The following is a 55390-nucleotide window of genomic DNA, read 5'->3' on the forward strand; positions in this document are numbered from 1 at the left end:
CGACGGCGGGCGACTCGACGCTCTCGCGCATCATCGAGATGGTGCAGGGCGCACAGACGAAGAAGACCGACAAAGAGCAGTTCGTCGACCGCTTCTCGGGCTACTACACGCCAGTCGTGGTCGTGCTTGCAATCCTGACCGCCGCCATCCCGCCCCTGCTCATCGTCGACCCCATCTCGGTCGACGTGGCCGGGTACGGGTTCAGCTTCGCCGGCGACTGGCAGACGTGGTTCATCCGCGGACTCACCTTGCTGGTGATCGCCTGCCCGTGCGCGTTCGTCATCTCGACGCCGGTATCCGTGGTGTCGGGCATCACCAGTGCCGCAAAGAACGGCGTCCTGATCAAGGGCGGCAACTACCTCGAGGCGATGGGCGAAGTCGACGCCGTCGCGCTCGACAAGACGGGGACGCTCACGAAGGGCGAACTCGCCGTCACCGACGTCGTCCCGATCGGCGGAACCACGGAAGACGATCTGCTCAGTCGTGCTGCCGGGCTGGAGCGGCGCAGCGAGCATCCCATTGCCACGGCGATCATTGCCCGCGCCGACGAGGCGGGTTTGGCCGATTTGCCCGACCTGAATGCCTTCGAGAGCCTCACCGGGAAGGGTATCCGCGGGCAGATCGACGGCGAGACGTACTACGCGGGCAAGCCCGCACTCTTCGAGGAGTTGGGTTTCGACCTGGCTCGGGCACGCCGCGAGACGGACGGTGGCGTCGTGGCGGAAGAGGCGGCCGAGTCCGACGATGGGGCGTTCGCTGAGGGCACGCTCGCTGCACTGGAGCGTGAAGGCAAGACGGTCGTCCTCGTCGGAACGGAGTCGGAGTTGTTGGGTGCCATCGCCATCGCCGACGAGGTACGCCCGGCCTCGAAGCGAGCCGTCCAGCGCCTGCAGGAGCTTGGTGTCGAGCGCGTCGTGATGCTGACCGGCGACAACGAGGGCACCGCGCGGGCCATCGCCGAGGAGGTCGGCGTTGACGAGTACCGTGCCGAACTTTTGCCAGAGGAGAAGGTCGACGCCGTTGAGGAGTTGCAGACGGAGTACGGCGAGGTGGCGATGGTCGGCGACGGTATCAACGACGCGCCCGCGCTCGCCACCGCGGAAGTCGGCATCGCGATGGGTGCAGCTGGCACCGACACCGCACTCGAGACCGCCGACATCGCGCTGATGGGCGACGACGTCGGGAAACTGCCGTACCTCTACGAGCTGTCACACACCGCCAACGGTGTGATCCGGCAGAACATCTGGGCGAGCCTCGGCGTGAAGGCGTTGCTTGCCGTCGGTGTGCCGATCGGGCTCGTCAGCGTCGCCGTCGCTGTCGTCGTCGGCGACATGGGAATGAGCCTCGGCGTCACCGGGAACGCGATGCGGTTGTCACGGATCGAGCCCGACCGGTCCTACGACACCTGACGTCCACCTTCACCTATCAAATAGGTCGCGGCGTGCAGCGAACCGATTCACAATGACGTGGATCGACACGCTAGGCACATTTACAAGCGGTTAAGCGAATGCCCCGAGGCTTGATCCCGAGGCGATTCACTGGGGCGCAAAACGAGGTTTGGCCTGTATTTGAGACTGGCCACTCGATATACTTGTGTGCGAACTGGAGCGTGAAACGTGGGGAGAACGCTGACTCATCGAACATGGCTCGGTGTGCTGAAATTTCGACCCGTGCTATTCAGACACCGGTTTCCCCACTCCAGTATCCGAGAATCGACCAGAAAGAGAATCACAGCCTTTGCAGTGCTCTACGGTGCGATTCTCTAAAGTTAAGACCCATCTTAACCCACGCATAACCAACTAGTCTCTGGTCAGAGAATCTATTGTGGCATCCAAGTCTTTTCTCCGTATATTCTTCATCATCATAATCGGTTTATCCAGTATTGGTTTAGCCTACGGATATACGCTTGGCGCAACCAACGATACCTTCGAGAGCCATCTCACGAACCAGGGGGTTGCGAACCCACAGCAACAGGCCGTCGAACCTCGCGACAATATTACTGTCGTCGCGACTGATTCAAATTCGTGGCGAGGTGAAGCGAGTAGCGGGCCTCGTGCCCGAGCAGAACTTGTCGCATTCAACCCGGACGGAAGTATCCTCTACTACAACGACTCACATACGCGGTACTGGGACGTCGATCCGGTACCTGAAACGAGAACCACTGTAGAGTATATGTTCGCAGACCACCTCGAGCCGTCGGCCTGTCCAAACACCACTAATTTTGTCCAGCGCCGGGTTGACGAGGAAGTCTGGAACGAATATGAGGCTGCTCGCTCGACCGACGCTTGCACGCGCAACGGATACGAACGCGTCAACTTGACGACCGGCGAGGTAACGCGCGTCTGGAGCGAAACCACCCCCGGGAAGGAAGCAACACGCTACCACGATGCCGACCGGCTCAACGAGACACACTTGGCCGTCGCAGATATCTACCTCGACCGGGTATTCGTTGTGAATACCACCTCCGGCCAGACCGAGTGGACGTGGAACGCCAGTAGCGCATTCCCCAGAGAAACGGGTGGTCCATACCCTGAGGATTGGACACATATCAATGACATCGAAGTGCTCGAGGATGGCCGGCTCATGGTGAGTGCCCGGAACCAGGACCGGGTCGTGTTCCTCAACCGGAGTGGTCTCATCGAAGGATGGACGCTCGGCGAGGAGGACAACTACAGTATCCTCTACGAACAGCACAATCCGGATTACATCCCCACTGAGCGTGGCGGTCCCGCAGTCCTCGTCGGAGATTCGGAGAACAACCGTGTCGTTGAGTACCAACGAACGGGAGACAGCTGGGAACAGTCGTGGGTGTGGCGAGACACGCGGATGCAGTGGCCACGGGACGCCGACCGGCTCCCGAACGGTCACACTTTGATTACAGATTCGAACGGGAATCGTGTATTCGAAGTTGACAAACAAGGTGAGGTGGTTTGGAGCGTCAATATCGCTTTCCCATACGAGGCGGAACGTCTCGGGACTGGAGACGAGAGTGCCGGTGGGCCGAGTGCGACGCAAGCGAATCTTGACTCACGAACAGGCAGTTTGCGTGATAGTTTACTTATCATTGCTAAACAGCTCATTCCCGGGAAATACTTGAATGGTCTTATGTACATCACACCGGTCTGGATGGGATTTCTGGAGGTCCTCGAACTCGTGGTCCTCCTCACTAGTTGCCTGCTGTGGGCTGGGATAGAGATAGTCTGGCGACGACAATCTTAACAATTCCAACTTCCAGCTCTGATTGATCTCTGGATAGCACGGTTTTGACTGTCAGAACTAGAAAATGAATGGAAAACGTTGATTTTCCATGTCTAATATATCCCGGTTCACAACAAGCTTGATTTTCACACGACCAGGATCGACCATCTCTCAAGGGACTGTATGACTACCCGAGGAGCACTAGATATGTCACGGTGTACGCGGCGGCCGCGAGCGTAATGGCAGCAAGCGCAGTCGCAACAGCATCGATCAGCTGAATCGATCTATCTTCTCGCCAACCCGAACGACTCGGAGTGCCGATAAAACCGACTGTGAGGACGGTGAATACGAAAGGTGATGCTGTCTCAACAGTCGGTACGGGAATCGCGAAAATCGCACTTGCGTAAGCAACCCCGAGCGCTGCACGCCGGTTGATGTGCTGTTTGAGGCGCCATCCTCGCAGTTGTGCAACGACAAAGAGTCCCATCCAAATAATCGTGAGCTCAATGAAGAAGGCGGTGAGAAGATGTAGTGTCGGATCGGGGTTGAGGATAATCTGGCCGTTCAATACACCGGATTCGGTAGGAAGTGGATAGAATAACGCCGGCGACGGGCCGGCTAACACATCTCCGAACGGGTGCGATAAGAGCCCGAGGGCTCCAGCACCGAGAACGGCTCTCGGGCCGAGACCGACGCGCTCGGCAAATGTAACCAACCCGACTCCAGCAAGAACGAACACGGCGACCACAGCGCCCGGAGCTATCCCGCCGACGACCGTCACGATGAGGACCAGGCCGCCGAGGATGAGGCCACCGAGTGTGCCGGCCCCAGAATTGTAGCCATCGCGAGCGCGCCAAGCGGCAAACCCGATTGCTGCGAAGACACCGACGATCAGCGAGTGGGTGGCCCCGCGATGGATCTCGTTTGCGATAGCCCAGAACGCGTCGGAGGTTACGAAGGCGCCTTCCAGGCTTCCGACAAGCCCAACTACGGCGTACAGCATATCAATATCTGGGAGCGTCGCGAACGAGCCAGCCACCGCCCCGACCGCAAGCGCGCGCTCTTCTGGCCATCCCCGCCATACGGCGACACTCGCCGCTATGGCGAACGCAGCCAGAAAATGTCCGATGAACATACCATTTGTACGTCGTCACGGAAGATAAGTATAGTATGAGTGAGTGCCTCAACCATATGTGTAATAGGGACGACGACGGCTTGGAGAATTGAATGTCGGTTGTCCGCTTACCTCACTCGCACTGTCCCGACCATTCCAGACCCCTCATGTGGGATACAGAAGTACCCGTACGTTCCCGGCTGATCGAACGTTTGCTCGTAGCTCTCTCCCGGAGCGATGAGCCCCTCGGAGACCCGGTTCCTCGCGGCACGCTCTGACTCGAAGCCACCACTTGCGAAGTACGCCGCCGCGTCTGGAATCTCGTCTTCATACGCCGTAACCGTGTGCTCGATCTCACTCTCGTTCGTCCACGTAACCGACCCACCAGGTTTGATCATCGCGGTCTTCGGGTCAAATTTGAGGTCGCCGGGCATCGTGACGGTCTGTACCGACGAGGATTGTCCACCCAAACACCCAGCCGTGCTGAGCGTCGCCATGGTGGCAGTGCTGAGTCGTAACACCGTTCGCCGATCGTAGATTTCGAGTGACATTGTAACAGAAATGGGTAGTGCTTATTAGAGCGCCACGAAAAGGTCGGTCACGTACATAATGCCGAGTCCGAGCAGAAATGCAAGCAGATTCGTGGCACTGGCCACGCGACCCCCTGCATCACGAACCATGCTCGCAATCTCCCAGTTGACCTGCAGGATAGCGCCAACACCGATCGCGAGGAAGAAGGCGCCGATCGTCGGTGAGTAGGCGAGGCTGCCGATCCAGCCACCGAGGATGACGGGTGCCCCGGCGATGACGCCGAGCGCGGCGAAGTGCTTGAGCGCCGGACGTTCCCCGCGGGCGACCGGCGCAACGACAGCCGGACCTTCCGTCACGTTGTGAAGCATGAACCCGATTACGAGGAATGCACCGAGTGACACACGTCCGAGTGCAAACGAACTCCCGATAGCAAGCCCCTCCGCGAGGTTGTGCAGGCCGATTCCTACCGCGACCAGATAGGCGATCCAGAGGCCGCTGCTCGCCCGGCTATCACCAGCGGCGACGCGGCCCTCACGCCACGCGCTGATCGCCTGGACGAGGAGAAGAGCGCCGAAGATTCCGAAGACGACCAAGAGGTTACCCTCGTACGCGCCTGGAACCCGCTCGGCGAGTTCGAACGCCTCGAACCCGGCGTCAAACGCCAAGAAGCCCAGTACGCCGGCCGCAAATATGAGCACGGCGTGTAGCCACCGATCGCTCATCGTCTTGATGTAGGGGAACCAGAGCATCCCCAAGGCGACCGGGATTACGCCGACGAACAGCCCGATGACTGCCAGCGTTCCGAGCAGACTGAGACTAAACCCGGGTGACTGACTCGGAGCGACGATCGTGTTATGGAACGTCGCCCCGTCAGACAGTACGAGAGCGACTTCGAGATCCCATCCCGGATTCCAGTGATACGGGATCACAATCTGTGCGCTTTCCATCGGGGCGAGCGTTTGGTCACCACCAGCTCCTTCAACCCGGAAATCCCAGTAGGCTTCGTCGACGAGGACCTGTGATATCGTCACGGATTCGGGCCCGTTGTTCGTCACGTGCAGTACGACCGTTTCGTCGCTCGGAAGCGTCGTATGCGTGACCGTCACGTCTGGGAGCGGGGTGCCGCTCTGAACACCGGCGAGCGGTGATGTGAACGCGAATAAGCCCAGGACGAGCACGAGCAACACGATCGGGAGTAACGCGCTGACCCATCGCGGAAGCCCGAGCGGTTGTATGCTCTCGTTCTCGGCTGGTACACCACCGTCCGTCGTCGAATCTCGTGTCTTGTCCGTCATATTAGACCACCTCGAAGAAACTCATCCAGCCGAGTTCGGCGAACTCGGACTGGTGGGCGTGGAACATGTACAGTCCTGGCTCGTGGTTGGAGTAGTCCATCTCGATGATGCCGCGCTGTGCTTGGCACTGCATAATCGTGTCCACGGTTTTGCTCGTCGGCGTCAGCGTTGTCCCGTGGTCGTAGTAGTCGAAGAACTGCGAGTGCGTGTGGAACGAATTGATGAGATCGAACTCCGTCGCATTGGAGAGGTACACGCGCTGGCGTTCATTCTTGTCGATTTGGATGGGGCGTTTCGTCTCACCCGCCGTCCAGTTGCCCTGTCCGTCGGTGTCACCGACTCCATATCCGAACGCCCGTGTGTTCGCCGCGTAGACCTCGTTTCCGCCGTCGAAGTTGGTATCGAACGAGTTCATCACCATCACCATCTCGTTCACGGCGTCGTTTTCGGCGTACTCGTGATTCCGGCTCTTTGCCTCTTCGACGAGCTGCGCCCGGAAGTCGTCGGTAATCGGACCGGGGTAATTGACGTAATCGCGTGGGTTTTCCCTGACGCGGTCGGGGTCCGGATCAACGATGATCGTGCCGTAGAGTCCGCGATGGATGTGCTCTTTCAGGGGGAGCGAGTGGCAGTGATAGAAGTGCGTACCGGCGGGCTGGGCGATCCACTCATAGGTGAAGGATTCACCCGTATCAAGGACGCCGGGGCCGTTCTGGGGAATCCCGTCCATTCGCGGGTTGAGGTTCTTCAGGTGTGGATGAATCGTGTGCGCGTGTCGTCCGAGATTCGTAAACTCCACGCGAATCAGGTCGCCCTCGACGGCGCGGATCGTCGGACCCGGCACTTGGCCGTTGTACGCCCACGCTTGAAACTCGACGCCCGGCGCGATAGTTATCGTCGTGTCGACGGCAGTGAACTCGAATTCCCGTACGGTTCGGCCGTCCTCTTCGTAAACCTGTTGAGGAATGTTATCCTGCCCACTCTCTCCTGTATTGAACGCGGTGAGAAACTCATGCGGATCGAAATTCAAATCTCGATATTCGCCCACCGCACCGAAGTTACCGTGTTCGTCTTCATCGTCGTGACCGGACGAGGCACTTGCTCGGGAACTCCCCAGTCCAACTGCTGCACTCCCGGCAACACCGAGACCGCCGAGGACGGTGCGGCGACTGACGTTCGTTTCACCGGTGAGTGATTCGACCAGTCGCTCTTCGAGGCGTTCTGTGACCTTCGCTGCGCTGTTGTAATCTATCGATGGCATGATCTCCTCCGCTGGTCAAGCCTTAGCATAGCCATGTACGCTTATTCCTCGCCCAACATATAAATTAGACCCATCTAAAGTTAGAATGAGTATAAACTAAAACTCGGTCTGATGGGCCTCAATATGTTTGGTTTGAAGCCCCAGTGAGAGTGTGACCGGTAGACCCGAGTTTTGAACTAGCCCTGAAGCTCGCCACCGAATTCGATTATCAGGTCGAGGACCTGTTCTGGTGGGGCTACCTCAACCGTGACCTCAGGATACTCGACCCTGCTGCTGTGTACGGCCAACTTCGTAATTTCCCTCCAGTAGCGTCTCGACGAACGGCGAACTGTCGAACAGTTCCTGAATGTGCAAGACGCCCGCTGGTTGTGACGATCCCACCAGTTCCGATGTAACTTGAACTGCAACGAGTGCCGTCGCGCGGGCCTGGTCTGGCCCACGAACCCATTGTTCGATGCGGCTGAGGCGACCGTTCTTCGAGCCGCGAACCGCCGTCTTGATGACCGATTCGTCGGAACCAACCGGAAGGGTGTCGGCCAGTTTCACGATAATGTTGACGCCGAGCATCGACACGACCGGCTGGAACAGCCCAGTCCGACGTAACGCTGCCAGGTAGCGGGTGACAACACGAGAGTCGTAACAGAGTCGGCTTTCCACCGTGGGGATGTCCGTAGTCCGGGCGAGCACCTGTTGATCCGCGAGATTCGCTCGATACGCCCGCCGTCGCCCCCACTCCGGAATCCTGACCATTCGCGGCTCCGTGAGACCAGTCACAGAAATTGATTGCTCGGAATTCTGCACTGAAAAGCGCCCGAACGCGTCTTCGACGGTCCATTTGATCGTATCCGGGCCGAATGCTTCGCCGAGACCGAGGAGCAACGTGATGTCGGCCCTGTCGACGGTATCGAGTTCGGCAGCCGCATCGGAAACAAACAGGTTTGTCATTCCTGGGGACAGACCCACGCTGAGGACAGCTGTAGATCCGTTCTTACGGGCGATGCCATCGGCTGTTTCGATGTCTCGGAGAAGTGAATCGTCCGGTGAGATGTCGACGTAGTCGATACCGCGCTCGAAACAAGATCTGGCGAACGTGGCGTCCGCTGCATCGAGACACATGACGACCGTTCCGACGCCAGCGAGGGACTCATCGAATGACTCCTCGTTCACGTCGAGCGTACGAGCATTCACTCCTGCAATAGTGTCGGCGAAGCGATGTGCCTTTTCGGGGGAACGGCCAGCCGCAATAACCTCTTCTGACACGCTATTGGCCAATTCATTACAGACCGTGCGGCCGATGGTCCCGTATCCGCCGACAACGAGAATCGCGTCACCGGTAGCAGTCATACTCCCAATTTAGGACGGTTGCTAGTAGCTTTAATCCCGAGTATTCTTGGAGTATATATAAAATCTACTTAGTCACCGAGATACTGGAGCAGGAATTTTGATTCGATGCGCTGGAGCTGTTCAGAGATCGTCGCCGGGGACCGATAGACTTCGGTAGCGATCTGTTCGTGCGTCGTTTCCCGTGGGACTTCGTAATACCCGACCTCGACGGCAACCTCGAACACGGTCTGTTGCCGATCAGTCAACAGGCCCGATAGCCCAGGCCGTTCGGGGACGTATTCCCCGACTTGTTCGGGATGCAATTCGATTCCGTGGGGCACCTCTGCAGAGATAGCAGTAATCGCGGACTCGGTGCCAGCCACTGTGAGTCGAATGCCACGCTTGCCATAGTTGTCTGTGTACTCTATCGGTGGCACGACGATGAGTGAGTATGCGGCGAGGACATCGAACATGCTCGTCATTGACGGCGACGGCTGGTACTCAAGATACACCAGTCCAGTTTCTTGTGTAATTTCGAACTCTAGCACTGTCGCTTCTTCCGAGAGTTCGCCAGCGGTATTATCGATTGTCTCCGATGTCTCCTCTAATCGCTCAACTGCAGCGATTTTATGAACCGTCTCAGTCTTGCAGATATCACTAGCGAGCAGCTCACGATTGTTACTAAAGGGTCTGCGACCGGCTGAGGCGGTACTTTCTCTGCACGGAAAGCAGATCCAGGGATGATCCACAGGGTTGGCTCTGTACTCCCGAACTCCGAAGTAATCAACTTCCACAGCCTCGGAGGATGGAATTGATGCGTGCCTTCTGTTACGATTCATCTGTTCTGAATCGAAATCGAGACTGATCTCCATTGTGGGCTTTGCGCTGGTTACATTTCCAGAATATCTCGAATGTCGAGCTCTCCGTTCAGCAAAACGCACGCTCCGCGGTCTATTTCAGTTCCGTTCATCTGGACGGTCGACGTCTTCGGCGGTCTTGATTTCGTCCGTTTTCTCGACTTCGGCGAATAGCTCTCGGTACGCATCGGGCTCGAAGAGGTTGTTCCGGTCGAACAGCTCGCGGGCGGCATTGGTGAGCTGAAAGAACCGGTATGGCTGGCCCCGCTCGAGCCCCTCACGATCTCGCTCGATGGCCTTGATCAGCCCCACCTCCTCCAGCCGAATGAGGTGGTCGGTGAGCGTCGACGCGGCGACGCTCGGGTTGTAGTATTCGAGTTCTTTCTTCGAGGGCGCGCCTTTCGGATGACCGACAATCGTCCCGATGATATTCGCGCGGGTCGTGTCGTCGAGGGCACTCAACGCTGCGATCGGATCGAGGCCGGCCGCGTTCTCGGCTGGCGTGAGCGGGGTGGCGTCAGGCCGGGACATTGTGTCTCAGTGTTTGTCCCCTGGTCAGATAACCATTTCGGTGAAACTCGAAGTGGTACCCAGAGTGCCGGGGCATTCCACTTCCGGTCGTATTTCCGTACCGTTAGGTGGCGGTAGTGAATCCTACCCAGTATGACCAACGACGACGCTACCCGTCCCGTCATCGACAAATTGGGTGACCAGCCGGGCGAGACGCTCACACCCGAACGGGTCGAGGCGATCCAGACCGCGATGCACGAGGACCTCGGACGATTCATCAACAACACGTCCTACTTCGTTCTCGGTTCCTACGGTGAGGAGGAGCGACCACGATTGGAGGCTGTTCGCGACCAACTTGCGAGCGATGCCGCAGCCTCAAACTCCGATGATGGTGTCGACGCATTCCTGATGGACGATATTCTGGACATCTCGGAGTTCTTCACGTCGAAATTCAAGCTGTTGGTCAGCTACGCGGATCATATCGTCGGGGTGTACGAACACTCCCAGGGCGGACACGCGTGGGAAGCGGGCTACATCGATCAGCCGACCTATCGGGAGCGAACGCGAGCCTTCTATCGAACGTACGAGACTGAGGAGGAACAGTACGCGGCCTACGACGGGATGTTCGCACACTATCTCCTCTCGATGGAGCGGGTGGATCGTGCGTACACGTGGACGACGCCCGATGACCTTCGTGACTATATTGAGGATGCTTACGCGCCGGACTGACGGCGTGAGGAACGACTATTTGCGTCGGATACTGAATCTTCTCGTGATGGTCGACATCCCTGATACACTTCGCTCGGTATTTACTGCGACTATTGAGTCCGAGGACGGAAGCTGCACATTCGAGGTTCCAGCGAGTGAGGTACGTCACGACGCTATTCAACCCGGTGAAACGTATCGAATCGCTGTTCTCGAAACCGGGCATACAACGGCGCTATCCGATACACCGTCCGCGGACAGATCGTCTGAGACCTCCCCGACCACTCAGGAGCAGGGACCCCCCGAGCCGCCTGTTGAAGAGGGTGAGATTCGGGAGGTGACGATTGAGACGATTGGTGACCAGGGCGACGGCATCGCGAAGGTTGACCGCGGTTACGTCGTGATCGTTCCGGAGGGGCAGCCCGGTGACGAACCGACCGTTGAGATCGAACAGGTGCAACAGAACGTCGCCTTTGCTACGATCGTTGAGCCGGACCCCCGAACGCTGTGAGTGCTCCTCTACCAAATCGTTTAGTTGATGCTGTCGGTAACGACGGAACCAGTGGAGTGTTCTACAGGATATGAAGAATCGTACTGTTTTATCTGACGGAGTATCCGTTTGCTTTGAGAAGTTCGCGGACGCGTTCCTCGTGATCGCCCTGGAGTTCGATGTGCCCTTCTTTGACGGTGCCACCAGTTCCAAGTGTAGATTTCAGTTCTGAGGCGAGTGAGTCGAGATCGGTGCCACCTTCGAACCCCTCGACGACGACCATTTTCTTTCCATACCGGCGTTCTTCCGTTCGGACAGTCACCTGTTCTGTCGCCCGATCGAGATCAGCGAGCGGATTGCCCCATCGAATCAGTAGCGTAGATAATTTCGATGAGATGGTGCGAGAGCGGTATTCTCATATCAGGCTGGAGAGTTAGGAGACGTTGCTATCGAGGCGCTCGAAGATATCGACAGTATACCGCAGTGAATTCATATAGCGTACGAGGGCTGCACTGTCGTGTTCACACCGCTTCGACGGTGAACAGCGAATCGTCGTTGAGGACGACCTGCACGCGCCGGTGCCAGGCCTCGGCGAATGCCGCCCGCTGCTCCTCGCTCGCGGACCCCTCTAGAATCCGCTGGAGATTCCCGATTGCGGGGCCGCCGTCGGGAACGTCGCTGACGTGGTAGGTCACTTCAACAGTCTCGTCCGTATCGGTTCGCCGGAACCGGAACGTCGGTTCGTGCGTGCCCGGGTCGAACGCGTCGAAGACGAGGAGATCACGACGGCTCCCGTGACCACCGGCGAGCCCGCTGAATCCGTCGTCGTCGGTCGCGCCAGTCACGTACGAAATGATGCGCCCCATCACGCCGTACGCAGCATCGTCTCGCGGGCCGGCTGCCTGGACTTCGATTTCGCTTCGGATTGGATAGTCATCGGGATACAGGGCATCGAGCCCGAGCTGGACGATCCGGTAGGCGCCCGAGGCAGTCGGACAGGAGTGACCGGCCTCTTTCACCGCGTCCGTGTAGGTGACGACGAACGGATCGCCTGATGTGAGGACGCCGAGGGCCTCCGCGACGGGGTCGCGGATTTCGATCGGGTCGGCGTCGTAGTCGACCTGCCAGTCGGTGCTAGTGTGCGTCGCGTCAGTCGCAGGTGAATTTGTTGTCATTGGTTGTGGAGATTAGTGTCGGAGCAGTCGCATCCCGTTGAGGATGACGAGGAGAACGCTGGCTTCGTGGACGAGCATCCCGGCGGCGAGCGTGACGTAACTGGTGAGCACGCCAGCGAGCAGGACGGTCACGGTCAGCACCGCGAGCCCGACGTTCTCGAGGACGTTCCAGCGCGTCGCTTTACTGAGTGTGACCGCGTACGGGATGCGTTCGAGGTCGTCGGCCATCAGCGCCATGTCCGCCGTCTCGATGGCGGTGTCCGTGCCGGCAGCGCCCATCGCGATACCGACGTCGGCGGTCGCCAGCGATGGCGCGTCGTTGATGCCATCGCCGACCATCGCAACGACGTGGCCGTCGGCCTGGTATTCTTCGATGACGGTCTGTTTGTCCTCGGGGAGGAGTTCGGCGCGGTACTCGTCGATGCCCACTTCCCCTGCGACGGCACTTGCCGTCCGCTCGTTGTCGCCGGTGAGCATCACCGTCTCGATGCCGGCATCCTGAAGCGCCGCTACGACGCCAGGAGCGGCCTCTCGAAGTTCGTCGCGCATCGCGATCACGCCGATGATGCTGCCGTCTCGCACGACGTGGACGACCGTCTCACCGCGTTCCTCGCGGCCACGGACGTACTCGGCGATGTAATCCGGGATGTCGATGCTGCGGTCGTCGAGCAGCGCTCGGTTCCCAACGACGACCTCGTGGCCGTCCGTATGGGCGACGACACCCTTGCCGGCGACCACGTCGAAGTCATCCGGATCCGGAACCGACCGGTGTTCGGCGCTCGCGGCATCGGAATGGGCGACCGCAGTTCCGCCATCGGTTGCGGCGGTCGGACGGTCGCGTGCTGCGTCGACGATGGCGTCGGCGAGGTGGTGTTCGCTTTTCTTCTCGGCAGTCGCCGCGAGCGAGATTACCTCGTCGTCGTCGACGCCAAACCCCTCGACGTCGGCGACGGTGGTCTCGCCCTTCGTGAGGGTGCCGGTCTTGTCGAAGGCAACGAGGTCGATCTTGCCGGCACGTTCGAGGTGTTCGCCACCCTTCATCAGGACTCCCGACCGGGCGGCGTTCCCGATGGCCGAGACGATGCTGACCGGCGGTCCGATGACCAGCGCGCCCGGACAGCCGATGACCAGCAAGGTGAGCGACAGGATCGCGTTCTGCGTGACTGCGTACGCGCCGATTGCGAGCACGATGACGGCTGGGGTGTAGTACTTCGCGAACCGGTCGATGAGACTCTCCGTGGGCGACTGGGCCTCCTGGGCCTCCTCGACGCGGCGGATGATGCGCTCGAGCGTCGTATCCGAGCCCGCACCCGTCGTCTGGACCTCCAGTGCGCCTTCCTGGTTGACCGTCCCCGCGTAGACTTCGTCACCGTCGGTCTTGTGAACGGGCGCGCTCTCGCCGGTGACCGGGGCCTGATTGACGGCACTCTCGCCGTCGACGACGCTCCCGTCGACCGGGATCTTTCCGCCCGGTTTCACGATGACAACTTCACCCTCCTCGACGTCGCGGGCAGGTACTTCTTGGAGGTCTCCGTCGCGACGGACGGTCGCCGTGTCGGGCGTCATCTCCAGAAGTTCCTGGAGGGCCGTCCGGGTCTTCCGCATCGTCCGGCCTTCTAGGTAGCTGCCGAGGCTGAACAGGAAGACGACGGCGGCAGCTTCCCAGTATTCGCCGATGACGATGGCACCAATGGCCGCCAAGGTCACGAGCGTCTTGATGCCGAGCGTTCGGTTGGTGACCTCGTAGTAGGCGGTTTTGGCGATGTCGTAGCCGCCGATGATCGCCGCGAGGATGAGAATACCGGCACTCGCTGTATCGAAGCCGGTGAAGTGGCCGAGGCTCCAGCCGCCACCGTAGAGGAGGCCGCTGGACGCCGTGACGATGGCTTTCCGGTTCTTCCGGTAGTACTGTGTGATCGTTTGTGCGTTCATTGGTCTAGGCGGGCTGGGGCGTGTAGCCCTGGTTTTCGATGGCCTGTGCGAAGGCGTCGGGGTCAGCGACGTCGTCGTCGTACTCGATCTCGACTCGGCCGGTCGTGTAGTGGACTTTCACATTCTGGACGCCGTCGACGTTCGAGAGGGCGTGTTCAACGGTGCTCGCGCAGGTCGGGCAGTCGAAGTCCATCACACGGAGTTGGGTCGTTTCGTTCATCACAGTTCTACGTAGCACCCGGACCGCCATATACATTTTTTAGATGATATGTTTGAATAGAGATATAGGTCGTTGGAACAGTCCAATAGGTCGTCTAGGGCTTCGACTCGATCCGACCGCAGGCCAGTCGTCCGGTCGAAGTGCTCGACAGCAGTGTTCGCCGCTACCTTTTCCCGCACGTGTCTCACAGTCCCATTATGAGCAGTTCCGGTGCCGACCACCATCTCGACGACATCGCGATCAGGGATACCCGCGTTTCGGACGCCATCGACGAACCAATGCGAGCGATGATCCTCGACATACTGGCCGATGAGGCACGGACGGCAGGCGAGGTTCACGACCGACTCACCGATCGAGGGATCGAGCGGACCGAAAACACCGTTCGGCACCACATCAACGAACTCCGCGATTCCGGACTCGTAGACGTCGTCCGCTTTGAGGAGGGGCGTGGCGGCACGACGAAGTACTACCACGCGAACACGATCGTCCTCTCGTACTCACTACCGGGTTCGGCTGATGCCGCCGTGGAGGAGATGACGGATGCTATCCAGCCGCAGGTCACGGAGGCACTGAACCATCTCACGGAGGAGTACGAGGAATCTATCGAGGAGATCACAACGGAGATGCAGCCGTGTGACCACTGTCGGAACCAGAAGTACGAGACGTACGTCCTGCTGACCGTCCTGCGGCGAGCGTTCGTCCGCGCTCAGCGGGAATCGTAAGCGACGCCAGTGACTCATAACGATATTTACTGACTCGGTCCATGGTGAGAGACTCCGTTGTTGTTGGATCTTCTGGTCACCCCATTCAGGACCCGTGTTCCCCGTGTCGCGCACGATCACCCGGGTGAAACGAATTGGCAGATGAAATCGCACGCCGTGAAGAGAACGTTAACAGCGTCGATATCGTCGAAACACGAGTGATTGGGGGCGTTAATCGTTGTCGAGTTCGGAACCCGCGTCTCCTTCGGCGAAGATTCGCCGGGAGATGATCGTTCCGTCAGAGATGGAATCAGGTTCGTCACGGCGGACGAAGCGTTTCTTGAGAACGTCGTAGGCGAACAGACTCGCACCGATGATAACGAAGCCCCAGTGGTAGCCTCCGACGTAGATCGTCCTGTCGACGCCGTCGCCACTGCCCGGGAGATTTCCAACGCATCCGGAGAGACCTGCGATGCCGGCTCCGAGCGCAGTGAGAAACTCGCGTCGCTGTACTGTCGAGGACATGATTGCAGACTACTGCGACTCCTCGCGGGTGAGTTTCGCACGCCGTTCCTCGAACTCCTCGTCGGAGAGGTCGCCACGAGCGTACGCCACTCGGAGTTCCTCGAGTGCTCTATCGCTGGTCAGCGACGACCCGACACCACCGACGAGGCCGCGATAGAGGAGGTAGCCGATGCCGACGAGGACAACGAGCCAGACGAGCATCATTCCGATACCCCACAGCGGTGAGAGGCCGCCGGCCATGCCACCACCCCACCACCAGCCCATCATGCCCATCATCGGCATCGCGAACACCATCATCAACAGCGGGAACAGGACGATCACCGCGAGGACGATCAGGACGATGCGGAGCAGGCCGTCGGACGTGCGCTCTTTTGACATAGTGAACCACTACGGACTTCGTTGGCTGCATTCATAAAGTTGGACGGCCAGTACTGCTCCGTTGGTGGTTCCTAGGTTGGGTGGCGGCTAATACGTCGCTCTGTGTCTTGCTTGGGGCGAATCCACTCAGCAGCAGTCGGGGTCGTCGGGCGACCACTCACACGCGTTGCCAGTCGTCAAGTTGTTTTCGTCCACGTAGGTCGAGAGACACGCGTAGTTGCAGAAGTAGGTCGCCGACCCGCAGTCGTCGGTACAGTCGCGCACACAGATCGGGTCGTGGTCGAAGATACGCGATCCGCAGTACGCACAGGCCTCGTCGACGTCGGGAAGTTCGACGGTTGTAAACATACCTGCGCTACGGGCACGAGCCAAAAACGCATTTCGTCAGCCGACCATGCATATACGTTGCTTCCGGGCTGTCCGCGGCGGAGGCGTGAGACGGAGCGACTAGAATTCGACCGCTCCGATCATCGGTTCGCCGACACACTTCGGGCAGACATCGGTGTCGTATTCCGCCATACAGTGTCGGTGGCAGGAGACCCCGCAGTGCTCGCAGACGAACACCTCGTCGTCGCTAGCGCATTCCGAGTCACAGATGTAGCACTGAACCATGGATACTCGAACGTTGGCTCGCAAACCGCATCAACGCTATGCTCGGCGCCTGATAGATGTCTGATTTTCATGACGGCTACCGCCCAAGTCTATCCCTGTTTGGAGACAAAATGAATGCCAAATCGTTGGCTATCCATTGCTCTCTTCGAAATACAACCCAATCTCCGGGTTCTTCGACGGGGTCAACTTTCGATTCCTAACAACAATTCGATTGAATGAGTAGAACGTCTTTCTACGTATGGAAACGACCACGGCACCCACGGAGACGGTCGGTGAGAGTAAGACGCTCGTTCGAGGCAACGCCCTCGAGAAAACCTACGGGTCACGACTCCCGTTGGGACGGTCGACGCCCGTTCTCACCGGTGCGGATATCGAGGTCCGTGCCGGCGAGATCGTCGGCATCGTCGGCGAGAATGGGTCGGGGAAGTCGACGCTGATGAAGATTCTCGTCGGGGTTCTCGACCACGACGCGGGCACGGTCGAACGGTATGGAACCGTCGGATGGTGTCCGCAGGAACCCCTGCTCTACGATCGGTTGACCGTCTCTGAAACCTTCCGGCTCTTCGGCGCCGGGTACGGGATGAGTCGCGAGGAGATCGACGCGGCGAAACGGCGACTGGCGGACGAACTCGACTTCGAACGGTACCTCGATTACCGAGTTGACCAGCTCAGCGGCGGGAACCGACAGAAGGTCAACCTCAGCATCGCGTTGATGCACGACCCGGACGTTCTCATGCTCGACGAACCCTACACCGGGTTCGACTGGGAGACCTACCTGCGGTTTTGGGACATGGCTCAGGACCTCGCAGACGACGGCACTGCTGTCGTCATGATCTCTCACCTCATCGAGGAACGGAGTCGCCTCGACCGCGTCTTCGAGGTGCGGAACGGACTGGTTCACGACGTGACCGACGACGAAACTGAGAGCGAACTCCGAAGCGACCGGGAGGGAGACGATGAATAGGTTCGCCGTGGGCATTCGATCAAACGTTAGGACGTTCCTCAGGACGCCCCTGAACGTGGTCCTCGCGCTGGTGCTGCCGCTCGTGGTCATCGAGGGGTGGGGACAGGCGATGGCGGGGCTACCGCCGATGCCGACCGTCGAGGCGATTCCGCTCGATCTCGGGCGCGTCCTCGGCGCAATCTTCGGCGTCGCCATCATCGCTGGGCTGATGGGTCTGGTCCAGATGATCAGTGCCCGGGAGGCCGACCGACGGCTCGTCCAGACCGGGTACTCGCCGAGGACGTTACTTGCGACGCGGCTGGCGACTCTCGCGGGTGTCACGATTGTCGTCGCGGGGGTGAACTTCGGGGTCCTCTGGCTGACCGTCGAACCCGAGGCACCGCTGCTCGTGTTCGCGTTCCTCGCGCTCGCGGGCGTCGTCTACGCCTTCCTCGGTGCGCTCGTCGGCGCAGTGCTTCCGCGGCTGTTCGAGGGGTCGCTCGTCGTCGTGTTCCTCGCGATGATGGACGCGTTCCTCAGTGGCGACAGCCCGCTCGCCGCGGATGTCCCCGACTTCGTCCAGTACTTCCCGCTGTATCATCCGAAAGAACTTCTCCAGTCGGCCGTCTTCGACGGCACGTTCGCGGCGGGCGACCTCGCCTTCGTTGGCGGATACGTTCTCGTGTTGCTCGTCCTCGTGACTGCCGTATTCGGTGCGACGATGCGCACGTCTGGGGGGTGGTCAGCGTGAATCGAACGGCCACGGCGTTCGGTATCGGGCTCCGGGAACACGCCCGTAACTACGTCCTCGTGGCGCTCCTGGTGATTCTCCCAGTGTCGTTCATCACGCTCGCCTTTGCGGTCACCCAGGACGTCCAAATGCCGGTCCGGACGCTCGTCGACGGCGAGACGACGACCGTGATGCGAGGGATGCCCGAGGTCCATGGCGTGATCATGACACCGATCACGAGCTCGTTTATCGCTGGCTTGGCCGGCCTGTTCCTGATGCGCGAGGCGAGAGATACGGACGGCCGCCTCGCGGTTGTCGGCTATCGCGCCCGCGAGGTTATCGCCGCACGGTTCGGCGTCCTCGCCGTGATCACGCTTGTCGTTGTCGGCGTTTCCGTGGGCGTGATGCTCGTTGACTTCCAGCCCGAACAGCTGTGGTGGTTCGTCGCCGCGATGGTTGTCCTTTCAGTTACCTACGGACTTATTGGGATGCTCGTCGGCGCCGTCTTCAACCGTCTGGCCGGCCTGTGGATCATGTTGATTCTCCCGATGATCGATATCGGGCTCTTCCAGGACCCGCTGTTCGTCCAGTCGGAGCCCGAGTGGTGGATGAAACTCTTCCCCGGGTATCATCCTGTCCGGGTGATGGTCGATACCGGACTCACGACGGACCTTGATACTGCTATGTCGCTCGGTTGGGGATTCGGCTACCTCCTATTCGTCGGACTCCTCGCTATTTGGGTGTACTACCAAGGAACTCGAACGACGTGACGACACAATCGAAAGAGGGCGACCTCCGTAGACGGACGAATTTACAGACGTCTCCCCGAAGGGGTTTGTTGACTCACCTCACAGATATCGGTCGTCTTGCCTGTCGTCCAACCGTTCACGACGCTGCTGGAACTCTTCTTCGTCGATCTCGCCTCGTGCGTAACGGCGTTGGAGGGTTTCCATCGCGGACGTATCACTCCGGGAAGGAGCGTCACCTCGACCCAGTGCCCAGTAGAGGAGTCCACCGATCAGTCCCAGCATTCCGAGTGCCCCGCCGATGAAGGGGACGCCGCCCCACCCGCCCCTCGATCCGCCCATCATGCCGCCGCCGGGACCCATCATGCCGCCATCGGTACTTCCGCTGCCCTCGACGTCCGAGCCGACGGCGACGGCGCCGTTCTGGACTATCGTCTCGCTGTCGGGGACCTCGCCGTCCGGGATCGGGCTGTCTTCAGCTGGACCGCCAGGGCTACCGACGACGATACGACCGACCATGCCGACCGTCTTGTGCGGGATACAGTAATAGTCGTACGTGCCGGGCGCCTCGAACGTGTGCTCGAAGCTCCCCTGCGAGATGGTCCCGCTGTCGAAGGCGGTGCCGTCGGCGGGAACGCGGTCCGGATAGGCCGTCGCCGAGTGGGCTCCGGCTGCGATCTCGAAGCGGACGGTCGTGCCGGGTTCGACGTGGAGTCCGATCGGGTCGAAGTAGTTGTTGCCCATCTTCACGACGGGCGTTTCCTGTGCGGCGACTGGTTGGGTGAATCCCGCACTCGTGACTGTGCTGGCACCGAGCGCTCCTAGGAACTGGCGTCTACTGTAGTCTGTCATTGTAGCTGGTTGGCTGCTGTTATCCACGGATGATGCTGGCGAGCCGGTTCGCGAGTCCGGGCGATTGCTGGCCGGCGCTCTCGATGGCAGCGTCCAGTTCGTCCCGGTCGACGATGCCGATGAACTCGTCAGTCCGCTCCCCGTTCGCATACACGAGCGTCGTTGGCGTCTTTCGGACACCGTACTCCTCGGCCGTCTCCAGATCGGTCTGGATGTCGACCTCTCGGAACTCGACATCCGGATACGCATCTTCGATGCCCTCGTTTTTCTCTCGCTGCGTTGCGCACGCTCCACAGGTCACCTGCGTGAACAGGATAACTTCCGTCATAGTAGCTAGTATGGTCTTGTGCTTTTAGCACATTTCTATCCACATCCGAAAGCTGTGAGGATCACAGATTTCGGATTCCAAGGAGGCGGACGTGAGAAACGCCGGAGGTTGGTGGTCGGACCGTCACTCCGAGCGTTCGAGCTTGTTCTGACGCGCCTCGAACTCTTCCTCGGTGAGATCACCACGAGCGTATGCCATACGCAGCTCCTCCATTGCAGGATTCCGCGACGACTGCGATGCCGTCACGCGACGGAAGACGAGATATCCTCCACCGAGCAGGAGGAGGAGGAAGACCAGCTGGACGAGCATCCCGACGAGTGGCCACCAGCCGCTGGTGGTCCCGCCGTAGCCCATCATCCCGCCGTAGCCCATCATGCCACCGAACCCCATCCCCATGGTGAGCATCGGGAGGACGATGATCGCCCCGAGGATCAGGAGCACGATAGTCGTGGTGTCGAGTTGATTGGACGAGGACATTGTTACTCCTCCTCCGGCACCGTTCCCAACTCGTCTGAGACCGTTGCGATGACGCGCTCGAATCGTCCGTGCACGTCGACCGCGATCTCGTCGAGGTCTGGATTCTCCGTGATGCCGACCAGTTGCTGGGGATCGACGGCACTCACGACGACGTCACCGTCATCTGTCTCGTAGACGATGACGTTACACGGGAGCAGGGCCCCCAATTCTGGCTCTTCGGCGAGCCCCTCGTGGGCGAGTGGAGGGTTACACGCCCCGAGAATCCGGTATTGGTCGACGTCGACATCGAGCTTTTCCTTCAGGGTTGTTTTGACGTTGATGTCACACAGGAGTCCGAATCCTTCGTCCTCTAGTGCGGTCGTGACTGCGGTTACGACATCGTCGAACGGTGCATCAATCGTTGTGGTAATGGTATACGTCATCGGTCTATTGGGTGTTTTTACTTTCCAAGCTCGTGATGAGCTTCGTTGCTTCCTCTTCGGTCAATCCAGCGCCGCCTGACGCATCTGAGGCGGTGAATGCACGGAGTCGTCGGCGTTCGGTAGCCTGTCTGCGCTGTTTTCGTGAGTCGATTCGGGCTATGTGTTGCGAGTCGTTCATTGTGGTGGTGGTCGGTCTTGTCGTGACGCGCGTTTCGAGCCAGTCCGTGACCGGAATCGACGCACGTCGAGTTCTGTTCAGATCGCTCGAGCCGTTCCTGACGGATTCAGAGAGATCGTTGTTGTCGGGGTAGCTCAATCCTGTGTCCCATATTTTGTATGTCCATTCCTCTTCTCCACAATACTTTGGACGGCTGCTGGAGACATAACCGGCTAAGTCCGTTTGCTGACCCAGCAAATCGCTCCGTCGTTTAAGAATACTCTCTCGTTGTCCTGTTCTCCCGAGAATGCACGCCGGCGATACGAATCCACGTGGAGGACACGGAAAAGCACATGAGGGGTAGAAGGACTCACTGTGTGAGCGAGCGTCGTCGGGACTCGAACTCCTCGTCCGAGAGTTCACCCCGCGCGTAGCGCTCACGGAGTTCGGCGAGTGCAGTATCCGGCCCAGAGCCCGGTTCCTCGCGGTTAGTTCCGTACACGAAGAGCAGGATGAGTCCGATCAGGAGCAGCGGCCAGAGGAACATCCCGCCCCCGAGCATCCCGAAGCCGCCAAGTCCGCCCATACCGCCCCAGCCGCCGCCCATCATACCGCCGCCGTAGCTTCCACTACCGTGGGCAGCAGCTGTTCCAGTCGCTGCGACCAGCAGCGGGACAGCGACGAGCGTGAGTCGACGAGCAGTGCCTCCGAGGTGAGTGGTGGGTTTCGTCATGATTGGGAATTGGTGGTGAGTTTCGGTATTCGGTCGAAACGGTCAGGGCCGTCAGCAGTGGCCCTGTCCGTACGTCCCGCCGTTGTAGTCGTCGTCAGCCATGTCCTGGGCCATCTCGTCGACGGTCACACCCATGTGCGATTCCATCCACTCGACGCTACCAGGGCCCATGTGCTCGGTCATCTGCGCCTCCATCCAGGCCGCCCAGTCATCGGCGGTAGCATTGTCAGTGGGCGCATCGTCTGCGGTCGTGTCGGTGCCGTGTGCGCTGACCACGGGCGCGGCGAACGCGAGTCCGACGATCGCGAGCGCCACGAGCAGCCAGCCGCCGAGTTTGAAGTTTGTCATTGTCTTTCTCCTCGGTTACTCGTAGGACCCCTCGGGAGTTATCGACGTGGGTGTGAATCCACGCAGGAGAACGTTCGAGAACGTGTATAGGGCGTTCTAACCGTTTTCCAAGGACAGAACCGTTCATCCGTGCCGAATTCGGTTGCTATGTAACTTTTTGAATACTCTGAAGAGTACTTTTGAACGATTAGATACCCCAAGGGTGATAAGCTGCTTGGCCACCTACGGCGAAGTTAGAACGAATGAGCGAGCTCGAAATTTCATCGATTTACCGCGTATGATCGGCTCTTTACTATCGAATCTTACTGTGGCGGTGTATTTATTGGAGATTGGATTGTAAACCATAGTATCAAACTCATGTCTAAGTTTGTCCATCAGGAAATGTTGAAATACAAGGAAATCATCACAAATGGCGTGTTGGAGTTGCTACTTCGGCCACGATACAATGTCGAATAACTCCACGACGGAGATCCGTGTCGCTGTACTCGTAGGAAGCGAGCACATTGAGCGATGGCGATGGAACGCATTAGCCGCACTCGCAACGGAGCCCGATATCCGGATCACCCACGTCGTAGTCAACGAAGGATCTTCGAGTTCGTCCGGAAAATCGGGAGTAGCGACTTTCGTTCGCGACGCGTTCAGACGATTCAGAGAATATCCACTCTGGTCGCTCGTCGGTGTTGGTCGAATACTTTCGTCCGTTCCTGTGTACTCACAGCCGCTCCACATCGATGCGATACCGGAAATTTCGAGCGCCGAACGATTGTCGTGTTCCCCAATTACGGTAGATGAGCTCTGGAATGAACTACCTGAGGAGACGATCGACAGACTCGAAGGCGTCGACGTCATTGTGCGGTTCGGATTCGGGATGTTAAAAGGGCGGGTGCTTACCACCCCAACGTATGGTGTACTTAGTTACCATCCTGGCGATATTCGTGTATACCGCGGTCAGCCGGGTGGGTTTTGGGAATTTCTCAACAGCGAAAGCCAAATGGGTGTGACCGTTCAGCGACTCAACGAAACACTTGACGGCGGAGAAATTGCGGCGCTTGAGTCTATCGACACCAGCGATCTGAACACGTGGCAGGAGATCAAAGTACGGGCCTACACCACAGCAGAACGAATGTTAGTACCCGCCGTTCGTACGGTCACAAGTGGAGATGTTAAACAACCCGACCAGATTGGCGAACTGTATCGAATCCCAAAGGGTTGGGATGTTATTCGGTATCTTGCGAAGAATACACAGGGACGAGTTCGGAACTTCACAGACACAGTTCGACGATCCACTGGTAAATGGATTCAGCCGGGAACTGTGGCCCTTCTCATCCTGATCGGATTGCTGAACGCCGGGCTACATCCTCTCTTCAGCCATCACTATATCATCCCGATCCATCTCGAACAAATCCTAGGACTCGTACTCCTCGTGGGTGGGTTCATGTACCTCCTCGGTATGGACCGGCACCATACAGTCTAGATCGGTCGCCGCCTGATTGCTACTGTTCTATGTACAGTTTGGAATCTTAACCTCAACTGCAGAAATTTCTCCTCCCCAGCTAGGTCGTGTAGCGATTCATCGAATCAAGAACGGCAGTGAACAGCCTCGAATTAGTTCAGCTATTCCGTAGACTATGCCACTCCAAGGACTTCTCACACAGATCGAACACGCGCTCGCACCGGTTCGCCACATCATGAAACCGATTCTGTCGGACCCGCTCGTGATGGGTGTCTGGGCGCTGTTCGTCCTCGCGTCCGTCGGCACCCTCTGGTGGGACATCCGCGAGCGGAATCAGGCGCTGCCATCGCTGATGAAAGGCGTCTGGACGCTGGTCATCCTCTATTCCGGGCCGTTCGGCCTGGCGGTCTACTGGTACTCGGGACGCACCCAGATTAGTAACGATTCGGTGTGGCGGCGCGGGTTCCGCTCGACCGCTCACTGCTATTCGGGATGTGGTGCCGGTGAAGTTCTCGGGTTCGCGCTCCTCGCGGGCCTGCTCGCACTTCAGAGTACGCTCCTCGTCGCTGCAGGAACGTTCGCGCTCGCGTATCTATTCGGCTACGCCCTGACAGTCGGTCCGCTGATCGAGGATGTGCTCACTGTCTGGCATTACGGGGTTTGATCAGACTTCGAGCATAACGACAGACCAGTGAACTATTTATACTTCGGCTTGGGCGTGGGTCTGCTCGTCGTGACCGCGATCGATTTCCTGTGGACGACCCTTTGGGTCGAGGGCGGTGCAGGACCCCTCACCGCACGCTTGATGCGGGGAAAGTGGAAGCTGCTACGACGCGTTGGAACCTACAGCCCCCGCATTCGGACGCTCGCTGGTCCGATGGTTCTCGTCCTCGGGCTTGGGATGTGGATTGCTCTGCTCTGGGGTGGGTGGATGTTCGTCTTCGCGAGTGTCGAGAACGCTCTGAGAGACACCATCGACGCGGGCCCCATCTCCTGGGCCGAGCGGTTCTATTTCGTGGGGTATTCGTTGTTTACGATGGGCAACGGTGACTTCGCTCCCAGAGATGGCCTCTGGCAGATCCTGACTGCACTGATGACCGCCAGCGGGATGTTGCTGGTGACGCTGAGCATCACCTACGTCCTCTCCGTCCTCGAGGCTGTCACGCAGAAACGCACGTTCGCGCGAGACGTAAGCGGGCTCGGACTGGACAGCGAATCGATCGTCACCACCACCTGGAACGGTGATGAGTTCGACAACGTCGCGCTCCCACTCAACAGTATTACCACAGCGCTGAACGAACTGACAGCCAATCACAAGGCCTACCCGATTCTGCACTACTTCTACACCGACGACCGCGAGGCTGCCGCCGTCTTGAGTGTTGCCAGTCTTGACGACGCACTGACTCTCTGGCAGCGAGCGACGCCAGAGGAGAACAGGCCCAGCGACTCGGTTCTCGAAAATGCCCGATCGAGTGTTCAGGGCTACCTCGACACGGTCAGCACGTTCGCGACGCAGTCCGACGAGCGTCCACCACCACCAGACCTCACCCTCCTACGCAAGGCGGGTGTCCCGACGGTGTCAGACGAGGAGTTCGACGACGTATTCGAAGAGCTGAAAGAGCGACGTCGAACCATGCACGGATTGATTCAGGCGGACGCGCGCCAGTGGCCGGGAACCCGAGAGGAGTAGTATCGACGGTTGAACACCCCTCACTCAATCATTAGTTGAGACACCGACCTTCATTTCGTCGCTCCACCAAGAGTGTACGTCAGGGTACAACTGATGTCTGAGTGGCAGGCATTTGAGTAAGAGTCCTGTCTCGACTGCGGACGTGCTCTAGCCCGTATTAGGCGACGAACGTGAATTCGAGTGTGCGGGCAACAATGGCCTTCGTTCGACTCAAACCTCGCTACTGAGCTACTCGACGTATCTCACGACGCGCGCCATGCCCGCATCGAGATGGTAGAGGTTGTGGCAGTGGAACAACCACCGGCCGGGATTGTCCGCATGGAAGTCGACCGTCACTTGTCCCATATGTCCCGGTACGAGAACGGTGTCTTTGATAGCGTTGCCGACCTGGAAGAAGTGGCCGTGAAGGTGCATCGGGTGAACGACCGGGCTCTGGTTGGTCATCCGAATCCGGACGTGTTCTCCGGGTCGAATGTTTAGCGGATCGGCATCAGGGTAGGCCTGCCCGTCTATCGTCCACGTGTAGGACTGGCCCCCGCCGCGTGAGAGCGTCAGGTCGAACGTCCGGTCGGGACGCCCGCTCACACCGTCGAGCGAGGAGACCGCTCGAAGGTCGCCGTACTGCAATCGGTTATTCGAGGACGATGGAGACTGTGGAGTGCCCGAACCACCCGTGGACTCGTACTCGACGACGGCTCTGGCTGGTGGTTCGTTGCCGTCGAGTGCGTCCGCCTGGAGGAACCATCTCCCCGGATTCGTCGCTTCGACGACGGCGTCGTACCGCTCGCCAGCACCGAAGACGAACGAGTCTGCGTCGACGGGTTCGACGGGTTGGCCATCGGCATGGGTCACCGTCATCTCGTGGCCGGCGATCCGCACCCCGAAGACCGTCGCACTGGAAGCGTTCACGAACCGGAAGCGAATTCGCTCGCCCTCAGCTACGTCGAACATCTGGGGGTTCTCAGGAAGGCGACCGTTGATTAGGAGTCCCTCGTATGGCGGCCGAACGTCGCCCATCATCCTGCCTCCCCCACCCATCCCTCTGTCCGACGGGAGGCGTGGCTCTCCGGGGAGGTAATCGTCGACGACGACGACGTACTCGCGGTCGTACTCGACGTGTGGGTCGGGTTCTTCGACGATCAGTGGGCCGAGCAATCCCCGGTCGAGCTGGAGCCCGACGTGGCTGTGGTAGAAGTACGTCCCGGCGGGTTCGGCACGGAACGTGTAGGTGAACGTCTCACCGGACGCGATCGGGTCTTGGGTCACGTTCGGCACGCCATCGACCGGATTCGGAACCGGAATACCGTGCCAGTGAATCGTGGTTTCCTCTCGGAGGTCGTTGGTCAGTTCGACACTGAGCACGTCACCCTCCTGAACGCGCAGCTCCGGTCCCGGGAATTGCTCGTTGTACGTCCAGTTGGTCGTCGACGTCTCGGGGGACGGTCGAATGGTTCCGGACGCCGCGGTGAGGCTGACGGACGTATCTGGCTCGTCAGTGACGGTCGAGCGTGGCGTCACCTCACGACCACCGTCATCGTCGGTGCCCGGGAGCTGACCGGCGCAGCCCGCGAACGCTCCGAGAGTAGATGCGCCTGTCAACTGGAGAAGCCTGCGGCGGGAGAATCCTCTGGAGGTCATTTCCCTTATTTTCGTGGTCGACGAGTATAGGCCTCGCGCTGAAGGAGGGTCATATGGCCATCGCTCAGTTTGATTTCAACACCTACGACGCCGGTGAATGGTTCTGAATCGTCGGAGATTCCCTGCTAGTTCATTTGTTTCTCTTGTAGGTCGTCACTCGGATAGATGCGATACGTCCGCCCTTGGCGCTCGCGGTACAGCAAGCCGCGCCTCTCAAGGGTACTAACCGTCTGGCTCACCTTGCTCTTCGAGAAGTCCGAGCGGTCCCGCAGTTCGATCTGTGTGATGCCGGGCGAGGAGAGAACCGGCTTGAGGATACGGCGTTCGTCTTCCGGTAGGAGGTCTAACACGCGAGCCTGTGGCTGGGACTCCGGATTGATAGCTTCATTCGGCTGGATCTCTGGTGATTTGGCGCTCTCACGAGCGGTTGCGCTCTCCACCTCGTCCTGTGAGTGATCGGGTACATCTGTGCCGGTGAGGTCGTCCCGAACCACGAGATACCCCCCGCCGATGACAGCCGAGACGAGGAGGGTTCCGAGGACGTACCAGAGCGGGTTCGTTCCGTGAACCGCCCCCATCGACATTCCCATCATCGATCCCATCTCCTCGAATGCTTGCCGTTGCTGGTACGCATCCCAGCTGAGCGCACCGCCGATGATGAGAACGGCAGCGACGAGGAAACCGACCACCGTATCGGCTCGCCGTCGATTCATCCCTCCCACCTCGATCTAGCGTGATACTCGTTCATGCCCGAGAGTTGGTGAGACTTCGCTGTACCAGTTGTGATTGACCGAGGCTAGTCTCGGGGCTGCTTGATTTCGGAACGATGTATCGAGACATGACGGTCAGTGGTGTTCATGACTCTGGGACGTCCCCGTTCCAGAGGGCTGTGGGTGTTGCTGTGCGAATTCGGATGGGTGCTTCTCGAACGACCGCTTGCATCGCTTCGAGCAGAAGTAGTACGTCTCGTCGTCGTGGGTGAGACTCGGCCCGCTATCGTCGGTCCGCATCCCACAGACGGGGTCCCGGTATTGGCCGGGAGCACCCAATCCTCGACGATAGACGTAGAGGAGGAACCCGGAGAGCGCGAACGCGATGATGTTGAGGTAGAACGTGTAGTTGAGTTCGAAGTACGTCTGTTCGGACGCGGTCTGGCCGCCGGTGAGATTCGGAACGATGCCGAGGGCGTTGAACAGTTCTTCCATGAGAAAGCCCGTGAAGGCCATCGTCACGAAGAATACGCCGAGAATGTACAGCATCACTTTCCAGCCGTAGTACTTCCGGTAGACGTTCAGAACGGGAATCGTGATGAGGTCGGCGTAGACGAACGCGATGATGCCGGCGAAGCTGACGCCACCGCCCCACAGCGCGACGGCGAACGGGACGTTCCCCATACTCCCGACGAAGCTGAGCACGGCGATTGTGACACCCATAATCGCGTTCTCGGCGCTGACGAGCAATCCCTCACCCTGCAGGAAGAGCGAGTTCCACACCCACTGTGGCACGAACACGATGACGAACCCCGAAATCAGAAAGCCGGCGATGATGTCTTTCCAGATCATCGACCACTCCTTGCGGTACTGATTCCCGACCTTGTACCACCCACCCCACGAGAAGAGTTCGTCGCGCCACCCGCCACTACTGGCAGCCTCTTGCTCGTAGGTCTCCATACAACCCTTCGAGCAGAACTTCAGCGTCTCGCCCCCGTCGGTCGTAAGCGAGTACTCGTTTTTCCCTTCCATCCCGCAGGTCGGATCCTCGGTGATTCCCCCCTCGTCGTCTCGCTGGTTCAGTTCCTGGCGAACTTGATCGAAGAGATTCTCGGGGAGCGTCAGATGAACGAGCAGTGCCATCACCGCGATGAGGATGACGCCACCGAGGAGTTCTGCGACGAGGAACTCCCACCCGAGGAGAATCAGAATCATCAGACCCAACTCCACGATGAGGTTCGTCGACGCGAACATGAACGCGAGGAAGTTCACTGTATGCGCTCCCTTCTTGAACAATCCTTTCCCGATGGCGACGGCCCCGAAGCTACACCCACTACTCGCAGCGCCGAACAGTGTCGCCTTTGTGAGTCCACTCAGGTTCCCCTCTCCGAGAACGTTGGCCATCCGCTCTTTCGAGACGTAGACCTGGACGAGACTCGTGATGGCGAGCCCCATAATAATCGCCCACGCGGCTGTCCAGAGAAATCCAATACCGATCCGTAGCGATTCGAGAATCCCCTCGACGAGCGCGGCCTGCATATGTACACCATCGCAGGCATCGTCTTTGTCGATTGCGCTTACAAATCAAAAACAGGGGGCGTCACTTACCCATAGAATCAAAATCGTGAGCTGGCTTCGACTGGGTTCGCCGCATCGCACGGGGACAAACGACTGCGAGGGGAGCGTATGCGGTTCACTGTTCGGGTCTAATACTGTCTGAAACCGCTGCCCCCACGAACTCCGGGTTACTCAGAGCGAGCGTGCATACGGGAATACATACCCATCAGATTGAGCAGACCAGCAATCGGGAGTGATGGCCATACTCATTGGTCGGTTTCGATTCGAAGATTTCTCGCCCTGATATCCGCCCCTTAATAAGCACAATTGTAATAAATTATGAATGAATCATTCTAGCTGCACTATGGCAACGACAGAAACCCTCGAAACGGAAATCTGGGGCCGTCCCGTCACGTTCGACTACTCCGAGCACTGGGTCGGATACTCACTGTTCCTCCTTCGCATCGTGATGGGGTGGACGCTCTTTCAGGGCGGCGTCACGAAGCTCGTCACGTATCTGGACGCCAACCCGGAGAACAACTGGACTGCCGCTGGTTTCCTGATGAACGCCGTCCCGGAAGGTAATCCGCTGATGGGATTCTGGGGGAGTATGGCTGGGAACCCACTCATCGACCAGCTCAATATGTGGGGGCTCACGTTGACCGGACTCGCACTTATCTTGGGTGCGTTCGTCCGTTGGAGCGCCTTCTGGGGTGCGGTGATGATGCTGTTCTACTGGCTCGCGTCGCTGACCGGCGGGCTTCTGGCAGGGCTTCCTGTCGCCCACGGGTGGGTCGTCGACGACCACATCGTGTACGCCGTCCTCCTGTTCGGGCTGGGCGCGTTCGGTGCTGGGCGGATTCTCGGGCTGGATGCCTATCTCGAAGACCTTGAGATCGTGCAGTCCAATCCGTGGCTCCGGTACTTGCTCGGGTGATTCGAAAGGAAGCCTCGAAAACGTCCTCCTGTACCGTTTTCGTATGTCGACGAAACGTCGGTGGTCCCCTTCGACGGGCGTTTGCTTTCGAATCGTAACGACAATCGCATTGAACCATGCCGACGTATTACTAGACATGAGCACGACTACCAGCAACACCGCAAACCGTACTGACCAAGCTGAGGATGCAGTCCGAGAACTGAACGCGATTGCACTCGGGGCATCCGGAGCGATCGTCGCAGCAGCCGTGATGCTACTGCTCGGTGTCTTCGGTGCTGTCGGAGTGTACGAGGGTGCGGTAGCGATGATGGAACAGTGGCACCTGTTCTTCGAACCGACCGTCGTCGGAACGGTGGCGGGCATGGTCGAGGCAACTGTCATTAGCTTCGTTCTCGTGTACGCCTTCGCGTGGTTGTACAACGCGCTCGCACGGTGAGCGAAGGAAAAATGAGAGCGTGGAGAGACCACCATGTATGTCACTGACAAAGCCGAAATCGTCATCGACGCATCGCCCGAGGAGATCTGGGACTACGTAACTGACCCCGTCCACTGGACGGCATCGAACCCCGAGGAACACTACGGACTCGAATACGACACACCCGATAATCGCCCACAAGAGGGGGCGACATTCCACCAGGCGGAAGAAGTCGCTGGGATGTACGCCGATCTGCACGGCCGATTTCAGTACATCGATCATCCACACGTGGCGGTCTGGACTGGGACAGCGTACTATCCACTCCTTCGTGGACTTGTCACCGTTCGAATCCCCGAAGGTGGTACGATTCGGCTCGAAGAGACTGAGGATGGAACCCGGATGTCACACGCCGTCTGGATGGACTTCCCGAATAACCGCCGGGGCCGGTTGCTAAAGCGGCTCTTTACCACCGTTCTTGACGGGAAGGCCAAGCTCTACGACCACACCAACAAGGAGCTCGTCTTCTTCAAGGAACGCATCGAGTCGACAGCCCATAAGCCCCCAAAACCGACGGACGAGAGTCCGTAGCAACATCAACGCACTCATCCAACCATGTATACCGACATCCTCATCCCGACTGATGGCAGCGATAACGTCGAGCCCGCAATCCAATACGGACTTGAGCTCGCTCGCCGATACGACGCAACTGTCCACGCGCTCCACGTCGTCGACAGTTCGCCCATCGAGCGAAAGCTGGAACTGACTGCGCTGGAAACCGACCTGGAGACACTCCCAGACACGTGGTATGAGGCTGGCGATGCCGCCACCAAGCAGATCGAAACTCGAGCTGCAGAACATGGTCTCGACGCAGTAACTGAGGTTCGCCGTGGCATTCCAGCGCGTGAAATTCGTTCCTACATCACCGATACCGGGATCGACCTCGTCTGTATGGGAACCCGAGGACACACCGGTCTCGACCGAGTCCTGCTCGGCAGTGTAACGACCCGACTCGTCCGTACTGTCGATATCCCCGTGCTCAGTGTCAAAGCAAAACAGGCGCTATCAGAACCCGGAATGCGGGGAGGCTTTGAGACTATCCTCGTCCCGACTGACGGGAGTAAGCCCGCACGAGAGGCAGTCACGCACGCTCTTGATTTGGCTCGGACGTACGATGCGACACTTCATGCCCTCTACGTTGTGGATAGAGGTGCCTACGCGTCTCGTCCGGGATGGACGTGGGACGAACTGCAGCAAGTACTGGAGCAAAACGGAGAGACTGTCCTCGAAGATGTCCAGTCCCGGGCAACTGCCGACGGTGTTTCAGTCGCTGCTGAGATCACCCACGGTGTTCCTCATCAGGCAATCGGAGATTACTGCGATCAACACGGAATCGACCTCGTCGTGATGGGAACACACGGACGGTCCAGCCTTTCACGACGGATCATCGGAAGTGTGACCGAACGGGTTCTTCGGAACTCGGACGAGCCAGTATTGACCATTCGAGGAGTATAGCCGTGGCTCGAGCTACCGGCGAAGCGAGATGAGAAGAACCACGAATCCGAGACCGATGGCGACCGATTCGATGATGTGGACAAGGGCGAGATCAAGCCCCCCGAACTCGAACAGTACTCCTTCGATGAACACACCGAGGGTAATAATTCCAAAGCCAACTGCAGCGTTTCTCATATAGTACGTCCCTGTTCGTCGATACGCCTCGAAACTGTAGTACGTGATCAGAATACCGAGGGCAAGGACAGCCAGGCGGACGGCCACGAGAACGGCTGTTGTCGTATCCACCATTAGTCAGTCCTCCAGTTTCTGCGGGTCACGTCCGTATAGAGCGTAGAGGATCGTGAGCATACCAATCGCGACGATGGTTGTTGCCACCGTTCCCGCATTATGTAAGGTCAGGCCAACCACGTCGAACAAGATTCCTTCGACGATCGCGCCGAAGCTGATAATGGCGAACCCGACCGCGAGGTACAGCATCGATTGACTGTTGCTACGTCGGTACCCTCGATAGGCCTGATAGGCGATCACGAATCCCAGAACCATTGTGACGAGCTTTGCGACGATGAGTCCGGGGTGCATGGTTATTCGTTCCTCATTGTGTTCCACAACCGAGCAAATCTGTCGGGCGCGTCTTCTCGAAGTTCGATACGGATGTCGAATCCTGATTCGAGGAGCTGGACCTCGACGCGGTCGAGTTGGGCTTCGTATTCGCTGTAATGATGACCGTCGGGATCAACGTGCGTTCGCTCGATAAGCAGATCGTACTCCAGTAACGTGTTGACCCGTCTGGAAACTGTCGAGACTGACATGTCACACTCTTCGCTGAGTTCCTTGGCGGACAGCTGTTTTGGGCGAGTCGCCTCGAGGATGGCGCGTGCATAGTCGTCGTCAAGGATTTCGAGAATCCCCGAGATGTCTCGCTCCTCACTCACAATCCGTGTTGTTGTGGGTGGGTATATAAAGGAACGCCGATTTGCTGACCCAGCAAATCTGCTTTCCGGACTATATGCCCAGACCGTGTAGGTTCACCTGTAAGGTGACCGATGCCATGACCGATTCACTCACGCGTCGACGGATGCTCCAGCTGACTGGCGGTGCGGCAGTCGTTGGGCTTGCCGGGTGCACTGGAACGCAGAACAACGATGGCGGAGCGGCAAACGGCACGCCGACTGAGACTGGCCACGACGACGGCGGCACGGAGTCCGGTCACAGCGACGACGAGGATGACCACGACGAAGCAGTCGGGGCACCGTCCGATACGGCCGAGGTGCGGATGATTACCGAGGACGGTGGCTACCACTTCGAGCCCCACGTCGTGCGGGTGAACGTCGGGGGAACGGTCACCTGGAACAACGAGAGTGGGAGTCACTCGACGACCGCCTACCACCCCGACAACGACCAGCCCCAGCTCGTCCCCGACGGCGCAGCGGCCTGGGACAGCGGCATCGTCTCCGAGCAGGGTGCGACGTTCGAACACACCTTCGAGACCGAGGGTGTCTACCACTACTACTGTACGCCCCACGAGAGCCTCGGGATGATCGGTAGCGTCATCGTCGGTGAGCCGGACCCCCACGAGCAGGTCGCACTCGAAGAGCCGCCGGCCGACAAGCCCGAGCGCGTCCGCGAGAAGCTCGAAGAACTCAATGGGATGATTCGGACGGCACTCGGCGACGACCACGAAGAGGACAGCCAGTAGACCCACATAGCTTTCCCACCGTAGCAAGCACTTCTCATCAGGACGGAGGAGCGTCGACGGATGGGTATTTCAACACAGCACCAAGATCGACCACTCGCGCTCTGGGCACTCATCGCGACGATTGGTGTGCTCGGCGTGTCGGGACTCGCCGGCGGCGGCCAGTTCATCCTCGCTCCCTCGGGGCGTCTTATTGGAATCTCGCCGACGCTTCTGGCTGGTTCCCCGTTCGATAGCTATCTGGTTCCCGGGGTCATCCTCTTCAGTATCCTCGGTGTGTTCCCGCTGGTCGTCGTGTACGGCCTCTTCCGTCGAAAACGATGGGCGTGGCCGGCGGCCATCGCCGTCGGCGTCGCGCTCGTCGTCTGGGTCCTCGTCGAAGGGGCCGTCATCGGATTCGGGAAACGGTTGCAGTATCCCCACCTAATCCAGGGTGTGGTGATTGTCGGTCTTTCAGTTCTTCCCTCTGTTCGAGCGGCTCTCAGATGAGAAGATTGTACCCGACGTGGGCGAGCGAAAGTGCGAGATACCCGAGCACGAGTGCCGCCAGGGTTCGCCGAGAGAGTGATGGGAACCCGATGTCGTCGGAGCCGTGAATCCGCTCGCCGAGTGCGTACGCGAACCGCCCGGCGAGTAACGCGAACGGCAGGTGGACGAACACCAGCGGGAGCACGAGCGAGTCGAACCGGACTGTCGCCTCCAGCCGCGACAGGTACTCGAGTTTGAGCACGAGTTCGAGGAGCGCAACGGTCAGCCCGGAGGCCACGGTCGCGAGCAACCCCTCGGTCTTCGAGAGGAGCGTCCCCCGACGGTAACTCCAGCCGTAGAAGACGAGTATCAATGGGACGAACCGGACGAATGCCTCCTCGACGAGTCCGACCAGAAGTGTCCAGGTCGCGAGGGTCGTCACTCCGAGCAAGAGAAGTTCGAACTGGTAGGCGATCCACACGCCGACCCCGGTCACGACGCTGCTCACGCCCACGAGCCCGACCAACGACCGATACTGGAGCGTCATGAGTGGTGATGAGACTGTGTCTATCCGTCGGTGCGCGACCGAAATAGGCGTACCCGTTCGAAACGCGTACACGAAGAGCATTTATTACTGCACCCGTGTTACATAGTAACACGCAAACCCCAGCGTAGCCACGCACCATACTGCTATGCCCACCGATGACTCCGCGTCCGTCTCTCGCCCGTCCGATACGGAAAGAGACGTTGTAGGACGGGTGGAAGAGACGATTCTGTCACGGCGAGGGTTCCTCGCAGGACTCGGCCTGGGGGGCGTCGGCGGCGCTGGGGTGGTTCTCGGTCTCACGCGAGCGGGAGAAGGATTTCAGTCGCTGGCGACGCTTGCGGGTGGAGCCACGCTTCCCGCGACAACACGCTACTATCTTCCAGCGGTCGACGGCTCGGGCGACGGGCTCGTCGTCCCGTTCGAGTTCGATTTCACCGACGGGGACGGTGAGCTGTTCGTCAACCTGAACGGAATCGAAGTCCGTCACGACCTCCAGCTCTCGCTCCGAGAAGCGAGGGAGACGGCCACACGTCTCACCGGAGAGTCGCTCACCAACATGGCGACGCACATCACGTTCGAGCCCCCCTCGTCCGGCGTGCTTGCACTCCGCGGGAAGAGCTGGGAGGCCGGGCTTACCGTCGCACTCGTTGCTAGCCTCCGCCAGCAGTCGCTCTCACAGGAGACGCTCATGACGGGAATCGTCGACGACGAGGGCGCGTTGCTCCCCGTCGGCGGGATCGAGACGAAAGCGCGCGCGGCGCGGGCAGTCGGCGCACGGGAGCTAATCATCCCGGCAAGCGAACCGACGGACGTGGCTGTTCAAGGGCTCCGAATCGTCGAATCTCCCTCGATTACAGATGCACTCGACCGGATTCTGTGACCGGGGCGTCTCACTGCTGATTGGGTCCAAGGAGCGAATCGGTCCAGCCTAGCCGATGGCTTACGGGAAACGATTCAAGAGTCGGGTCGGCGTAGCTCAGGGTATGGCCGAAACCGATCCTTTCGACGCGATACGCGAGTTCGAGTTCGACGGAGATGCCTATCGGATGGCGGACCTCACCGCCCTCGAAGAGGCGGGACTCTGTGAACTGGACCGTCTCCCGGTCAGCATCCGTGTCCTCCTCGAATCCGTCCTCCGGAACGTCGACGGTGACACGATCTCCGCCGAGGACGTTCGAAACGTCGCGTCGTGGCAACCTGCCGTCCCGGATGTCGAACTCCCGTTCACACCCTCGCGGGTCGTCTTGCAGGACCTCACCGGTGTCCCTGCCGTCGTCGACCTCGCTGCGCTCCGATCAGCGGTTGACCGGAAAGGCAAGGAGCCCGCGATCGTCGAGCCAGAGATTCCAATTGACCTCGTGATCGACCACAGCGTCCAGGTCGACTATTTCGGCTCCGAGGATGCCTACGAGAAGAACGTCGAGCTGGAGTACGAGCGCAACGGCGAACGCTATCGCGCGCTCAAGTGGGCTCAGCAGGCCTTCGACGACTTCCGCGTCGTCCCGCCGGGCACCGGTATCGTTCACCAGGTGAACCTCGAATACCTCGGGCAGGTCGTTCACGCCCGCGAGCGGAACGGTGAGAACTGGCTCCTGCCCGACACGCTTGTCGGCACGGACAGCCACACGCCGATGATCGGCGGCATCGGCGTCGTCGGTTGGGGCGTCGGCGGCATCGAAGCCGAGGCCGCCATGCTCGGCCAGCCCATCACGATGAAGCTTCCCGAGGTGGTCGGCGTTCGACTTACTGGCGAACTCCCGGAGGGAGCGACCGCGACCGACCTCGTCCTCCACGTCACCGAGCAGCTCCGAGAGGTGGGTGTGGTCGACCGCTTCGTCGAGTTCTTCGGCCCCGGCGTGGCAAACCTCACGGTCCCTGACCGGGCGACCATCGCGAACATGGCTCCCGAGCAGGGCTCGACCATCTCGATGTTCGGCGTCGACGAAGCGACGCTCGACTACCTCGAACTCACGGGCCGCGACGAGAAACACATCGAACTCGTTCGCGAGTACCTCGACGCCCAGGGGCTGTTCGGCGAACAGAATCCTGAGTACACGGAGACGGTCGAACTCGACCTCTCGACGATCACGCCGAGTCTCGCCGGCCCGAAACGCCCCCAGGATCGTGTCCCGATGGACGATATGAAGACCCACTTCCGGGGGCTGGTCCACGGCGAGTTCGAGGACGAACTCGACGACGTCGACGAGGACGCACTCACCCGCTGGCTGGGCGAGAGCAGCGTCGCCGCCGACCGCCCCGACGCCGACCTCCCGGAACCGGACGTGGGCGAACTAAACGACACGGTCGACGTCGACCTCGACGGCGAGACGACCGAAATCAGGCATGGGAGCGTCGTCGTCAGCGCCATCACCAGCTGTACGAACACGTCGAACCCCTCGGTGATGCTCGCCGCAGGCCTGCTCGCCCGCAACGCCGTCGAGTGCGGCCTGGATGTCCCCGAGTACGTCAAGACTAGTCTCGCGCCCGGGAGCCGCGTCGTCACCGAATACCTCGAAGCCTCGGGATTACTGCCGTATCTCGAAGACCTCGGCTACAACGTCGTCGGCTACGGCTGTACGACCTGCATCGGGAACGCCGGGCCACTCCCCGAACCCATCGAGCGCGCCATCGACGCCGAGGACCTCTGGACGGCGAGCGTCCTCTCGGGCAATCGGAACTTCGAGGCGCGCATCCACCCGAAGGTCAGAGCGAACTACCTCGCCAGTCCGCCGCTGGTGGTCGCTTACGGGCTGGCCGGTCGGATGGACATCGACCTCGAAACGGACCCACTCGGGACGGACGATAACGGGGACCCGGTCTACCTCGCCGACATCTGGCCGGACGCCGACGAAATCCACACGGCGATCCATGAGAGCGTGGACGCTTCGATGTTCGAGGAGAAGTACGCCGAAGTGTTCGAGGGTGACGAACGGTGGGAGGCACTCGACGCGCCGACCGGTGACGTCTACGAGTGGGACGATTCTTCGACGTACATCCGCGAGCCGCCCTTTTTCAAGGACTTCCCGCTGGAGGAGCCCGGTGTCAGCGACATCGCCGACGCTCGCACCCTGATGCTGCTCGGGGACACCGTCACCACCGACCACATCAGCCCGGCCGGACCGTTCTCTCGGGAGCAGCCCGCCGGCGAGTGGCTCGTCGACCAGGGTGTCGAACCTCACGAGTTCAACACCTACGGTGCCCGCCGGGGCAACCACGAGGTGATGATGCGCGGCACCTTCGCCAACGTTCGCATCGAGAACGAGATGCTCGACGACGTCGAGGGCGGCTACACGATTCACCAGCCGACGGGCGAGCAGACGACCGTCTTCGAGGCGAGCCGCCGCTATCGGGAAGATGATACGCCGCTGGTGGTGTTCGCCGGCGAAGAACTCGGCACCGGGTCGAGCCGCGATTGGGCCGCAAAAGGGACTGACCTCTTGGGCGTTCGCGCAACCATCGCGGAGAGCTACGAGCGCATCTTCCGTGACAACCTCGTCGGCATGGGTGTCCTCCCGCTGCAGTTCGCTGACGGTGACTCGTGGGAATCCCTCGGTCTCGACGGGTCGGCGCGGATTGAGATTCGTGGATTGGACGACGGCCTAGACGTGAACGACGAGTTGACCGTCGTCGCAGAGCGGGACGACGGCTCGAGAGTCGAGTTCCCGGTCACGGCACAAGTTGGGACGCCCGCAGCCGTTCGATACGTTGAGAACGGCGGAATCCTGCATCTAGTACTCCGCCGACTGCTCACCGAGGACTAATAAGGGGCAACTATCCTGAGTGACAAATGGTATTAGAGACAACTACTTCACGATCTGAAAGTTTCCGCTCTCGCTCACAGCAGTCGTCTGAACCGTTACCGCGAATCCAACGCGTGGCAGTACTCGGTGGGGCAGTCGGCGGTCTCGCCGCTGCTGAAGGCTTTTCCAAGCGAGGTTTCGAAGTAGACCTTTTCGAACGTCAGTCGTACGACGACAAACGAGTCAACTGTGGGGAAGCGATGACGGCCGTCTCGAAGATTCCACTCCGTTCGATGTCGGCGAATGGGTTCGTCAATGCTCTTCCGGAGTTACGTGTGGATATCTACGACGGAACGACATCCAGCAGACAGCACACCGGGAGTGGGAGATTCCCGGCCTCCGATACGTACATCACCGACCGAAACATCGTTGAACGACGATGGTCCGAACGCCTCGCTGAAAAGGGCGTTTCGATTCACGAAAACCACCAGATCACGAAGGCGGAGTTCCGGACGTTGGCCGATAAATACGACCTCTTGGTCGACGCGACTGGCCAACCGTCGATTACCAGCAAAGTTCGAGGGAGAACGGACGAGTACGCGGGTCGGATGATCGCCCTCAATGCTGACGTGGAGGGCGACTTTTCAGATCTCTACCCGAATAGCCAGATCGTTCTTGAGGGCTATACCGGGTACGCGTGGGCGTTCTCGAAATCGCCCGAGCGGGCAAACGTCGGCATCGGGTGGACTGAGAGCGAACGCCCAGCCGATTACATAGCCGCATTTGAGGCGGCGTGTGAACGAAACGGCTGGCCGATACCATCTCGGAGTCAGACGAATATCGCTATCATCCCCGAAGGACCGAGTCTCGATCCTGCGCTGACCTATCTACCTGAGTGGCCCGTCGTTCGTGTCGGGGATGCGGCTGGACTCGCGAATCGGCTGACCGGGAAGGGGATCTCGCAAGCAATTCAGTCGTCGTATCTCGCAGCCAAGTTGACGGCGGAGGGAAGCCTTCAGGAGTATCCAGACCGACTCTATCGGACGATGAAAGGGGAGTACCTGCTCGCCCGGATTATGCGGCACCTCGTCGAGACGCGTCAGATGACCGTTCTCGGTGATGCCGTCCAAGTGGTGTCTGGAATCGACATCGAAGACATCGATCGATCCCCACGGGCGGTTCTTCGTCGCTTCTTGGGGCATCCACGGGTGGCTGCTCGGATCTTCTCCAACCCGGCTGTAATCAAGCAGACGTATGCCGCCGTCACAGACGCCTGGGAATACGATACTATTCAGCCAGTATGACGGTATCGGAGAGATCACCCCGAAAAGGGCTCTCTATTCCGGTATGGCGAGATCCCAACGCGATTTTATAACACCTTCCCGGGAATTAGCACGATATGGCATCTCAAGAAGTTCAATTAGAAAGTACGATCGGGGGGTTCACCGCAAGCGGTCGACTACACACGTTGAGTGTCTGGTTTATCTTTGCGCTTCGGTTGATGATGGGACTGGCGTTCTTCCAGAGTGGTCTCGACAAGGTCCTCTCGGGAAGTTTTAGTGCCGGTGGATATCTCACCGGGGCCGTTCCGAATAGCGGGAGTCCACTCGCTGATCTGTTCGTCGCGATGGGGAACACGCCGTGGTTTGTTGACTTCGTGAACGTTGCAGTACCGTGGGGAGAGCTGCTTATCGGCCTCGGGTTGTTGTTCGGTGCCCTCACTCGGCTCGCTGCGTTCTGGGGGGCATTTATGATGCTCATGTTCTATTTCGGCAACTGGGATGTCACACATGGCTACATCAACGGTGATTTCGCGTACATGCTCGTGTTCCTCTCAGTCGCCGCGTTCGGTGCGGGACGGATACTCGGCCTTACGCGTACATTGAACAGTACGAGGTTGGTGGAGTGCCGCTTGTCGAACGGCATCCCTGGACTCAGTATCTACTCGGGTAAGTAAGCGTGTCATCAATAGATACCACTATTACGAATCCCGGTGCTTGGGGCCTCGCGATTATCTTCATTGTCGTCGTTTCTTGGTTCTTCTATCGGTACTTCGCTCCTGACAGCTGGCGGGAGTGGGTCGGCGCAGGAGTGGTACAGGCGTTCATCATCGCATTATATGCGGAGATGTACGGGTTTCCACTGACGATCTATCTGCTGGTCCGGTTTTTCGGTCTGGACCGCGAGTACGTCAGTACCAATCTCTGGTCTACACTGATCGGGTTTGGCGAAACGGGTATGTTCGTATCAATGCTCCTCGGCTACGCTGTGGCGTTTGTCGGCATCGGCCTGTTTGCTCAGGGATGGCGACAAGTCTATCGTGCCCGACAGGACGACCGACTGGTCACAGACGGGCTTTACAGGTACGTCCGCCATCCACAATACACCGGTCTGTTCATCGCTCTGTTTGGCGAGGGCATCATTCACTGGCCGACAATCTTCTCTGTCGCTCTATTTCCGTTCGTCGTTGTGATTTTTACGTGGCTTGCACGGAGAGAAGAGCGTGATATGATCGATACATTCGGTGAGGACTACCGCACTTATCAGCGCAAAGTGCCGATGTTTATCCCCCGCTGGGAGCAGTGGCGCGATCTCGTGGCTGAGTCTCGTAGCAGCAGTGACGATCTCAAAGACCCATGACTTCGACGAGACCGCTCTGGAATGAATGGTATTCGTATCGAAACTGTGGTTGGGCAGTGGAAGGGAGTCAGGGATTAATTGCCCGACACCGTAGATGTTCCTTGTCTGTGTCGTCGAATTATTGATAGACGAAATTCAGATTGTGAACTACGTGAGCAGGTAGATACCCGTCAGTCCGTCATTGCCGCATGTCTCTCGTCACCGCGTTCCCCACCAGCCACCGAATCCTGTTTGTGGAGCCAGTAGAGGAACGCGAAGAACGCCGTCGCGAGGACGTTCAACACGAGCTTGTAGTTGAGCTCGATGGACACTTCGGCGATCTGCGCGGAGGCTCGTGAGGGGATGAGGCCCAGGCCCAGGAACAGGAAGTGGACCACGAACCCGGCGATAACGGCGGTGACGAAGATCATCAGACTGAGTACCGCCGCGAAGGTCGTCCCGTAGTACTCGTCGTAGGCTTTCATGATCGGCGGGACGATGAGGTCCGCGAAGATGTACGAGAGCACCGACCCGAAGGGGAGCCCGCGCGTCCAGAGGACGGTCCCGAACGGGACGTTCCCGACCGAACAGACGAAGGTGACGACGCCGATGATCGCACCCAGCGCGGCCGTCCAGAGGACGTACACCGGCAAACCGAATACGGCGCCAGAGAAGACGCTCGTCCAGACGGCTTCGGGGATGAACCCGGCAATGAGGCCGGCGAAAATGAACCCGATAGCGATCTCGTCCCACAGCATCGCCCACTCCTTCCACTGTTTGTCCGCGAGCGATTTCCACCCGGACCACGAGGTCGCCTTTTCCGGAATCGACGTGTTCGCTTCCTCCGGGTCGAAGGAGTCCTTGCAGGACTGCGAGCAGAAGTAATACGTCTGGCCCTCGTGCTCGATGGAGTAGTCGGTTTCCTCAGGGTCGACCTCCATTCCACAGACCGGGTCTTGGACAGTAATGCCCTCGTCGTCGGTGACGTTCTCGCGTGCTTCGTCGAGGATCTTGTCGGGGACGACGTAGACGAAGCCAACCGACATCAGGCCGATGAGGAGCAGGCCACCGACCACGTCGGCCAGCAGGAACTCCCAGCCCAGCAGCAGCCAGATGACGATGCCGATTTCGATGACGAGATTCGTCGAGGCAAACTGGAACGCCGCCAGCGCCGCCGCAGCCGACGCCCCCTTCTTGTAGAGGTTCTTCGCCGTGGCGATGGCCGAGTACGAACACGACGAGGAGACGAACCCGAAGAACGTCGCGAGGCCGATGGAGCGAGGCCCGTGTCCCTCGAGCAGCTCCGAAATCTGCTGGGTCGAGACCCACGCCTCGACGCCGCCGGCGATGGCGAACCCGATGACGAGCGCCCACCAGGTGATCCACGCCATCGCGGCGGTCGTCGTCGCGGCCTGCCTCGTGCTCTCCACGAAAAACGTCCCGAGCGGTTTTGTCGTCGTGACGATGCCGATGGCGACGGTGATTACGGCGATAACCGAGAGGATCGCGTAATCTGATCTGTCCATTGTCTTGGTGGCCTACATCTAGGGGCTCCTCTCCTAATGCGGTTGTGGCTACATCTGTGGGATATATCGTTTGTGAGCCTTTGGATACCAGCATCACAACCCTAGCAGAATTTAGAATCAAGGGGTATGCCACTTCGGGTGCGGAGTAATTGACTTGTGGCTGGCTGGGGAGGATAGTCGTATGCTTACGTCCTACAGCGAACTTCTCGTGACGGGTATCATTCTCGCGAGCACCGTGTACACGGTGAGTAAAACGCCCGCTGTCTGGCACCAGTACGAGGGAATATATGGACACCTACTCGTTGGCGTACCGCTCGTTGGGCTACTGTTCGGGATCGCCCATCTCGGGATGCTCACACCGCTTCCGCATGGCCTGCTCGCTGCAGTTGAAACCGGAGCTCTCCTCGGTGTCATAGTCCTACTCGGCGCACTCGGATATATTCACCCGCGACTTGGGTATTCTGGAGGAGAATCCCGATGACTACGCTCCTCTTCTCGTTACTCTCGGCAGTCGTCGCTAGTGGGCTTGCGTCCCTTTGTTACATCCTGCTCTACGGGGACACTGTGTTGGTGATTCAGCGGCCGTTCTTTTTCAGAATCGGCGTTGGAGCGCTCTGTGCTGCCGTCCTCGGGGCGAGTGCGGTAGTGGTCGGGTGGGTTCCGACACATCTTCTTCACGCTATCTTCGCAGTATCAATCGCTGCGGCGGTCCGGACAGTCCATAACGGTCTCCATCCGGACACTGAAGCGTGGTTCTACTCGCTCTTCCGAACTTGAGCATCGAGGCAGACGATTTCTACTTCTCGGGCTGAGGTGGTTTGGATTCGTAACGACAAGAAGCCTAAAGATGGCATCCCAACGGAGAGACGATGAGCGAGAAGCTGGGCCGTCTCGGTGCAGTCTCGATTGCGCTCGGTGGTATGATCGGAGGTGGGATCTTCGCCGTACTTGGCGTCGTTGCGGAAATGTCGGGGCCTGCGGCGTGGCTCGCCTTTACCGGCGGCGGTGTCGTCGCGTTCTGCGCTGGCTACTCGTACGTTCGTCTCCAGCGGCTTGGCGACGTGTCCGGCGGCTCGGTCAGTTTCTTACAGGAGTTCGGTGAGTCGACGACGGTCGCTGGGATGGTCGGTTGGACGCTTCTGTTCGGCTATATCGGGTCGATGGGAATGTACGCGTTCGCGTTCGGTAGTTTTGCGACGAAACTCCTCGGCGTCGAAACAGCCCTCGGGGTTCCACTCCGCCCCGTCGTGTCGGTTCTCAGCGTCCTGGGGTTTGTACTACTGAACGTCCTCGGTGCCCGGGCGAGTGGCGTGACCGAGGTGCTCCTCGTCGCGGCAAAGGTTGGGATTCTCCTCATTTTCGGTGTGTGGGGGTTCTATTTTGGAGCGCGGACAGGACAGCTGACGACCGGGTTCTCCTCCGTCGCGACGGGCGGGTTGCTCATGTCCGCTGCCCTCTCGTTCGTCGCCTTTCAGGGCTGGCAGCTACTCTTTTACGACGAGGGAAGTCTTCGGAACGCTCGGACGACCATTCCGCAGGCGATCTATCTCTCAATTCCCGCGTCTCTCGGGCTGTACGTCCTCGTGGCAGTCGTCACGACGAGTCTGCTTCGGCCCGAAACGATCGCCGCGAACCCCGAGGTGTCACTCGCCATCGCGGCCGAACCGTTCATGGGGCAGATGGGGTTCATCCTCATTTCCGTGGCGGCACTGTTCTCGACTGGGAGCGCGATCAACGCCACGCTGTTCTCGGCGGCCCACTTTGCGACGGGAATGCTTGAAGACGACCTACTTCCCGACCGGATCGGAGACGCCGATGCCGACGGTGCTCCAACGCGAACGCTTCTCGTCTTGGGCCTGATAACGGCCGCGTTCACCGCCTACGGTAGTCTTCAGGGAATCACGTCGTTCGCGTCGCTTGCCTTCATCACCGTCTTTGGGTCGATGAGTTTCCTCGCGTTCAGGCATCGAGCGGGGCTTCGCACAGGGACCCTCCCCGCCGTCGGCGTGGTGGGTGCAGTACTGTTCTTCCCTTCGTTAGTGTACCACCTCGCCGTGATGGAACCCGCCGTCTTCAGTGTGGTCCTCGTTGTGACGGTCGTCCTCCTGGGACTGGAGATCCTCTACTTCGAGCGCGAGACTATTCGCTCCGAAATCGGTGGCGTGTGATGCTGACGGGGCAGCAGTGCGTGAACGGTTTACGTAACCTGGACAATATTGTCGAGTGTGCTCTTTTGGGTCCATGCTGCAGTCGCGTATCTCGTTTACCGAGGCATTTCTGGTGGTTCTACTGACCGATGTGACGATGTCCCGATCATCGCCCTGTTCGGAGGTGCGTTGCTCCCGGATCTCGTCGATAAACCACTCGCGTTTGTACTTCCATCGCTCCCGAGTCGGTCGGTCGCGCACTCGGTGTTCGCCGCGGCACTCGTCGTCCTGATTGTATTCTACGGCACGAAACACAGAGACCGGTGGGAGGTCGGCGCGGCGTACGCGCTCGGATATGGATCACACCTCGCTGCGGACCTCGTGGATTACCTGTTCGTCCCCGAGGAGACGCTACTGTTTCTGTTTTGGCCGGTCGTAACTGACTATCACCACGTCGAGACGATCGGAGATCTGCTCGCGCTGTTGTCTCCGACCCCGTATGTACTCGGGCAAACCGTCGTCACGGTACTGGGGCTCTGGCTATGGATAGCTGATGGAATGCCGGGATACCCATCGACCCACCGTCAGTGATCGGGTGAGGTCGACTCTCGTGGTCATTCGACGATGACACGTCTGACCATCCCGCTTTCCTCGTGTGGCAGGCAGAAATACTGGTACGTCCCCGTGACGTCGAACGTGTAACTGTAGGTTTCGCCCCGTTCGAGAAACCCTCTCGCTGACGTACTCAACCGGACAGCCTGCTCGGACTCGTAGCCGCCGCTTGCGAAGTACGACGCCTCGTCGGGAATCCCTTCTTCGTATGCCGATGCGGTATGGGGGACTCCACTCTCGTTCACCCAGGTGACCTGCTGACCGGGGTCGATTGCGACTTCGCCCGGATCGAATCGGAGGTCGCCCGTCATCGTGACCGTCGGACCCGACGGGCCGCTACCTCCGAGACAGCCAGCAATCGCGGTTGCCCCGACTGCTAGCACACTCCGGCTCCGGCGAAGTACCGACCGTCGTGAATAGCCGTTCATCGGCGCACCCCTCGTGCGGAGGACTCCTCAGTTGTTTCGAGCTTCTTCACCCGTGTCGCTAGTGCGAGAAACGCCGCGGCGAGCGTCAGCGTCACGGCCGCGGCCGCTGCGAGGTCGTGCGCTCGCACCGAGTGATCGAGTGCGCCGTTGACGAGTTCGGCCCGCAGGAACGTGTGGTGAAACTCCCCGACGAGCGGCGCGAAGTAGTCCACGATGTCGTTGAGGCCGTACCAGACGGTGGTGACGGCGACCGCACCGACCGTGAACTCGGCGTAGCGATAGATCAGGAACGACTGGAGGCTCATCGCGAGATGGCTTACGATGAGGAACCAGTAGAGCCAGGGTTCGATACCGCCCGGTCCGTTGAGAACCAGCTGGACGAACGGCGTCCAGAGACCGAGTTTGATGTTGCCGAAGAAGGCGAGCATATGGAGCCACTCGACGTCGTAATCCAGTTTCCACGCGGCGAGACTGAGCGCGACGAACAGCGTCGCGGCGGGGCTGTCGGGGACGAACGGCCACATCACTATCGGGGTTTGGGCCAGCTGGAAGCGGTAGTACCAGAACCCGAACGCAGTCCCGGCCAGATTTATCGCGACGATGACCCACGCGTACCGAAGTGCGAAGTCCTCGACGCGCCGGGGGAGTGGGGCAAGGTAGCTGGGCAGTCGATTCGTGGTCGCTGTAGGTGCGGATGTCATTCGTCTCGCCGAATTACATCCCTGTGCTGTCGTTTCGTCGGTTCGTCATAATCACGCCGCTGATCAACATCAGGACTGCGAGCGCGACCATTCCGAGGTCCCAGCCCATCCCGGCAGTCATCGACGACCCCATGCCGCCGCTCATCCCGCCACCCATTCCGCCGTTCATACCGGACCCCATCCCGCTACCCATTCCCCAGTTCACACTCCCGGTGACGCCGACCAGCGCCTGGTTGAGCAACATCACGAGCGAGTAGCCGATCATCAGGGGACCACTCGCGTTCCCGAGCCGATCCGCATAGGGCGTCAGCAGAACGACGCCGTGGACGACCACGACGACGCCGAGGAGCGCCATGAGGAGCCCGCTGTTCGAGCCCATCATCCCGGTGCCACCTGTCGCGGAGAGCAGCGAGTAGACTCCCGAGACGAGTGCGATTGCCGCGCCGTACTGTCGTGTCGTACCGTTTGTGTTCATCGTCTCCATTGTCAGACTCCGAGCATCATCCGAAGCGATCCACGGACGCCCATCGGGAGCCCAATTGCCCCGATGAAGAACGTCATGAGCCACCACCAAGTGTGGTTCATTTCGGCTTTCGCGTCCGCGAGGTACCACACGATACCGCCAGTCACGAGGAGTTTGAGGACGAACGTCGACCCCGAGAATCCGGTCGCCTGGTACACGAGATTCGTCACGACCAGCTTGGGTGAATAGCCGAGAAACGTGACGCCGATGAGATTCTGCGCCCCATCCCACAGCTGCCCGAAGACGGCCAGCAGGAACAACGGGTGTCGAAGGTGTGCGACATCAACGACGCTCGCTCCCCAGTAGTAGAGCGCGGTCACGCCGAGGGCGATCCCCGTCGTCGCGACCGGCACCCACAGGCGGAGAGGAGCCGACGTCGAGAGCCCGTGCCAGAGCGCCCACCCGACGGCACCGATCGCCCAGACCGTTCCAACGAGACCGACCGTCGACGGGATGGACCCGATATTCCGGTTACGCGCGAGTGCGCCGACGCCGAGTGAGAGGACGGTGACGGCGGTGACGACGAAGTAGATCGACGGCGTGATGAACAGCACGGCGTAGTCACCGAGCAGGCCGATATCCTCGAGCGCACGCATCGCGCCGCCGGCGACGATGATCGGTGCGAACCCGTACGCGAGTCGAGCGTCGTACGTGACGTCCAGCGCGTCGAGATACGCTCGGAGGCCGGGGAGACTGTACACGACGGCCGCGAGGTACGTCACCGTGTTCACGGCGTTGTATCCGCGGACGGCCCGTATTCCCTCGTGCGTGACCGGCTGGCCGGCAGCGTCGGCGACGACCGGACCCCAGAGATACTGCCAGACGAATCGGTCGTAGACGAGCGTCGGGAATGCGAGGAGTGCTGCACCGACGAGGACGACCGGGGCGAGCAGATACAGGACCCACCACTCCCGAGTTCCAGTGGCGGGGAGGGCGGATCCGACGCGGCGAGTGACGGTGCTCACGACTCGCTCACCTCCAGTCGCCACGTCGTGCTTTTCGAGCGTCCCCACTGTTCGAGCGACACGTCGGTGAGGTCGTCCTGGAGCTGGCTCAGATACTGTGCGACGGCTTTCGGCGATCCGTCGAGGTCGCTGGCGATATCCCGAGCCCGAAGGTACGTGGGCTCAGTATCGGCCGTCTCGACGAGGTACGCGTGCACCGTGCGGCGGGAAATAGAGGACATGGAGCAAGTGGCTTTGGCGTTCAGCGGAGTTTCCCGAGCAGTTTGTAGTCGTGATCGGGGGTGTACCGTCGGAACAGCAGGCTGTTCGACAGCACCGACACGCTGGAGAACGCCATCGCACCGGCAGCGAGCACCGGTTGGAGTAGGCCCAGCGACGCCAGCGGGATCATCGCGGTGTTGTACCCGAGCGCCCAGACGAGGTTCTGCTTGATCTTCGCGAGCGTCGCGTCCGAGATGCGGATGGCCTTCACGACGTCGAGGGGGTCGTCGCGCATCAGCGTCACGTCCGCCGCCTCAATGGCCACGTCCGTCCCCGAGCCGATGGCCGTCCCCACGTACGCGACGGCGAGGGCGGGCGCATCGTTGACGCCGTCGCCCACCATCATCGCCTTCCGGCCTTCGTCCTGAATGCTCTCGACGGCATCGGATTTGTCCTCGGGGAGAACCCCCGCGCGGACGTTCTCGGGAGCGATGCCGACCTGCTCGGCGACCGCGCGGGCGGTCCGCTCGTTGTCGCCGGTGATCATCATCACGTCGACACCACGTTCTTGGAGCTGACTTATAGCGTCCTTCGCGCTCTCTTTGATTGTGTCGGCATCGGCGACCACACCCACGAGTTCGCCCTCGTAGGCGACGAGCATTGCCGTCTTCCCCTCGTTCTCGAGGCGCTCCATCGTGTCCTGCGCGGGCGAGGGGTCGATATCGTTGTCACGGAGGAGCTTCCGATTCCCGACCAGGACCTCACTGTTGCCGACAGTCGCTCTGATGCCGTGGCCGGGGACGTTCTCGAAGTGGTCCGGGTCGCTCACGTCGATCCCCCGTTCTTCGGCGCCGTCGACAATGGCACGGGCGAGCGGGTGTTCGCTCGCATGTTCGGCCGTGGCCGCGAGCCGCAGGACATCCTCCTCACCGAGACGGTCACGAGCGGTCAGTTGGCCACCATCTGCAGCAGTATCGCCGCCATCCGTGAGAGGCTGTCCGTCACCGTCGAACACGACGATGTCGGTGAGCTCCATTTCGCCTTTCGTCAACGTCCCTGTCTTGTCGAAGACGACCGTGTCGACGTCCTTCGCTCGTTCGAGGATGTCACCGCCCTTGAACAGGACGCCGTTCTGTGCACCGATAGTCGTCCCGACCATCGTCGCGGCAGGCGTCGCAAGGCCCAGCGCACAGGGACAGGCGATCAGTACGGCCGACGCGAACACGATGATCGAGAACTCGAAGACGGTGACGGTCCCTCCAGCGATTGCAGGTCCACCTGCCACGGCACCCCACAGCGGGAGCCACTCGACGAAGCTCGCGAGCGCTCCGGGGAACAAGTACCAGACGACACCCCAGAGAACGGCGTTGGCGATGACTGCCGGCACGAAATACGCCGAGATGCGGTCGGCGAGGTTCTGGATGTCGGGCTGGCGCGACTGGGCGTCCTTGACCGTCTGAACGATCTGCTGAAGCGCCGTGTCCTTCCCGACCTTCGTCGCCTCCACGACGAGCACGCCGTTCTCGTTGATAGTCGAGCCGACGACCTCGTCACCCTCGCTCTTCTCGACGGGGACAGACTCGCCGGTGACCATCGACTCGTCGACCGCTGACTGGCCATCGACGACGACCCCGTCGGTCGGAATCTGCTCGCCAGGCCGAACCTTCATCCGATCGCCGACCTCGACGTCCTCAAGTGGGATCTCCTCCTCGTTGCCGGCCTCATCGACGACGGTGGCCGTCTCGGCCTCCATCTCCAGCAGCTTGCGGAGCGCCTCGCCGGCTTGGCCCTTCGAGCGGGCTTCAAGGTAGTTCCCGAGGGTGATGAACACGAGGATGAGCGCGGCGGTGTCGAAGTACAGGCCGCCCGCGATGAGCCCTGAGAGGACTGCGACAGAGTAGACGTACGCAGTGGTCGAGCCCAGCGCGATCAGGACGTCCATGTTGGCGCGCTTGTTGTTCACCAGCGCATTGTACGAGTTCTTGTAGAACGGCCAACCGAGCACCAGCTGGACGGGCGTCGCCAGCAGGAACTCTGCCCAGCCGAACTCGATTCCGAGAATGGTCTCCGGGAGGACGCCACCGCCGAGGAGGAACTTCTCGGCGAGGAAAAAGAGGAGAGGTGCCGACAGCACCGCACCAAACAGGGTCAGTCGAAGCTGCTTACGGATTTCAGCCTGTCGCGCGGCGTCGCGCGCGTCCTCGCCAGAGTCGCTGTCGTCGCCGTCCTCTCGGACGGGCGAGTAGCCCGCGCTCTCGATGGCATCGTAGAGTGCATCCAGCGACGTGTCCGCGGGGTTGTACCGGACCTGGGCTTCGTCGGTGGCGAAGTTCGCCTCGGCCGCGATGACACCGGGTGTGTTCTCTAGGGCAGTCTCATTGGTCTGTACACAGTTGGCACAGGTCATATCGGAGATGCCGATGGTCACTGTGTCAGACACTGCACCATACCCGGCATCTTCGATCGCCTCGTATATCTCTTCGAGCGATACCTCGTCAGGATCGTACTCGACGGAGCCTTCATCCGTGGCGAAGTTCGCGTTCGCCTCAACGACGCCGTCGAAGGACTCTAGCGCGTCGCCAACTGTCGCCGAACAGTTAGCACAGGTCATCCCTGTGATGTCGAGATGTGCAGTTCGCGTTCCCATTCTTGCCCTATACTACGTAGTCCTTCCTTAGTGCAGTTACTGTTTCGAAACCAGTGTTTTAGACCAGTATAGAATTTAGATTCAAAGGCCTAGTTCCGTTCCACTACCGAAGGATGCCAATATCGACTTCGCCGATCTGGAGCGGAAATCGCGGCTACAACTAGACTCCGTCTTCGAGACGTTGATACTGGTCTTCGAAGCGGCCACGGCACGACGGACAACAGAAGTGATAGATGTCTCCGTCGATTCGAGCGGATTCGCCCTCGCTATCGACCGTATTCCCACACTCGGCGCACGTGATTGCGAACTCGGTGCCGTCGAGGTCGTCGACGAGCGTCACCGAGTACTCCGTTGATGGCGCGTCTTCGAGGAGACCCTCGACCCACCGGCGAACGTTCTGTCCTTCCGCACGACCGTAGAACCATATTTTCCCCTCGGCAGTGGCGAAGAGGTGTTCGATACCATCCGCGTCGTGGAGCCGGCTTCGAAGTGACTCGATGGCAGCGGTATCGTTTTCGAGCTGGACGAACACCGGAACGCCAGCTCGCAGTTGTGCGCGATTCACGTCGACGGTGAAGCCGTTGATGATGTCGGCCTCCTCTAACCGTTTCACGCGGTCTGATACGGCTGGCCCCGAGAGATCCACCTCCTCACCGATGCTGCTGAACGGGCGTCGCGCGTCCTCTGCTAGTAGCGAGAGGATCTCCATGTCTGTCTCGTCTAAATCACGCATATCTCCCCATTGAACCCCCGAACCACAATATTGTTTCCCAGCGCCAAGATTTGAATGCCATCCCACTTCCAAGATAGACTTTGGATTCGAAGCAGAAACTGACAAAGATTCCCCTCCCGTATGTACCAGTGTATGACGCAGACCATCACTGTCGAAGGAATGACGTGCGGTCACTGTGAACAGACAGTCGAAGACGCGCTTCGAGAAGTGAGCGGCGTGACCGACGCGACTGCCGATCGCGAGGCCAAACAGGCGAGCGTCGATGGCGATGCTGACGTCACGTCACTCGTTCAAGCCGTCGAGGACGCTGGATACACCGCCCACGCCTGAGAACCGCCGGAACGTACGTCCACAAGTGCCCCGCCGTTCTCGTTCGACACCGGCCCTCTTGACGGTACCGCGCCGTATCAGGGTCTGGACAGCATAATAAGGGACGGCACCAATACCCACGCCATGAGCAACAATCCAGACCACGAGACATCCGAAAATCCCTCTAAAGAGGGGCACCCCTCGCATCAATCCGAAGGACCCGTCTACTGTTGTCGAATTTGCCGATTGAAAGCAGAGTCGGAACCACGAGCATCAGCCCACGCGTCATCCGAGCCGGAGTCCAAACTCCCGAAGGACGACACTCACACTGCGGCAGACGCCACCACGGAGTCCGAATCCACGGACGAACACGCACATAACGACCACGAAGCCGAACACGCGCACCGCCACGCTGCGGCCGAGCACGCTCACTCTACAGAAGCAGAGCACGTACACGACGAGCACGACCATGGTGGTAACGCCCACGAGAAGGGACACGGGGGTGGAAACGGGGATCACAGCGATCACACGGATCACTCAGGCCACGAGGCGATGTTTCGGCGGCGGTTCTGGGTGTCGCTCGTCCTCTCGATTCCGGTCATCGTCTTCAGCGAATTCATTCAGGACGTCTTCGGCTATACGGCCCCTACGTTCCCCGGGAGTACGTGGATAACGCCGGTACTTGCGGTCGTGATCTTCGCGTACGGTGGCGTGCCCTTCCTCTCGATGGCCCGGACGGAACTGAAAAACCGCGAGCCGGGGATGATGATGCTCATCTCGCTGGCGATATCGGTGGCGTTCGTCTACTCGATCGCGAGTCTGTTTCTCGAAGGGACGACACCGTTTTTCTGGGAACTCGTCACGCTGATCGACATCATGCTGCTGGGCCACTGGGTGGAGATGCGGTCGGTCCGGGCGGCCTCGGGGGCGCTGGACGAACTCGCGAAGCTCATGCCCGATACCGCCGAGCGTATCACCGAGAGTGGAGATACCGAGGAAGTGCCCGTCTCCGAACTCGGCGAGGACGATGTCGTGCTCGTTCGCCCGGGCGCGAGCGTGCCTGCCGACGGCGAAGTCGTCGAGGGCGAGTCGTCCGTTGACGAGTCGATGATTACCGGCGAATCCAGACCAGTTGGGAAGGAGCCCGGATCAGAGGTGGTCGCCGGGACGGTCAACCAGGACGGGAGTCTCCGCGTCAAAATCACGAAGACCGGCGACGAGACGACGCTGGCGGGCATCATGCGACTGGTCGACGAGGCCCAGCAGTCCAAATCTCGAACCCAGTTGCTCGCCGACAAGGCAGCTGGCTGGCTGTTCTATATTGCACTCGGCGTCGCGGCGATTACTGCCGTCGCGTGGGTCGTCGCGGTCGGGTACAACATCACCGTCCTCGAGCGCGTCGTGACGGTCCTGGTCATCGCGTGTCCCCACGCACTTGGACTTGCCGTCCCGCTCGTGGTCGCGATCAACACTTCCACGGCTGCCCAAAACGGGATGCTCATCCGCGACCGCATCGCCATGGAGGAATCTCGAAATCTGGACACGGTGATGTTTGACAAGACCGGGACCCTCACGAAGGGCGAACAGGGCGTCGTCGGTGTTGAGACGGCAGGCGACTGGACTGAAGAGCGAGCATTCGAAGTCGCCGCTGGTGTCGAGGGTGACTCCGAGCATATGATCGCTCGCGCCATCCGAGACGCCGCCGAGGAACGGGATATCCAGCGAGCGAAGGTTTCGAACTTTGAGAATTTCCGCGGTCTCGGCGTCAGAGCCACTGTGGACGGCGAGACGGTTCATATCGGTGGACCGAACCTGATCGAGAAATTCGGTATCGAGCGGTCCAACGAAATCGCTGCCTTCGCGGAGGAAGCTGGCTCGAACGCAGAGACGGTTATCTACCTGGTTCACGACGAATCCGAAGTCGTTGCAGCATTCGCGCTCGCGGACGTTATTCGGGAGGAAAGCCGGCAGGCCATCGAGGCGCTACACGCGATGGATATTGAGGTGGCAATGCTCACCGGCGACTCCGAAGACGTTGCACGGGCTGTCTCGGAGGAACTCGGCATCGACCAGTACTTCGCGGAGGTACTCCCCGACGAAAAGGACACGAAAGTCGAAGCGCTCCAGTCCGAGGGGAAACTGGTCGCGATGGTCGGCGACGGCGTCAACGACGCGCCGGCGCTCACGCGAGCAGATGTCGGTATTGCCATCGGTTCAGGGACCGACGTCGCCATCGAGTCGGGCGATATCATCCTCGTCGACAACAATCCCCTGGATGTCGTCCGTCTCATCAAGCTCTCGAAGGCGAGCTACCGGAAGATGCAGGAGAATCTGGTCTGGGCGACCGGCTACAACGTCTTCGCGCTCCCACTCGCTGCCGGAGTCCTCGCGCCTATCGGTATCCTGCTGTCGCCGGCGATCGGCGCGGTGTTCATGTCTCTCTCGACAATCATCGTCGCTATCAACGCCCGTCGTCTCCGCAGCGCCGATATTTCCGTGCCCGACATTGGTGCGTGATCCCTATGGCACTCCAGGCGACACAGACATTGTTCAGCGTCAGTCTCCTATCCGGGGGACTCCTACTGGGTGGCCTCCTTGCCACCATCGTCAGTCCGACATTCCGGTTCTGGCCGCACGGGACGCGGAACTGGACGTTCTGGGTCAGCTGGACAGCCTGGACGCTATACGTCGTGGGTCTGGTCGGCATTGCATACCTCGACTGGTGGCACTGGTACGAACCACCGGTGGTGGTGCAACTCGTCAGTGTGCTTGTTTTCGTAGCAGGCACAGCGCTGTCTATCTGGGCGATGTGGACACTCGGATTCTGGGAGAGCAGTGGTCTCGAAGGCCACCTTCAAACTGAGGGACCGTATCGCTTCTCTCGCAATCCACAGTACGTGGGGTTCATCACCATGCTCGCCAGCGGAGGCCTCCTCGCAGGTTCGATTCAAACGGTCATTCTCGCTATCGGTGGAATCGTGTGGTTCCTGCTCGCACCACTCGCCGAAGAGCCGTGGCTCCGCGAGCAGTACGGGGGTGAATACGAGTCATACTGC

The 55390-nt window shown here is 59.8% G+C and carries 62 protein-coding genes and 2 pseudogenes (2 of these 64 only partly in view); 29 read left to right on the forward strand and 35 right to left on the reverse strand.

The annotated features are described in order from the left end of the window. Positions 1-1409: the 3' portion of a heavy metal translocating P-type ATPase gene (locus tag NDI56_RS20435; RefSeq protein ID WP_220589748.1), read on the forward strand. Its footprint begins 961 nt before the window's first position; 1409 of the gene's 2370 nt are visible here — the last part of the coding sequence; its start codon lies off the left edge, out of view; it ends in the stop codon at positions 1407-1409. A 415-nt stretch (positions 1410-1824) separates the two neighbouring features. Then, positions 1825-3219: an arylsulfotransferase family protein gene (locus tag NDI56_RS20440; protein WP_220589747.1), complete on the forward strand. Its 1395-nt coding sequence runs from the start codon at positions 1825-1827 to the stop codon at positions 3217-3219. Positions 3220-3385: 166 nt separating this feature from the next. Here the strand turns inward: NDI56_RS20440 and NDI56_RS20445 are convergent, their stop codons facing one another. The 7 genes from NDI56_RS20445 to NDI56_RS20475 form a co-directional block, all read right to left on the reverse strand. After that, positions 3386-4333 carry a metal-dependent hydrolase gene (locus tag NDI56_RS20445; protein WP_220589746.1) on the reverse strand — a complete coding sequence of 316 codons (948 nt, stop codon included), beginning with the start codon at positions 4331-4333 and terminating at the stop codon, positions 3386-3388. A 107-nt stretch (positions 4334-4440) separates the two neighbouring features. Further along, entirely contained in the window at positions 4441-4863 is a 423-nt protein-coding gene (locus tag NDI56_RS20450; RefSeq protein WP_220589745.1) for a cupredoxin domain-containing protein, read from the reverse strand. A gap of 24 nt (positions 4864-4887) precedes the next feature. Continuing rightward, on the reverse strand, positions 4888-6138 hold the full coding sequence (locus NDI56_RS20455) for a ZIP family metal transporter (RefSeq protein WP_220589744.1): 1251 nt from the start codon (positions 6136-6138) through the stop codon (positions 4888-4890). 1 nt (position 6139) lies between these two features. After that, the gene (locus NDI56_RS20460) at positions 6140-7399 is read right to left on the reverse strand and encodes a multicopper oxidase domain-containing protein (protein WP_220589743.1); all 1260 of its coding nucleotides are present in this window, start codon (positions 7397-7399) and stop codon (positions 6140-6142) included. Positions 7400-7651: 252 nt separating this feature from the next. After that, a complete protein-coding gene (locus NDI56_RS20465) occupies positions 7652-8743 on the reverse strand; it encodes a saccharopine dehydrogenase family protein (RefSeq protein ID WP_220589742.1) in 1092 nt (363 codons plus the stop codon). 68 nt (positions 8744-8811) lie between these two features. After that, positions 8812-9594, reverse strand: coding sequence for a helix-turn-helix domain-containing protein (locus NDI56_RS20470; protein WP_310921651.1), 783 nt, complete (start codon positions 9592-9594; stop codon positions 8812-8814). An 84-nt stretch (positions 9595-9678) separates the two neighbouring features. Beyond that, positions 9679-10110, reverse strand: a complete 432-nt coding sequence (locus NDI56_RS20475; protein ID WP_058365045.1) for a helix-turn-helix domain-containing protein — start codon at positions 10108-10110, stop codon at positions 9679-9681. Between the two features lie 132 nt (positions 10111-10242). Here NDI56_RS20475 and NDI56_RS20480 point away from each other — a divergent pair, with 132 nt between their 5' ends. Together NDI56_RS20480 and NDI56_RS20485 are read left to right on the forward strand one after the other, a co-directional pair. Beyond that, positions 10243-10818, forward strand: a complete 576-nt coding sequence (locus NDI56_RS20480) for a DUF8170 family protein (protein ID WP_058365044.1) — start codon at positions 10243-10245, stop codon at positions 10816-10818. A 46-nt stretch (positions 10819-10864) separates the two neighbouring features. Then, positions 10865-11305, forward strand: a complete 441-nt coding sequence (locus NDI56_RS20485) for a TRAM domain-containing protein (RefSeq protein WP_058365043.1) — start codon at positions 10865-10867, stop codon at positions 11303-11305. An 88-nt stretch (positions 11306-11393) separates the two neighbouring features. On the opposite strand, the gene NDI56_RS20490 is transcribed toward NDI56_RS20485, so the two are convergent. The 4 genes from NDI56_RS20490 to NDI56_RS20505 all read right to left on the reverse strand — a co-directional run bounded on the left by NDI56_RS20490 (position 11394) and on the right by NDI56_RS20505 (position 14611). Next, a complete protein-coding gene (locus NDI56_RS20490; protein WP_235853656.1) occupies positions 11394-11606 on the reverse strand; it encodes an SUI1 family translation initiation factor in 213 nt (70 codons plus the stop codon). 199 nt (positions 11607-11805) lie between these two features. Beyond that, entirely contained in the window at positions 11806-12459 is a 654-nt protein-coding gene (locus NDI56_RS20495) for a hypothetical protein (protein ID WP_089769851.1), read from the reverse strand. Positions 12460-12471: 12 nt separating this feature from the next. Beyond that, positions 12472-14391 (reverse strand): heavy metal translocating P-type ATPase, encoded by a 1920-nt coding sequence (locus NDI56_RS20500; RefSeq protein WP_123115057.1) that lies wholly within the window; start codon positions 14389-14391, stop codon positions 12472-12474. A gap of 4 nt (positions 14392-14395) precedes the next feature. Further along, positions 14396-14611 (reverse strand): heavy-metal-associated domain-containing protein, encoded by a 216-nt coding sequence (locus tag NDI56_RS20505; protein WP_310921652.1) that lies wholly within the window; start codon positions 14609-14611, stop codon positions 14396-14398. Between the two features lie 197 nt (positions 14612-14808). Here NDI56_RS20505 and NDI56_RS20510 point away from each other — a divergent pair, with 197 nt between their 5' ends. Then, positions 14809-15333: an ArsR/SmtB family transcription factor gene (locus NDI56_RS20510; protein WP_123115056.1), complete on the forward strand. Its 525-nt coding sequence runs from the start codon at positions 14809-14811 to the stop codon at positions 15331-15333. Between the two features lie 210 nt (positions 15334-15543). On the opposite strand, the gene NDI56_RS20515 is transcribed toward NDI56_RS20510, so the two are convergent. The 3 genes from NDI56_RS20515 to NDI56_RS20525 form a co-directional block, all read right to left on the reverse strand. Beyond that, the gene (locus tag NDI56_RS20515; protein ID WP_058365174.1) at positions 15544-15837 is read right to left on the reverse strand and encodes a hypothetical protein; all 294 of its coding nucleotides are present in this window, start codon (positions 15835-15837) and stop codon (positions 15544-15546) included. Between the two features lie 9 nt (positions 15838-15846). Then, positions 15847-16215 carry an SHOCT domain-containing protein gene (locus NDI56_RS20520; RefSeq protein ID WP_058365173.1) on the reverse strand — a complete coding sequence of 123 codons (369 nt, stop codon included), beginning with the start codon at positions 16213-16215 and terminating at the stop codon, positions 15847-15849. Positions 16216-16341: 126 nt separating this feature from the next. Then, positions 16342-16563: a hypothetical protein gene (locus NDI56_RS20525; protein WP_310921653.1), complete on the reverse strand. Its 222-nt coding sequence runs from the start codon at positions 16561-16563 to the stop codon at positions 16342-16344. A 502-nt stretch (positions 16564-17065) separates the two neighbouring features. Between NDI56_RS20525 and NDI56_RS20530 the strand changes: the two genes are divergently transcribed. From NDI56_RS20530 to NDI56_RS20540, 3 genes are read left to right on the forward strand one after another with little or no spacing between them, the layout of a single operon-like run. Beyond that, the gene (locus tag NDI56_RS20530) at positions 17066-17791 is read left to right on the forward strand and encodes an ABC transporter ATP-binding protein (RefSeq protein ID WP_310921654.1); all 726 of its coding nucleotides are present in this window, start codon (positions 17066-17068) and stop codon (positions 17789-17791) included. After that, entirely contained in the window at positions 17784-18521 is a 738-nt protein-coding gene (locus tag NDI56_RS20535; protein ID WP_115819539.1) for an ABC transporter permease, read from the forward strand. The genes NDI56_RS20530 and NDI56_RS20535 overlap by 8 nt, the downstream gene beginning before the upstream one ends. After that, positions 18518-19270, forward strand: coding sequence for an ABC transporter permease (locus NDI56_RS20540; protein ID WP_310921656.1), 753 nt, complete (start codon positions 18518-18520; stop codon positions 19268-19270). Before NDI56_RS20535 ends, NDI56_RS20540 begins: the two co-directional genes overlap by 4 nt. Before the next feature lie 78 nt (positions 19271-19348). Here NDI56_RS20540 and NDI56_RS20545 read toward each other — a convergent pair whose 3' ends face one another. From NDI56_RS20545 to NDI56_RS20570, 6 genes are all read right to left on the reverse strand, one after another. Continuing rightward, positions 19349-20098 carry a plastocyanin/azurin family copper-binding protein gene (locus NDI56_RS20545; RefSeq protein WP_115819538.1) on the reverse strand — a complete coding sequence of 250 codons (750 nt, stop codon included), beginning with the start codon at positions 20096-20098 and terminating at the stop codon, positions 19349-19351. Between the two features lie 19 nt (positions 20099-20117). Next, a complete protein-coding gene (locus NDI56_RS20550) occupies positions 20118-20426 on the reverse strand; it encodes a thioredoxin family protein (RefSeq protein WP_310897851.1) in 309 nt (102 codons plus the stop codon). 123 nt (positions 20427-20549) lie between these two features. Then, positions 20550-20903 (reverse strand): SHOCT domain-containing protein, encoded by a 354-nt coding sequence (locus tag NDI56_RS20555; RefSeq protein ID WP_115819536.1) that lies wholly within the window; start codon positions 20901-20903, stop codon positions 20550-20552. 2 nt (positions 20904-20905) lie between these two features. After that, complete coding sequence (locus NDI56_RS20560; RefSeq protein ID WP_115819535.1) at positions 20906-21325, reverse strand: DUF302 domain-containing protein; 420 nt, start codon at positions 21323-21325, stop codon at positions 20906-20908. 527 nt (positions 21326-21852) lie between these two features. Then, positions 21853-22215: an SHOCT domain-containing protein gene (locus tag NDI56_RS20565; protein WP_310921657.1), complete on the reverse strand. Its 363-nt coding sequence runs from the start codon at positions 22213-22215 to the stop codon at positions 21853-21855. 51 nt (positions 22216-22266) lie between these two features. Continuing rightward, the gene (locus NDI56_RS20570; RefSeq protein WP_310921658.1) at positions 22267-22563 is read right to left on the reverse strand and encodes a hypothetical protein; all 297 of its coding nucleotides are present in this window, start codon (positions 22561-22563) and stop codon (positions 22267-22269) included. A 445-nt stretch (positions 22564-23008) separates the two neighbouring features. Here NDI56_RS20570 and NDI56_RS20575 point away from each other — a divergent pair, with 445 nt between their 5' ends. From NDI56_RS20575 to NDI56_RS20585, 3 genes and pseudogenes are all read left to right on the forward strand, one after another. After that, positions 23009-24037: a formyltransferase family protein gene (locus tag NDI56_RS20575; protein ID WP_310921659.1), complete on the forward strand. Its 1029-nt coding sequence runs from the start codon at positions 23009-23011 to the stop codon at positions 24035-24037. A gap of 154 nt (positions 24038-24191) precedes the next feature. After that, a pseudogene (locus tag NDI56_RS20580) lies at positions 24192-24650 on the forward strand (DUF4396 domain-containing protein); the annotation flags it as partial. A gap of 84 nt (positions 24651-24734) precedes the next feature. Further along, positions 24735-25706: a potassium channel family protein gene (locus tag NDI56_RS20585; RefSeq protein WP_310921662.1), complete on the forward strand. Its 972-nt coding sequence runs from the start codon at positions 24735-24737 to the stop codon at positions 25704-25706. Positions 25707-25934: 228 nt separating this feature from the next. Here the strand turns inward: NDI56_RS20585 and NDI56_RS20590 are convergent, their stop codons facing one another. The 3 genes from NDI56_RS20590 to NDI56_RS20600 form a co-directional block, all read right to left on the reverse strand. Next, entirely contained in the window at positions 25935-27224 is a 1290-nt protein-coding gene (locus tag NDI56_RS20590; protein WP_310921663.1) for a multicopper oxidase family protein, read from the reverse strand. A gap of 245 nt (positions 27225-27469) precedes the next feature. Beyond that, positions 27470-28057 (reverse strand): helix-turn-helix transcriptional regulator, encoded by a 588-nt coding sequence (locus NDI56_RS20595; RefSeq protein ID WP_142980804.1) that lies wholly within the window; start codon positions 28055-28057, stop codon positions 27470-27472. A 132-nt stretch (positions 28058-28189) separates the two neighbouring features. After that, positions 28190-29593, reverse strand: coding sequence for a permease (locus NDI56_RS20600; protein WP_310921665.1), 1404 nt, complete (start codon positions 29591-29593; stop codon positions 28190-28192). A gap of 382 nt (positions 29594-29975) precedes the next feature. Here NDI56_RS20600 and NDI56_RS20605 point away from each other — a divergent pair, with 382 nt between their 5' ends. The 4 genes from NDI56_RS20605 to NDI56_RS20620 all read left to right on the forward strand — a co-directional run bounded on the left by NDI56_RS20605 (position 29976) and on the right by NDI56_RS20620 (position 32475). After that, positions 29976-30548, forward strand: a complete 573-nt coding sequence (locus NDI56_RS20605; RefSeq protein WP_103428182.1) for a DoxX family protein — start codon at positions 29976-29978, stop codon at positions 30546-30548. A 136-nt stretch (positions 30549-30684) separates the two neighbouring features. Then, positions 30685-30984, forward strand: coding sequence for a hypothetical protein (locus NDI56_RS20610; protein WP_246058030.1), 300 nt, complete (start codon positions 30685-30687; stop codon positions 30982-30984). Positions 30985-31017: 33 nt separating this feature from the next. After that, complete coding sequence (locus NDI56_RS20615; RefSeq protein ID WP_142980802.1) at positions 31018-31551, forward strand: SRPBCC family protein; 534 nt, start codon at positions 31018-31020, stop codon at positions 31549-31551. A 24-nt stretch (positions 31552-31575) separates the two neighbouring features. Then, positions 31576-32475: a universal stress protein gene (locus NDI56_RS20620; protein ID WP_115819529.1), complete on the forward strand. Its 900-nt coding sequence runs from the start codon at positions 31576-31578 to the stop codon at positions 32473-32475. Between the two features lie 12 nt (positions 32476-32487). Here the strand turns inward: NDI56_RS20620 and NDI56_RS20625 are convergent, their stop codons facing one another. The 3 genes from NDI56_RS20625 to NDI56_RS20635 are packed head-to-tail and all read right to left on the reverse strand — an operon-like array spanning position 32488 to position 33407. Further along, entirely contained in the window at positions 32488-32763 is a 276-nt protein-coding gene (locus tag NDI56_RS20625; protein ID WP_115819528.1) for a DUF7521 family protein, read from the reverse strand. A gap of 3 nt (positions 32764-32766) precedes the next feature. After that, positions 32767-33054 carry a DUF7521 family protein gene (locus tag NDI56_RS20630; protein ID WP_049983676.1) on the reverse strand — a complete coding sequence of 96 codons (288 nt, stop codon included), beginning with the start codon at positions 33052-33054 and terminating at the stop codon, positions 32767-32769. Between the two features lie 2 nt (positions 33055-33056). Then, complete coding sequence (locus tag NDI56_RS20635) at positions 33057-33407, reverse strand: winged helix-turn-helix domain-containing protein (RefSeq protein ID WP_142980477.1); 351 nt, start codon at positions 33405-33407, stop codon at positions 33057-33059. A 116-nt stretch (positions 33408-33523) separates the two neighbouring features. Between NDI56_RS20635 and NDI56_RS20640 the strand changes: the two genes are divergently transcribed. Then, a complete protein-coding gene (locus NDI56_RS20640; RefSeq protein WP_142980476.1) occupies positions 33524-34171 on the forward strand; it encodes a plastocyanin/azurin family copper-binding protein in 648 nt (215 codons plus the stop codon). A gap of 126 nt (positions 34172-34297) precedes the next feature. Continuing rightward, complete coding sequence (locus NDI56_RS20645) at positions 34298-34657, forward strand: hypothetical protein (protein ID WP_144927785.1); 360 nt, start codon at positions 34298-34300, stop codon at positions 34655-34657. Here NDI56_RS20645 and NDI56_RS20650 read toward each other — a convergent pair. Continuing rightward, positions 34650-35183 carry a hypothetical protein gene (locus tag NDI56_RS20650; RefSeq protein WP_142980529.1) on the reverse strand — a complete coding sequence of 178 codons (534 nt, stop codon included), beginning with the start codon at positions 35181-35183 and terminating at the stop codon, positions 34650-34652. The two genes, NDI56_RS20645 and NDI56_RS20650, sit on opposite strands and share 8 nt — an antisense overlap. Positions 35184-35394: 211 nt before the next feature. Here NDI56_RS20650 and NDI56_RS20655 point away from each other — a divergent pair, with 211 nt between their 5' ends. The 5 genes and pseudogenes from NDI56_RS20655 (at position 35395) to NDI56_RS20675 (ending at position 41563) form a co-directional block, all read left to right on the forward strand. Further along, a complete protein-coding gene (locus NDI56_RS20655) occupies positions 35395-36063 on the forward strand; it encodes a S16 family serine protease (RefSeq protein ID WP_185903323.1) in 669 nt (222 codons plus the stop codon). Between the two features lie 103 nt (positions 36064-36166). Further along, the gene (gene acnA, locus NDI56_RS20660) at positions 36167-38944 is read left to right on the forward strand and encodes an aconitate hydratase AcnA (RefSeq protein ID WP_310921667.1); all 2778 of its coding nucleotides are present in this window, start codon (positions 36167-36169) and stop codon (positions 38942-38944) included. Between the two features lie 113 nt (positions 38945-39057). Continuing rightward, a complete protein-coding gene (locus NDI56_RS20665; RefSeq protein WP_277524700.1) occupies positions 39058-40227 on the forward strand; it encodes an NAD(P)/FAD-dependent oxidoreductase in 1170 nt (389 codons plus the stop codon). Positions 40228-40322: 95 nt separating this feature from the next. After that, positions 40323-40876 (forward strand): annotated as a pseudogene (locus NDI56_RS20670) (DoxX family membrane protein). A gap of 6 nt (positions 40877-40882) precedes the next feature. Further along, positions 40883-41563: a methyltransferase family protein gene (locus NDI56_RS20675; RefSeq protein WP_199519517.1), complete on the forward strand. Its 681-nt coding sequence runs from the start codon at positions 40883-40885 to the stop codon at positions 41561-41563. A gap of 170 nt (positions 41564-41733) precedes the next feature. Here NDI56_RS20675 and NDI56_RS20680 read toward each other — a convergent pair whose 3' ends face one another. After that, positions 41734-43068: a permease gene (locus NDI56_RS20680; RefSeq protein WP_115819522.1), complete on the reverse strand. Its 1335-nt coding sequence runs from the start codon at positions 43066-43068 to the stop codon at positions 41734-41736. Positions 43069-43249: 181 nt separating this feature from the next. On the opposite strand from NDI56_RS20680, the gene NDI56_RS20685 reads away from it, so the two are divergent. The 4 genes from NDI56_RS20685 (at position 43250) to NDI56_RS20700 (ending at position 45806) form a co-directional block, all read left to right on the forward strand. Then, entirely contained in the window at positions 43250-43549 is a 300-nt protein-coding gene (locus tag NDI56_RS20685; RefSeq protein WP_119712974.1) for a hypothetical protein, read from the forward strand. Then, the gene (locus NDI56_RS20690) at positions 43546-43845 is read left to right on the forward strand and encodes a hypothetical protein (protein WP_115819521.1); all 300 of its coding nucleotides are present in this window, start codon (positions 43546-43548) and stop codon (positions 43843-43845) included. Before NDI56_RS20685 ends, NDI56_RS20690 begins: the two co-directional genes overlap by 4 nt. A gap of 92 nt (positions 43846-43937) precedes the next feature. Beyond that, the gene (locus tag NDI56_RS20695) at positions 43938-45236 is read left to right on the forward strand and encodes an APC family permease (protein ID WP_310921668.1); all 1299 of its coding nucleotides are present in this window, start codon (positions 43938-43940) and stop codon (positions 45234-45236) included. Positions 45237-45293: 57 nt separating this feature from the next. Further along, positions 45294-45806 (forward strand): metal-dependent hydrolase, encoded by a 513-nt coding sequence (locus NDI56_RS20700; RefSeq protein ID WP_310897832.1) that lies wholly within the window; start codon positions 45294-45296, stop codon positions 45804-45806. Positions 45807-45829: 23 nt separating this feature from the next. Here NDI56_RS20700 and NDI56_RS20705 read toward each other — a convergent pair whose 3' ends face one another. The 7 genes from NDI56_RS20705 to NDI56_RS20735 form a co-directional block, all read right to left on the reverse strand. Further along, positions 45830-46138: a plastocyanin/azurin family copper-binding protein gene (locus NDI56_RS20705; RefSeq protein ID WP_277524695.1), complete on the reverse strand. Its 309-nt coding sequence runs from the start codon at positions 46136-46138 to the stop codon at positions 45830-45832. Between the two features lie 113 nt (positions 46139-46251). After that, on the reverse strand, positions 46252-46956 hold the full coding sequence (locus NDI56_RS20710; protein ID WP_115819517.1) for a DUF1405 domain-containing protein: 705 nt from the start codon (positions 46954-46956) through the stop codon (positions 46252-46254). 13 nt (positions 46957-46969) lie between these two features. Continuing rightward, a complete protein-coding gene (locus NDI56_RS20715) occupies positions 46970-47440 on the reverse strand; it encodes a hypothetical protein (RefSeq protein ID WP_310921669.1) in 471 nt (156 codons plus the stop codon). Between the two features lie 2 nt (positions 47441-47442). After that, on the reverse strand, positions 47443-48444 hold the full coding sequence (locus NDI56_RS20720; protein WP_310921670.1) for a DUF63 family protein: 1002 nt from the start codon (positions 48442-48444) through the stop codon (positions 47443-47445). Further along, positions 48441-48665, reverse strand: coding sequence for a DUF7123 family protein (locus NDI56_RS20725; RefSeq protein ID WP_049983691.1), 225 nt, complete (start codon positions 48663-48665; stop codon positions 48441-48443). Before NDI56_RS20725 ends, NDI56_RS20720 begins: the two co-directional genes overlap by 4 nt. Before the next feature lie 20 nt (positions 48666-48685). Then, positions 48686-51292, reverse strand: a complete 2607-nt coding sequence (locus tag NDI56_RS20730; protein ID WP_115819514.1) for a heavy metal translocating P-type ATPase — start codon at positions 51290-51292, stop codon at positions 48686-48688. A gap of 160 nt (positions 51293-51452) precedes the next feature. Next, positions 51453-52025: an AsnC family transcriptional regulator gene (locus tag NDI56_RS20735; protein WP_310921671.1), complete on the reverse strand. Its 573-nt coding sequence runs from the start codon at positions 52023-52025 to the stop codon at positions 51453-51455. A gap of 132 nt (positions 52026-52157) precedes the next feature. Here NDI56_RS20735 and NDI56_RS20740 point away from each other — a divergent pair, with 132 nt between their 5' ends. The 3 genes from NDI56_RS20740 to NDI56_RS20755 form a co-directional block, all read left to right on the forward strand. Continuing rightward, on the forward strand, positions 52158-52355 hold the full coding sequence (locus NDI56_RS20740) for a heavy-metal-associated domain-containing protein (protein WP_115819795.1): 198 nt from the start codon (positions 52158-52160) through the stop codon (positions 52353-52355). 123 nt (positions 52356-52478) lie between these two features. After that, entirely contained in the window at positions 52479-54851 is a 2373-nt protein-coding gene (locus tag NDI56_RS20750; protein WP_115819512.1) for a copper-translocating P-type ATPase, read from the forward strand. 5 nt (positions 54852-54856) lie between these two features. Then, a protein-coding gene (locus tag NDI56_RS20755) for a methyltransferase family protein (RefSeq protein ID WP_310921672.1) crosses the window boundary here: on the forward strand, positions 54857-55390 show its 5' portion. The gene runs 84 nt beyond the window's last position; only the first 534 of its 618 coding nucleotides appear in the window; the start codon lies at positions 54857-54859; its stop codon lies beyond the right edge, outside the window.

Source organism: Halomicroarcula saliterrae (genome assembly GCF_031624395.1).
Classification (GTDB): domain Archaea; phylum Halobacteriota; class Halobacteria; order Halobacteriales; family Haloarculaceae; genus Haloarcula; species Haloarcula saliterrae.

Coding starts and splice junctions, on each gene's coding strand:
- NDI56_RS20680 (WP_115819522.1), bottom strand. CDS start 43,068: ATGGACAGATCAGATTACGCGATCCTCTCGGTTATCGCCGTAATCACC.
- NDI56_RS20500 (WP_123115057.1), bottom strand. CDS start 14,391: ATGAACGCACAAACGATCACACAGTACTACCGGAAGAACCGGAAAGCC.
- NDI56_RS20695 (WP_310921668.1), top strand. CDS start 43,938: ATGAGCGAGAAGCTGGGCCGTCTCGGTGCAGTCTCGATTGCGCTCGGT.
- NDI56_RS20560 (WP_115819535.1), bottom strand. CDS start 21,325: ATGACGTATACCATTACCACAACGATTGATGCACCGTTCGACGATGTC.
- NDI56_RS20555 (WP_115819536.1), bottom strand. CDS start 20,903: ATGTCCTCGTCCAATCAACTCGACACCACGACTATCGTGCTCCTGATC.
- NDI56_RS20625 (WP_115819528.1), bottom strand. CDS start 32,763: ATGGTGGATACGACAACAGCCGTTCTCGTGGCCGTCCGCCTGGCTGTC.
- NDI56_RS20445 (WP_220589746.1), bottom strand. CDS start 4,333: ATGTTCATCGGACATTTTCTGGCTGCGTTCGCCATAGCGGCGAGTGTC.
- NDI56_RS20605 (WP_103428182.1), top strand. CDS start 29,976: ATGGCAACGACAGAAACCCTCGAAACGGAAATCTGGGGCCGTCCCGTC.
- NDI56_RS20565 (WP_310921657.1), bottom strand. CDS start 22,215: ATGACGAAACCCACCACTCACCTCGGAGGCACTGCTCGTCGACTCACG.
- NDI56_RS20610 (WP_246058030.1), top strand. CDS start 30,685: ATGAGCACGACTACCAGCAACACCGCAAACCGTACTGACCAAGCTGAG.
- NDI56_RS20640 (WP_142980476.1), top strand. CDS start 33,524: ATGACCGATTCACTCACGCGTCGACGGATGCTCCAGCTGACTGGCGGT.
- NDI56_RS20630 (WP_049983676.1), bottom strand. CDS start 33,054: ATGCACCCCGGACTCATCGTCGCAAAGCTCGTCACAATGGTTCTGGGA.
- NDI56_RS20520 (WP_058365173.1), bottom strand. CDS start 16,215: ATGTCAAAAGAGCGCACGTCCGACGGCCTGCTCCGCATCGTCCTGATC.
- NDI56_RS20725 (WP_049983691.1), bottom strand. CDS start 48,665: ATGTCCTCTATTTCCCGCCGCACGGTGCACGCGTACCTCGTCGAGACG.
- NDI56_RS20620 (WP_115819529.1), top strand. CDS start 31,576: ATGTATACCGACATCCTCATCCCGACTGATGGCAGCGATAACGTCGAG.
- NDI56_RS20510 (WP_123115056.1), top strand. CDS start 14,809: ATGAGCAGTTCCGGTGCCGACCACCATCTCGACGACATCGCGATCAGG.
- NDI56_RS20750 (WP_115819512.1), top strand. CDS start 52,479: ATGAGCAACAATCCAGACCACGAGACATCCGAAAATCCCTCTAAAGAG.
- NDI56_RS20740 (WP_115819795.1), top strand. CDS start 52,158: ATGACGCAGACCATCACTGTCGAAGGAATGACGTGCGGTCACTGTGAA.
- acnA (WP_310921667.1), top strand. CDS start 36,167: ATGGCCGAAACCGATCCTTTCGACGCGATACGCGAGTTCGAGTTCGAC.
- NDI56_RS20600 (WP_310921665.1), bottom strand. CDS start 29,593: ATGCAGGCCGCGCTCGTCGAGGGGATTCTCGAATCGCTACGGATCGGT.
- NDI56_RS20515 (WP_058365174.1), bottom strand. CDS start 15,837: ATGTCCTCGACAGTACAGCGACGCGAGTTTCTCACTGCGCTCGGAGCC.
- NDI56_RS20480 (WP_058365044.1), top strand. CDS start 10,243: ATGACCAACGACGACGCTACCCGTCCCGTCATCGACAAATTGGGTGAC.
- NDI56_RS20570 (WP_310921658.1), bottom strand. CDS start 22,563: ATGACAAACTTCAAACTCGGCGGCTGGCTGCTCGTGGCGCTCGCGATC.
- NDI56_RS20505 (WP_310921652.1), bottom strand. CDS start 14,611: ATGAACGAAACGACCCAACTCCGTGTGATGGACTTCGACTGCCCGACC.
- NDI56_RS20650 (WP_142980529.1), bottom strand. CDS start 35,183: ATGACGCTCCAGTATCGGTCGTTGGTCGGGCTCGTGGGCGTGAGCAGC.
- NDI56_RS20495 (WP_089769851.1), bottom strand. CDS start 12,459: ATGACAACAAATTCACCTGCGACTGACGCGACGCACACTAGCACCGAC.
- NDI56_RS20735 (WP_310921671.1), bottom strand. CDS start 52,025: ATGCGTGATTTAGACGAGACAGACATGGAGATCCTCTCGCTACTAGCA.
- NDI56_RS20730 (WP_115819514.1), bottom strand. CDS start 51,292: ATGGGAACGCGAACTGCACATCTCGACATCACAGGGATGACCTGTGCT.
- NDI56_RS20485 (WP_058365043.1), top strand. CDS start 10,865: ATGGTCGACATCCCTGATACACTTCGCTCGGTATTTACTGCGACTATT.
- NDI56_RS20595 (WP_142980804.1), bottom strand. CDS start 28,057: ATGAATCGACGGCGAGCCGATACGGTGGTCGGTTTCCTCGTCGCTGCC.
- NDI56_RS20465 (WP_220589742.1), bottom strand. CDS start 8,743: ATGACTGCTACCGGTGACGCGATTCTCGTTGTCGGCGGATACGGGACC.
- NDI56_RS20530 (WP_310921654.1), top strand. CDS start 17,066: ATGGAAACGACCACGGCACCCACGGAGACGGTCGGTGAGAGTAAGACG.
- NDI56_RS20690 (WP_115819521.1), top strand. CDS start 43,546: ATGACTACGCTCCTCTTCTCGTTACTCTCGGCAGTCGTCGCTAGTGGG.
- NDI56_RS20710 (WP_115819517.1), bottom strand. CDS start 46,956: ATGACATCCGCACCTACAGCGACCACGAATCGACTGCCCAGCTACCTT.
- NDI56_RS20545 (WP_115819538.1), bottom strand. CDS start 20,098: ATGACAGACTACAGTAGACGCCAGTTCCTAGGAGCGCTCGGTGCCAGC.
- NDI56_RS20475 (WP_058365045.1), bottom strand. CDS start 10,110: ATGTCCCGGCCTGACGCCACCCCGCTCACGCCAGCCGAGAACGCGGCC.
- NDI56_RS20455 (WP_220589744.1), bottom strand. CDS start 6,138: ATGACGGACAAGACACGAGATTCGACGACGGACGGTGGTGTACCAGCC.
- NDI56_RS20460 (WP_220589743.1), bottom strand. CDS start 7,399: ATGCCATCGATAGATTACAACAGCGCAGCGAAGGTCACAGAACGCCTC.
- NDI56_RS20470 (WP_310921651.1), bottom strand. CDS start 9,594: ATGGAGATCAGTCTCGATTTCGATTCAGAACAGATGAATCGTAACAGA.
- NDI56_RS20685 (WP_119712974.1), top strand. CDS start 43,250: ATGCTTACGTCCTACAGCGAACTTCTCGTGACGGGTATCATTCTCGCG.
- NDI56_RS20450 (WP_220589745.1), bottom strand. CDS start 4,863: ATGTCACTCGAAATCTACGATCGGCGAACGGTGTTACGACTCAGCACT.
- NDI56_RS20525 (WP_310921653.1), bottom strand. CDS start 16,563: ATGTTTACAACCGTCGAACTTCCCGACGTCGACGAGGCCTGTGCGTAC.
- NDI56_RS20705 (WP_277524695.1), bottom strand. CDS start 46,138: ATGACGGGCGACCTCCGATTCGATCCGGGCGAAGTCGCAATCGACCCC.
- NDI56_RS20535 (WP_115819539.1), top strand. CDS start 17,784: ATGAATAGGTTCGCCGTGGGCATTCGATCAAACGTTAGGACGTTCCTC.
- NDI56_RS20615 (WP_142980802.1), top strand. CDS start 31,018: ATGTATGTCACTGACAAAGCCGAAATCGTCATCGACGCATCGCCCGAG.
- NDI56_RS20575 (WP_310921659.1), top strand. CDS start 23,009: ATGTCGAATAACTCCACGACGGAGATCCGTGTCGCTGTACTCGTAGGA.
- NDI56_RS20715 (WP_310921669.1), bottom strand. CDS start 47,440: ATGGAGACGATGAACACAAACGGTACGACACGACAGTACGGCGCGGCA.
- NDI56_RS20550 (WP_310897851.1), bottom strand. CDS start 20,426: ATGACGGAAGTTATCCTGTTCACGCAGGTGACCTGTGGAGCGTGCGCA.